At 39.4% G+C, this 57671-nt stretch carries 52 protein-coding genes and 1 pseudogene (2 of these 53 cut by a window edge); 25 read left to right on the plus strand and 28 right to left on the minus strand.

Annotated elements, in window-relative coordinates; all coding sequences use genetic code 11:
• Positions 1–344 carry the 5' portion of a RadC family protein gene (gene radC, locus AAEY68_RS01835; RefSeq protein ID WP_007581936.1) on the minus strand. 331 nt of this gene lie to the left of the window's left edge, so only the first 344 of its 675 coding nucleotides appear in the window; it begins with the start codon at positions 342–344; its stop codon lies off the left edge, out of view.
• Between the two features lie 144 nt (positions 345–488).
• Between radC and coaBC the strand changes: the two genes are divergently transcribed.
• The 4 genes and pseudogenes from coaBC to AAEY68_RS01855 all read left to right on the plus strand — a co-directional run bounded on the left by coaBC (position 489) and on the right by AAEY68_RS01855 (position 6644).
• Positions 489–1682, plus strand: coding sequence for a bifunctional phosphopantothenoylcysteine decarboxylase/phosphopantothenate--cysteine ligase CoaBC (gene coaBC / locus AAEY68_RS01840; RefSeq protein ID WP_350585404.1), 1194 nt, complete (start codon positions 489–491; stop codon positions 1680–1682).
• Positions 1683–1793: 111 nt separating this feature from the next.
• On the plus strand, positions 1794–2381 hold the full coding sequence (gene slmA / locus AAEY68_RS01845; RefSeq protein ID WP_007581932.1) for a nucleoid occlusion factor SlmA: 588 nt from the start codon (positions 1794–1796) through the stop codon (positions 2379–2381).
• Positions 2382–2521: 140 nt separating this feature from the next.
• A complete protein-coding gene (locus tag AAEY68_RS01850; RefSeq protein ID WP_024592810.1) occupies positions 2522–5290 on the plus strand; it encodes a S9 family peptidase in 2769 nt (922 codons plus the stop codon).
• Positions 5291–5541: 251 nt separating this feature from the next.
• Positions 5542–6644 (plus strand): annotated as a pseudogene (locus AAEY68_RS01855) (GGDEF domain-containing protein).
• A gap of 2 nt (positions 6645–6646) precedes the next feature.
• Here the strand turns inward: AAEY68_RS01855 and AAEY68_RS01860 are convergent.
• The gene (locus AAEY68_RS01860; RefSeq protein ID WP_024592809.1) at positions 6647–7831 is read right to left on the minus strand and encodes a BaiN/RdsA family NAD(P)/FAD-dependent oxidoreductase; all 1185 of its coding nucleotides are present in this window, start codon (positions 7829–7831) and stop codon (positions 6647–6649) included.
• Between the two features lie 328 nt (positions 7832–8159).
• Here AAEY68_RS01860 and AAEY68_RS01865 point away from each other — a divergent pair, with 328 nt between their 5' ends.
• Entirely contained in the window at positions 8160–10286 is a 2127-nt protein-coding gene (locus AAEY68_RS01865; RefSeq protein ID WP_350585406.1) for a S8 family peptidase, read from the plus strand.
• Positions 10287–10390: 104 nt separating this feature from the next.
• Here AAEY68_RS01865 and AAEY68_RS01870 read toward each other — a convergent pair whose 3' ends face one another.
• The 7 genes from AAEY68_RS01870 to rplU form a co-directional block, all read right to left on the minus strand.
• Positions 10391–10864, minus strand: coding sequence for a peroxiredoxin (locus AAEY68_RS01870; protein WP_024593606.1), 474 nt, complete (start codon positions 10862–10864; stop codon positions 10391–10393).
• Positions 10865–11052: 188 nt separating this feature from the next.
• The gene (gene galU / locus AAEY68_RS01875) at positions 11053–11937 is read right to left on the minus strand and encodes a UTP--glucose-1-phosphate uridylyltransferase GalU (protein WP_024593607.1); all 885 of its coding nucleotides are present in this window, start codon (positions 11935–11937) and stop codon (positions 11053–11055) included.
• Between the two features lie 301 nt (positions 11938–12238).
• Positions 12239–12616, minus strand: coding sequence for a DUF3718 domain-containing protein (locus tag AAEY68_RS01880; protein ID WP_007586082.1), 378 nt, complete (start codon positions 12614–12616; stop codon positions 12239–12241).
• Positions 12617–12694: 78 nt separating this feature from the next.
• On the minus strand, positions 12695–13186 hold the full coding sequence (gene folA / locus AAEY68_RS01885; protein WP_024593608.1) for a type 3 dihydrofolate reductase: 492 nt from the start codon (positions 13184–13186) through the stop codon (positions 12695–12697).
• Between the two features lie 73 nt (positions 13187–13259).
• The gene (gene cgtA, locus AAEY68_RS01890) at positions 13260–14417 is read right to left on the minus strand and encodes an Obg family GTPase CgtA (RefSeq protein WP_007586086.1); all 1158 of its coding nucleotides are present in this window, start codon (positions 14415–14417) and stop codon (positions 13260–13262) included.
• A 140-nt stretch (positions 14418–14557) separates the two neighbouring features.
• Entirely contained in the window at positions 14558–14815 is a 258-nt protein-coding gene (gene rpmA / locus AAEY68_RS01895; protein ID WP_002957747.1) for a 50S ribosomal protein L27, read from the minus strand.
• A gap of 16 nt (positions 14816–14831) precedes the next feature.
• The gene (gene rplU / locus AAEY68_RS01900; protein ID WP_002957748.1) at positions 14832–15143 is read right to left on the minus strand and encodes a 50S ribosomal protein L21; all 312 of its coding nucleotides are present in this window, start codon (positions 15141–15143) and stop codon (positions 14832–14834) included.
• 422 nt (positions 15144–15565) lie between these two features.
• Here rplU and ispB point away from each other — a divergent pair, with 422 nt between their 5' ends.
• Positions 15566–16537, plus strand: a complete 972-nt coding sequence (gene ispB, locus AAEY68_RS01905; protein WP_165722156.1) for an octaprenyl diphosphate synthase — start codon at positions 15566–15568, stop codon at positions 16535–16537.
• Between the two features lie 86 nt (positions 16538–16623).
• Here the strand turns inward: ispB and mdh are convergent, their stop codons facing one another.
• Positions 16624–17556 (minus strand): malate dehydrogenase, encoded by a 933-nt coding sequence (gene mdh / locus AAEY68_RS01910; protein ID WP_007586102.1) that lies wholly within the window; start codon positions 17554–17556, stop codon positions 16624–16626.
• Positions 17557–17781: 225 nt separating this feature from the next.
• On the opposite strand from mdh, the gene argR reads away from it, so the two are divergent.
• Positions 17782–18249 carry a transcriptional regulator ArgR gene (gene argR, locus AAEY68_RS01915; RefSeq protein ID WP_002957753.1) on the plus strand — a complete coding sequence of 156 codons (468 nt, stop codon included), beginning with the start codon at positions 17782–17784 and terminating at the stop codon, positions 18247–18249.
• A 7-nt stretch (positions 18250–18256) separates the two neighbouring features.
• Here argR and AAEY68_RS01920 read toward each other — a convergent pair whose 3' ends face one another.
• The 4 genes from AAEY68_RS01920 to AAEY68_RS01935 are packed head-to-tail and all read right to left on the minus strand — an operon-like array spanning position 18257 to position 22890.
• Positions 18257–19156 (minus strand): Dyp-type peroxidase, encoded by a 900-nt coding sequence (locus AAEY68_RS01920; protein ID WP_024590635.1) that lies wholly within the window; start codon positions 19154–19156, stop codon positions 18257–18259.
• Positions 19157–19204: 48 nt separating this feature from the next.
• Positions 19205–20254, minus strand: coding sequence for an ABC transporter ATP-binding protein (locus AAEY68_RS01925; protein ID WP_197140847.1), 1050 nt, complete (start codon positions 20252–20254; stop codon positions 19205–19207).
• Positions 20255–21886 (minus strand): ABC transporter permease, encoded by a 1632-nt coding sequence (locus tag AAEY68_RS01930; protein WP_165727150.1) that lies wholly within the window; start codon positions 21884–21886, stop codon positions 20255–20257.
• A complete protein-coding gene (locus AAEY68_RS01935) occupies positions 21886–22890 on the minus strand; it encodes a Fe(3+) ABC transporter substrate-binding protein (protein ID WP_197160337.1) in 1005 nt (334 codons plus the stop codon). Before AAEY68_RS01935 ends, AAEY68_RS01930 begins: the two co-directional genes overlap by 1 nt.
• A gap of 937 nt (positions 22891–23827) precedes the next feature.
• Between AAEY68_RS01935 and AAEY68_RS01940 the strand changes: the two genes are divergently transcribed.
• The gene (locus AAEY68_RS01940) at positions 23828–24343 is read left to right on the plus strand and encodes a hypothetical protein (RefSeq protein WP_165727149.1); all 516 of its coding nucleotides are present in this window, start codon (positions 23828–23830) and stop codon (positions 24341–24343) included.
• Positions 24344–24353: 10 nt separating this feature from the next.
• Here the strand turns inward: AAEY68_RS01940 and AAEY68_RS01945 are convergent, their stop codons facing one another.
• The 5 genes from AAEY68_RS01945 to pdhR all read right to left on the minus strand — a co-directional run bounded on the left by AAEY68_RS01945 (position 24354) and on the right by pdhR (position 32397).
• Positions 24354–25034 (minus strand): tRNA-uridine aminocarboxypropyltransferase, encoded by a 681-nt coding sequence (locus tag AAEY68_RS01945; RefSeq protein ID WP_165742233.1) that lies wholly within the window; start codon positions 25032–25034, stop codon positions 24354–24356.
• Positions 25035–25364: 330 nt separating this feature from the next.
• Complete coding sequence (gene lpdA / locus AAEY68_RS01950) at positions 25365–26789, minus strand: dihydrolipoyl dehydrogenase (RefSeq protein ID WP_007586124.1); 1425 nt, start codon at positions 26787–26789, stop codon at positions 25365–25367.
• 175 nt (positions 26790–26964) lie between these two features.
• Positions 26965–28881, minus strand: coding sequence for a pyruvate dehydrogenase complex dihydrolipoyllysine-residue acetyltransferase (aceF, locus tag AAEY68_RS01955; protein ID WP_350585407.1), 1917 nt, complete (start codon positions 28879–28881; stop codon positions 26965–26967).
• Between the two features lie 10 nt (positions 28882–28891).
• Positions 28892–31558: a pyruvate dehydrogenase (acetyl-transferring), homodimeric type gene (gene aceE, locus AAEY68_RS01960; protein ID WP_024590628.1), complete on the minus strand. Its 2667-nt coding sequence runs from the start codon at positions 31556–31558 to the stop codon at positions 28892–28894.
• Positions 31559–31647: 89 nt separating this feature from the next.
• A complete protein-coding gene (gene pdhR / locus AAEY68_RS01965) occupies positions 31648–32397 on the minus strand; it encodes a pyruvate dehydrogenase complex transcriptional repressor PdhR (RefSeq protein ID WP_007586129.1) in 750 nt (249 codons plus the stop codon).
• A gap of 727 nt (positions 32398–33124) precedes the next feature.
• Here pdhR and AAEY68_RS01970 point away from each other — a divergent pair.
• Complete coding sequence (locus AAEY68_RS01970) at positions 33125–33577, plus strand: REP-associated tyrosine transposase (RefSeq protein ID WP_024590627.1); 453 nt, start codon at positions 33125–33127, stop codon at positions 33575–33577.
• A 500-nt stretch (positions 33578–34077) separates the two neighbouring features.
• Here AAEY68_RS01970 and ampE read toward each other — a convergent pair whose 3' ends face one another.
• The gene (ampE, locus tag AAEY68_RS01975) at positions 34078–34929 is read right to left on the minus strand and encodes a beta-lactamase regulator AmpE (protein WP_007586130.1); all 852 of its coding nucleotides are present in this window, start codon (positions 34927–34929) and stop codon (positions 34078–34080) included.
• A gap of 13 nt (positions 34930–34942) precedes the next feature.
• Positions 34943–35497, minus strand: coding sequence for a 1,6-anhydro-N-acetylmuramyl-L-alanine amidase AmpD (ampD, locus tag AAEY68_RS01980; protein ID WP_350585408.1), 555 nt, complete (start codon positions 35495–35497; stop codon positions 34943–34945).
• Positions 35498–35918: 421 nt separating this feature from the next.
• Here ampD and nadC point away from each other — a divergent pair, with 421 nt between their 5' ends.
• The 8 genes from nadC (at position 35919) to yacG (ending at position 44222) form a co-directional block, all read left to right on the plus strand.
• Complete coding sequence (gene nadC / locus AAEY68_RS01985) at positions 35919–36770, plus strand: carboxylating nicotinate-nucleotide diphosphorylase (protein WP_350585409.1); 852 nt, start codon at positions 35919–35921, stop codon at positions 36768–36770.
• Between the two features lie 482 nt (positions 36771–37252).
• A complete protein-coding gene (locus AAEY68_RS01990; protein WP_169044338.1) occupies positions 37253–37690 on the plus strand; it encodes a pilin in 438 nt (145 codons plus the stop codon).
• Positions 37691–37753: 63 nt separating this feature from the next.
• Entirely contained in the window at positions 37754–39097 is a 1344-nt protein-coding gene (locus AAEY68_RS01995) for an O-antigen ligase family protein (protein WP_502935705.1), read from the plus strand.
• An 86-nt stretch (positions 39098–39183) separates the two neighbouring features.
• Positions 39184–40413 carry a type II secretion system F family protein gene (locus AAEY68_RS02000; protein ID WP_166376420.1) on the plus strand — a complete coding sequence of 410 codons (1230 nt, stop codon included), beginning with the start codon at positions 39184–39186 and terminating at the stop codon, positions 40411–40413.
• A gap of 137 nt (positions 40414–40550) precedes the next feature.
• Positions 40551–41486, plus strand: a complete 936-nt coding sequence (locus tag AAEY68_RS02005) for a prepilin peptidase (RefSeq protein WP_166376419.1) — start codon at positions 40551–40553, stop codon at positions 41484–41486.
• Position 41487: 1 nt separating this feature from the next.
• Positions 41488–42129: a dephospho-CoA kinase gene (gene coaE, locus AAEY68_RS02010; protein WP_166376418.1), complete on the plus strand. Its 642-nt coding sequence runs from the start codon at positions 41488–41490 to the stop codon at positions 42127–42129.
• A gap of 126 nt (positions 42130–42255) precedes the next feature.
• Entirely contained in the window at positions 42256–43932 is a 1677-nt protein-coding gene (gene pilB / locus AAEY68_RS02015) for a type IV-A pilus assembly ATPase PilB (protein WP_350585411.1), read from the plus strand.
• Positions 43933–43991: 59 nt separating this feature from the next.
• Positions 43992–44222 (plus strand): DNA gyrase inhibitor YacG, encoded by a 231-nt coding sequence (yacG, locus tag AAEY68_RS02020; RefSeq protein ID WP_007586146.1) that lies wholly within the window; start codon positions 43992–43994, stop codon positions 44220–44222.
• Positions 44223–44294: 72 nt separating this feature from the next.
• Here yacG and AAEY68_RS02025 read toward each other — a convergent pair whose 3' ends face one another.
• Complete coding sequence (locus tag AAEY68_RS02025; protein ID WP_350585412.1) at positions 44295–44783, minus strand: Spy/CpxP family protein refolding chaperone; 489 nt, start codon at positions 44781–44783, stop codon at positions 44295–44297.
• A 177-nt stretch (positions 44784–44960) separates the two neighbouring features.
• Here AAEY68_RS02025 and AAEY68_RS02030 point away from each other — a divergent pair, with 177 nt between their 5' ends.
• Genes AAEY68_RS02030 through AAEY68_RS02040 form a run of 3 tightly spaced genes read left to right on the plus strand, consistent with a single transcriptional unit; the run spans position 44961 to position 47994 of the window.
• On the plus strand, positions 44961–45650 hold the full coding sequence (locus AAEY68_RS02030; RefSeq protein ID WP_007586150.1) for a response regulator: 690 nt from the start codon (positions 44961–44963) through the stop codon (positions 45648–45650).
• A complete protein-coding gene (locus AAEY68_RS02035) occupies positions 45628–47043 on the plus strand; it encodes an ATP-binding protein (RefSeq protein WP_007586152.1) in 1416 nt (471 codons plus the stop codon). The genes AAEY68_RS02030 and AAEY68_RS02035 overlap by 23 nt, the downstream gene beginning before the upstream one ends.
• A gap of 3 nt (positions 47044–47046) precedes the next feature.
• The gene (locus AAEY68_RS02040) at positions 47047–47994 is read left to right on the plus strand and encodes an alpha/beta fold hydrolase (protein WP_282115185.1); all 948 of its coding nucleotides are present in this window, start codon (positions 47047–47049) and stop codon (positions 47992–47994) included.
• Here the strand turns inward: AAEY68_RS02040 and AAEY68_RS02045 are convergent.
• Positions 47954–48871, minus strand: a complete 918-nt coding sequence (locus tag AAEY68_RS02045) for a cation diffusion facilitator family transporter (RefSeq protein ID WP_480342925.1) — start codon at positions 48869–48871, stop codon at positions 47954–47956. The genes AAEY68_RS02040 and AAEY68_RS02045 overlap by 41 nt on opposite strands.
• A 110-nt stretch (positions 48872–48981) precedes the next feature.
• Here AAEY68_RS02045 and trmL point away from each other — a divergent pair, with 110 nt between their 5' ends.
• Positions 48982–49446 (plus strand): tRNA (uridine(34)/cytosine(34)/5-carboxymethylaminomethyluridine(34)-2'-O)-methyltransferase TrmL, encoded by a 465-nt coding sequence (gene trmL, locus AAEY68_RS02050; protein ID WP_007582820.1) that lies wholly within the window; start codon positions 48982–48984, stop codon positions 49444–49446.
• Between the two features lie 69 nt (positions 49447–49515).
• On the opposite strand, the gene gpsA is transcribed toward trmL, so the two are convergent.
• Genes gpsA through AAEY68_RS02070 form a run of 4 tightly spaced genes read right to left on the minus strand, consistent with a single transcriptional unit; the run spans position 49516 to position 51767 of the window.
• Complete coding sequence (gene gpsA / locus AAEY68_RS02055) at positions 49516–50523, minus strand: NAD(P)H-dependent glycerol-3-phosphate dehydrogenase (RefSeq protein ID WP_007582822.1); 1008 nt, start codon at positions 50521–50523, stop codon at positions 49516–49518.
• 3 nt (positions 50524–50526) lie between these two features.
• Positions 50527–51012 (minus strand): protein-export chaperone SecB, encoded by a 486-nt coding sequence (secB, locus tag AAEY68_RS02060; RefSeq protein ID WP_007582825.1) that lies wholly within the window; start codon positions 51010–51012, stop codon positions 50527–50529.
• Positions 51013–51046: 34 nt separating this feature from the next.
• On the minus strand, positions 51047–51304 hold the full coding sequence (gene grxC / locus AAEY68_RS02065; RefSeq protein WP_002957783.1) for a glutaredoxin 3: 258 nt from the start codon (positions 51302–51304) through the stop codon (positions 51047–51049).
• A gap of 31 nt (positions 51305–51335) precedes the next feature.
• Positions 51336–51767 carry a rhodanese-like domain-containing protein gene (locus AAEY68_RS02070; RefSeq protein ID WP_002957784.1) on the minus strand — a complete coding sequence of 144 codons (432 nt, stop codon included), beginning with the start codon at positions 51765–51767 and terminating at the stop codon, positions 51336–51338.
• Between the two features lie 338 nt (positions 51768–52105).
• Between AAEY68_RS02070 and gpmM the strand changes: the two genes are divergently transcribed.
• Genes gpmM through AAEY68_RS02090 form a run of 4 tightly spaced genes read left to right on the plus strand, consistent with a single transcriptional unit; the run spans position 52106 to position 56905 of the window.
• Positions 52106–53650 carry a 2,3-bisphosphoglycerate-independent phosphoglycerate mutase gene (gene gpmM / locus AAEY68_RS02075; protein ID WP_350585413.1) on the plus strand — a complete coding sequence of 515 codons (1545 nt, stop codon included), beginning with the start codon at positions 52106–52108 and terminating at the stop codon, positions 53648–53650.
• A 3-nt stretch (positions 53651–53653) separates the two neighbouring features.
• Complete coding sequence (locus tag AAEY68_RS02080; protein WP_024606965.1) at positions 53654–54793, plus strand: murein hydrolase activator EnvC family protein; 1140 nt, start codon at positions 53654–53656, stop codon at positions 54791–54793.
• A 34-nt stretch (positions 54794–54827) separates the two neighbouring features.
• On the plus strand, positions 54828–56093 hold the full coding sequence (locus AAEY68_RS02085) for a S41 family peptidase (RefSeq protein ID WP_350585414.1): 1266 nt from the start codon (positions 54828–54830) through the stop codon (positions 56091–56093).
• Between the two features lie 50 nt (positions 56094–56143).
• Positions 56144–56905 carry a divergent polysaccharide deacetylase family protein gene (locus AAEY68_RS02090; protein WP_169044347.1) on the plus strand — a complete coding sequence of 254 codons (762 nt, stop codon included), beginning with the start codon at positions 56144–56146 and terminating at the stop codon, positions 56903–56905.
• A 182-nt stretch (positions 56906–57087) separates the two neighbouring features.
• Here the strand turns inward: AAEY68_RS02090 and rpoH are convergent, their stop codons facing one another.
• Positions 57088–57671 carry the 3' portion of an RNA polymerase sigma factor RpoH gene (rpoH, locus tag AAEY68_RS02095; protein WP_007582838.1) on the minus strand. Its footprint extends 280 nt past the window's final position, so 584 of the gene's 864 nt are visible here — the last part of the coding sequence; the start codon falls outside the window, past its right edge; its stop codon occupies positions 57088–57090.

The raw sequence follows: 57671 nt of genomic DNA on the forward strand, positions 1-57671 counted from the left end.
ATTGTTAGGTAATCGTAAACTGAGTTTGGCGAATTAAACACGGCGTCTCGTTGGCAACGCTCCTGCATATAACGTTGGCTTAGCTCTAACACAGCTTGTAGCTGAACATACTTAGCGGTCCCTAACCCCTTTTGAGAGCAAAACTCCTCAATGCTGGCATTAAACAAATTATGAAGTGTTTTATTCTCGTTTAATAAATGCTGAGCCAACTCAATTACATTCATTCCCGGTAACCCTGTTCGTAAAAATATGGCAAGAAGCTCTGCGTCAGTCAGCGCCTTAGCTCCCTTTGCTATGAGCTTTTCACGAGGTCGAAGTGAGTTTGGTAGTGAAGTCAGTTGCATTATTCATCCTTGAGAGGCGAAAGTGTCTTATAAATGTAATGCAAATTTGAAATTTAGCCTGTTATTTCGAATTAAAAAACTTCGCTGTATGGGTAAAGATTTGTTATTTTAAGCCCAATATTTAATAAAAGCTGATGAACATCCATGACTAACTTAACAAACAAAAAAATTGTACTAGGTATTACCGGCGGTATTGCAGCTTATAAATGTGCAGAACTCGTTAGGCGATTAAAAGACTCTGGTTGTGAAGTAAAAGTAGTTATGACTGAATCAGCTAAACACTTTATTACACCACTGACCATGCAAGCCGTTAGTGGGGAAATAGTCTCTGACTCATTACTAGACCCTTCTGCTGAAGCTTCAATGGGGCATATTGAATTTGCAAAATGGGCTGACTTAATTTTAGTTGCTCCAGCGACGTGTAATATTATTGCTAAAATGGCAGCCGGCATTGCTGACGACCTACTAACGACGTTACTGCTAGCAACGCCTGCAAAAGTCGCAGTTGCACCAGCCATGAACCAGCAAATGTATGCACACGCAGCAACACAAGCTAATTTAGCCACATTAAAAGCACGTAACGTACTTATTTGGGGCCCGGGTAAAGGTGAGCAAGCGTGTGGTGATATAGGCGCTGGACGCATGTTAGAGCCTCATGAGCTAGTTGCGCTATGTATAGCAAAAGAGCAACCGCAATTACTTGCAGGAAAAACAATTACAATAACAGCAGGCCCAACGCGTGAGCCTCTCGACCCGGTACGTTTTATATCAAATCACAGCTCTGGAAAAATGGGCTATGCACTGGCAGAAGCCGCGTTGCAACTCGGTGCTAAGGTTAATTTAATTTCGGGTCCGGTCACTATAAAAGCCCCTACTGGCGTAAACCTTATCAATATAGAAAGCGCTGAGGAGCTATTAACTGAGTCACTTACCTATGCACCACAATCAGATGCTTTTATAGGTTGCGCTGCTGTTGCGGATTATCGAGCTGCAAACATTGCGACTCAAAAAATGAAAAAGCAAGGCGACGAACTCACTCTTACTTTAACTAAAAACCCTGACGTAATTGCAGCTATTGCCAATCTTAAACAAAACCGTCCTTATACTGTGGGGTTTGCCGCCGAAACTCAAAATGTAGAAAGCTATGCTAAAGGTAAACTAAAGAATAAAAATCTAGATATGATTTGCGCTAATGACGTATCAAAAAGTGGCTTAGGGTTTAATTCCGATCATAATGCTTTAACACTGTACTGGCATAACGAACAACTAGAATTACCAACTACAAGTAAAATAGAAATAGCTCGCAAGGTGATCGAACAGCTGGCTAAACATCTATAAAAAGGCTGGAAACAAACTGAATAAAACATTAACATACGCCAATCATTTGAACAAAAAATGACTAGGGTTCTTAACTGCGCCACTAAGAATAACTAATAAAAAGGAATGTTCATGCCTGCGACAAAAAGAAGTAATCGCAAAGAGCAAATACTGCAAGCACTCGCACAAATGTTAGAAACTAATTTAGGACAACGTATCACCACAGCAAAACTAGCTGCTGAGGTGGGTGTGTCTGAAGCCGCGCTATACCGTCATTTTCCGAGCAAAGCGCGTATGTTTGAGGGCTTAATTGAGTTTATTGAAGATACCCTTTTATCTCGTATAAATATTATTATTGAAAACGAAAAAGAAAGCCAAACGCGCATTTATAACATTCTATTATTACTTCTAACCTTTGCTGAAAAAAATCCAGGCATTACTCGTATTTTAACTGGCGATGCTCTGCAAGGTGAGCAGGAACGTTTACGCGAGCGGGTACAAAGCTTGTTTGAAAAACTAGAAACTCAGTTTAAACAAGTACTTCGTGAGCGTAAATTACGTGAAGGTAAAAACTTTCAAAGTGATGAGCTTACACTTGCAAACTTTTTACTTGCCTACGTTGAAGGCAAAATGAATCAGTTTGTACGTAGCGACTTTAAAGCAAAGCCAAGTGTTCAATTTGAAAAACAATGGCTTGAGCTACAAAAAATTTGGCTGTAATGTTTGCTAAATTAATAAATTAAATACCAAAAAACGACCTACGGGTCGTTTTGTCGTATGTAGCTGCCATTTATCTGATCCGCTCGAATTGTGAGCCAAACTCGTTACAATGAAACAATGTCATAATACGAGAATCAATAATGAAAACAAAACTCACCTTATTAAGCACGGCACTCGTTGCCAGCTTAACTAGCACCGGCATATACGCCAAAGAATCGCTACAATTTAAAGACGTATTTAGTTTTAAATCAGCTAAAAGCACACAACTATCTGACAATGGCCAAGTACTCACTTTTAGTGCAACGCCGTATCGTGGAAATGCAACTGGCCAAGTTTACTCACTACAAAGCAATACTCTCATCGCAGAAGTAGAGCGCGGCACTAAGCCTCATATTAATAAAGCCGCTAACTGGGTCGCTTTTACACAAGTACCTACCTTACTTGAAAAAGAAACAACCAAAAAAAAAGACACACTTAAAAACAATCTGGTACTCGTAAACACACAATCAGGTGCCCAACAAAGCTTTGCTGATGTAAAAGATTACACGTTATCTGATGACGGTATGTGGCTTGTTTATCGTTTGAATAAAAAAGACGATGACGCAAAAGTAGACGATAAAACCGATAGCGCTAAAAACGAAGTAGACAACGCTATCACGCCCGATAAAAAAGATAAGAGCTATGCGCTTGTTATCGTAAATTTATCTGATAAACGCACCCATACAATAGAAAACGTATTTAGCTACGCGATTAACTCAGCCAACAGCCAGCTATTAGTGAGTCAAAGTTACAGCGATGGTAATAACAACCAAATAGCGTTAATTGAGCTAAGTGACTTTAATAGCAGCGTATTAATTGATGAACCAGGCGTAATCGCAAATAAAATAGCGTGGCACCCAACTGACAATATTGCAGCATTTACATTAGGTAATTATGTAAATGATGACATGCGCCGTCGAAGCTACACTTTACAGCTATATAAAAACGATAAACTTTCAACAATAGCCTCACCTGATAAAACCTGGGTTTTAGGTAAAACAGCATCCCTTAAATGGTCAGAAAATGGCGAGCGCTTATATTTTGAAAACCATCCAAAATTAGCAGCTAAAGTAAAAGCCAAAGAATATACCGACGAAGCCTCATTGTACGACTTTGATACCATACGTGAACATAAAGGTTTAGATGTATGGCACAACAACGATGCGCAAATAAAACCGCGTGAAGAACAGCAATGGAACGAAGTTAATAAAAACCGCCATTACAGCGCGGTATATCACGTTAACTCGCAAAAAGTTGCGCAACTTAGTACACCAAACATGCCTGAGGTTGCACTAAACCCTGAGCGAGATGTGTCTTTACTTGGCTCATCTAACATTCCCTACTTAGAAAAAATAATGTACGACGGTTTTTTTGCTGATTACTTTGCAGTAAATATAAACACCGGTAAACAAACTCCCATTATTAGTAACTACCCGTTTAAACCGAACCTTGCCCCTAATGGTGAGTTTGCGGCTTATTTTAACGACAGCCAAATACAGTTAAAAGATTTAAAAAATAATAAAGTAACACCGCTTACAAAAGCGATTCAGGCAACCTTTGCTGATGATAAACACGACTACCCATCTACTCAACCTGGTTATGGTTTTGCAGGTTGGATGACCGATAGCAGCCAAGTGCTTGCTTATAGTAAATACGATATTTGGGCGTTTGATGTAAAAACTAAGCAAGCTAAACGCCTAACTAATGGTAAGCAAAGCAATACGCAGTACCGTGTTATTAAGCTTGATAAAACCCAAGTGGGCTTTAAAAAAGGCGATACATTACTTGTCTCTGCTATTAACTTACAAACTAAACAAAGCGAAGTTGCAAAGCTCGACTTAACCACTAACACACTAACTAAGGTGCTTAGCGGTAATAAACGCTTTGATATGGTTAAAAAAGCCAAAAAGGCTGACAAGTACTTATTTATCTCGCAAACTTATAGCCAATTTCCTGATTACTACCAAACAGATTTTAGCTTTAGTTCACCAAAACAAGTGACCACCCTAAACCCACAAATTAGTAATTTTGCATGGGGCGAAAAGCCAGAACTAATAAGCTATAAAGGCTTTGACGGCGAAGATTTACAAGGCGTCCTAATAAAACCTGCGGGATATAAAAAAGGCGATAAAGTGCCTGTGGTTGTGTATTTTTACCGTTACATGAGTCAACGTATGTTTGATTTTCCAAAAATGGAATTAAACCATCGCCCTAACTTCCCTATGTTTACCTCAAACGGTTATGCGGTATTTTTACCTGATATTCGTTTTGAAATAGGTCACCCGGGTAAATCGTCAACGCAAACCATGATAAACGCCACCCAAAAATTAATAGATTTAGGCATAGCCGACCCAGATAAAATAGGCTTACAAGGTCACTCTTGGGCAGGTTATCAAAGTGCGTTTATGATAACCCAAACAGATATGTTTAAAGCGGTTGTATCTGGCGCTCCAGTATCAAACATGACCAGTGCTTACAGTGGCATACGTTTAAAGTCAGGCCTTGCTCGTCAATTTCAATACGAAACAGGGCAAAGCCGTATTGGCAAAAACTTATTTGAAGCACCAGAGCTGTACATAGAAAACTCACCAGTATTTTTTGCAGACAAAGTTAATACGCCTATCTTAATAATGTCTGGCGACAAAGACGATGCAGTACCTTGGCATGAGAGCGTGCAGTACTACTTAGCTCTGCGCCGTGCAGGAAAAGATGCTACATTTTTACAATACGAAGGTGAACCACACCACTTGAAAAAGTTTCCTAATCAGGTCGATTTTTCAGTACGTATGATGCAGTACTTTGATCATTACTTAAAAGGCAAACCAGCTGCAAAGTGGATGACACAAGGCGAGGCATTTATAGAGGAATAGATATAACATTTATTCAGAGCTCTACGTAAGCGATAACGGCGAGCTCTGCGTCAATTAAATCAAGGCGAGGCATATTACATTTAAGTAATCAGTCACTACCTAGTCCTTCATACCTTTGAAAAATGCTGTAATGATCTTTAAACTTTTATAAACACCACCGTATATAAGCGTTTTAATCAAAGTAAAAAACTATAATAAAAGCCTAATATAAGTAATAATCACTAAATTCAGAGGTTAAAGAGTCGTTCATTATGCTAGGTTTTTGGTACAAAGAGTTTCCACAATACCCAAAAGACCATAAGGATTTTTGGCGTACTCGCTTAATAGCCCACTCTTTACTAATAACTACATGTTACTTTTTAGTTTTAACACTCCTCAATCTTTTTTATTTTAAAAGCTATGACATTGCTTTAATTGATGCCTTAGGACTTACTATATCGTTAGGTATTTATACTTGGTTTAATAAAACAGCCAACGTAAATGCAGCAGCGTGGGCTGTTACCCTTATGGTCGTTAGCTTAATTATGATGTTTGTGGTTTCTGTAGGTGGGCATGCGCATTCTTTATTTTGGGCGACGTTAATCCCGCCTTTTAGCTTTTTTTAGTTGGAAGAAACTGGGGAAGTCTATTTAGTGCAGTCGCCTTTACTATTTGTGCGTATCTTGTGTATTTACAACAACAGCAAACCGTAACAATTGGCTTAGGCTCTTTATTTAATCTTATAGAGGTAAGTCTTGCTCATATTTTAATTTTTAGATTTTACGAAAAAACACGGTTTTCGGCATACACTCGATTATCTATCCGTAACTTAGAAATTCAACACTTAGCAGAAACCGATAAGTTAACGGGGCTTTATAACAGGCAAAAATTTGATTTTGAATTATCACAGTTAATTGCTAAAAATGACGTTTTTAAAACCCCGCATTGCTTACTTATTTGCGATATAGACCACTTCAAAAATATAAACGATACCTACGGGCATTTAGTTGGCGATAACGTACTCACTGAATTTTCTAAAATATTAAAAATGCGTATGGGAAATGATGCACTTATTGCGCGATGGGGCGGAGAAGAATTCACGATTATTTTATCGAACACCTCTTTAAATGATAGCGCTAAAAAAGCTGATGACCTGAGAAAATATATTGCCGAAAACAGCATTACAAATATAGCATTTACTATAAGTATTGGGTTAGCAACGATACAAAAAGACGATACAGTGCTAAAACTATTGGAGAGGGCTGATACTGCGCTATATAAGGCTAAAAATAATGGACGCAATAAAGTATGTGTTAGCGATAACGATTCAACCGTTATCGCTCAATCAACTTACTTAAATGGGTCTATAGCCTAAACTTAAGCGTACTGCCCACAAGCAAATCCACAGCTCCAAGCATACTGGAAATTGTAGCCCCCTAACCAACCCGTTACGTCAGTTACTTCGCCTATAAAGTATAGGCCTTTAGCTTTTTTAGCTTCAAAGGTTTTTGAGCTCAACTCGTCGGTATCTACACCGCCCAAAGTTACCTCAGCAGTACGATAGCCCTCGGTCCCATTAGGCTTTATTTGCCACGCATGAATATAATTTACTAACTCATCTATTTGGGCATGTGTAAGCTGATTAATATTACAATCTGGTATCGCTTTGCTTTCATGCAGTATTTCTATAAAGCGTTTAGGTAAAATAGTCGAAAGGCTGTTTTTTAACGACTTTTGGGCTTGTGTTTCACGCCAATCAGCAAGTTGCTGCCTTAAATCAATTTCAGGTAGCAGGTTTATAGTGACAGCCTGCCCTGCTCGCCAAAATGAGCTTATTTGCAATATTGCAGGGCCCGATAACCCTCGGTGAGTAAAGAGGATATTTTCTTTAAATACGGTGCCGTCTTCGCTTGAAACTTCACATGGAATACTAATTCCCGAAAGCCCTTCAAAACGCTCTTTATCATGCTGATGCAGAGTAAACGGCACAAGTGCAGCCATAGTTGGTAACACGCTTAAGCCAAACTGCTCTGCAATTTTATAACCTATTGGTGTAGCCCCTAGTTTTGGCATGGTTAAGCCACCTGATGCTATAACTAACGACTCACAGCTTAAGGTTTCTTGCTCTGTGGTAACGCTATAGCCGGTTTCGGTTTTTGATACGCTGATCACTTCACTGCGTAGCTTTATATTTACTCCGGCCCACTCACATTCGGTTAGTAAAATATCAACAATGTCTTGTGCATTGTTATCGCAAAAAAGCTGGCCTAGTGTTTTATGGTGATACGCCAAGCCATGCCTGTCCACCAGCTCAATAAAGTCATGCTGTGTATAGCGACTTAAGCATGATTTAACAAAATGAGAGTTTGTGCATAAGTAGTTATCCGGGGTTGCATTTTCATTTGTAAAATTGCAACGCCCACCACCACTTATTAAAATTTTACGACCTGGTTTTTTCCCCATATCAAGTACTGTAACGCTTCGGCCACGGTATCCAGCTTGCGCTGCACACATTAATCCTGCTGCTCCCGCACCTATTACAATTACATCTACTTGGGTCATTTATTTATCTCATTAAAAAATTTGCTCGATTATAGCAAAGTTTAATAGCTAACAACGCAGCATTTGAATTATTAGTAATAACACAACAAAAACGCATCAGTAATAAGTAGGGAATAATTACCCCCACAATAAAACAACCCTTTATGCTTATTTTTAATTTATATGACAAATACTAAACAACGAGTAAACCGCTAAAAACCTGGGTTATAACTAAATGAAAGAGGTACATAATAAATTGATATTTTAACCTAGTTAACAGATCGTTTACTTTTGTTCCCGCATCGTGATCTTATATCACGAAATAATAAATAAAAATCTAGGGATAATTATGACAACTAGTAAAACTTTTAAAAGATGCGCAATTGCAATTACAGTTAGTACGCTTTTTGCAGCAACATCTGGCATGGCTCAATCAGTTTCAAGTTCAATGGCTGAAACATCGGCTAAACTACAAAGCCAAGGCAGTTTCGAAACTCAGTTCATTATTAAATATAAAAATAATAACGAAATGGCGAGCTTTTCAACTGCTGACGCAAACCCGTCTAGCATGAAAAAGCGCGCACAGAGCTTTGTTAAAAACTTCGCTTCTAAAAAAGGCAAAGTAAAAGCAAAATATATTCGTGCAATGGCACTTAATAACCACCACGTAATGCGTGCTGATAAAAAATTAAGTGCGGCAGAGGCCCAAGAGTTTATGCAAGAAATGGTTGATTCAGGCAATGTTGAATACATTGAAGTGGATCAAATGTTAAAGCCGTTTTCAACTCCTAACGACCCTCGCTTTGATGACCAATGGCACTACTACGAGCAAGCCGGTGGTTTAAACTTACCTACTGCATGGGATACCGCAACGGGTAGCGGTGTAGTTGTAGCTGTACTAGATACAGGTTACCGCCCACATGCTGATTTAAATGCTAATATTTTACCGGGTTACGATATGATCTCTAACCTATCGGTAGCTAACGATGGCGGTGGTCGCGATAGCGATGCACGTGATCCTGGTGATGCTGTTGCAGCAAATGAGTGTGGCACTAACGGTGCACAAAACTCTAGCTGGCATGGTACACATGTAGCCGGCACAGTTGCTGCGGTAACCAATAACGGCGAAGGCGTTGCAGGCGTAGCTTATAACGCAAAAGTAGTGCCTGTTCGTGTACTTGGTAAGTGTGGTGGTTTAACCTCAGATATTGCAGACGGTATTATTTGGGCATCTGGTGGAAGTGTTTCAGGCATTCCAGCTAACTCAAACCCTGCAGATGTAATTAACATGAGTTTAGGTGGCAGCGGTTCATGTAGCTCTACAACTCAAAATGCAATTAACACTGCACGTGGCAACGGCACTGTGGTTGTTATTGCTGCGGGTAACGATAACGATAACTCAGCAAACTATAACCCTGGCAACTGTAATGGTGTAGTAAACGTAGCATCAGTGGGTCGTAACGGCGGCCGAGCTTATTACTCAAACTACGGTAGCAATATTGATGTTGCAGCGCCAGGTGGCGCACAAAGTTTTGCAAACGACTCTGAAGGTATTTTATCAACTTATAACTCAGGTTCGTCTACACCTTTAAGCGACAGCTACGGTTATTCGCAAGGTACATCAATGGCTGCGCCTCACGTAGCAGGTGTTGCGGCACTTATTAAGCAAGCAAAACCAGATGCAACGCCTGACGAAATAGAAAGTATTTTAAAATCAACAACCCGTTCGTTCCCTGCTACATGTACTAGCTGTGGTACGGGTATTGTTGATGCAGCCGCAGCTGTTGCAGCAGCAAGTGGCGGCACTACTCCGCCTACAGGCGGTGATAGCGAGCTTATTAATGGTGAAGCTAAAACAGGTTTAAGTGGGGCTGCAAATGCACAAGCGTTTTACACTATGACCGTACCAAGCGGTGCAACTAACGTAACATTCACTATGAGTGGTGGTACTGGTGATGCTGATTTATACGTACGTGCGGGCAGTAAACCTACAACTACTACCTATGACTGTCGCCCTTATAAAGGCGGTAATAGCGAAGAGTGTTCTATTGATAACCCTACAGCGGGAACTTACCACGTAATGCTTAACGGCTACTCTGCGTATTCAGCTGTGAGCTTGGTAGGTAATATTACTGGTGGTTCATCGTCTGGTGGCGGTACAGGCACTCCACAAGCTGGCGGCGGCACTATAAGCGATGTGACAGCCAATACTGGTCAGTGGAAACATTACACGTTAGATGTACCTTCAGGAATGAGTACGTTTACAGTAACAACGTCGGGTGGAAGTGGCGATGCAGACTTATTTGTAAAATATGGCAGCCAACCAACAACCACTACGTACGATTGTCGCCCTTATAAAAATGGCAACGCAGAAACATGTACATTTACCAATCCACAAGCAGGTACTTGGCACTTGAGCGTTAACGCTTATAGCACTTTCTCTGGTTTAACACTTAGCGGACAATACCAACCGTAATTTAAAGTTTGAGCCGTAAATAAAAAACCGATGTTGTTTCCAACATCGGTTTTTAAATAGTAAGTAGCTGATTAATTAAAGCTAGAACCTACACTTTATTACTGTTATAGCTTCTCTAGTACTGATTCTGCGCGGCTTACAACAAACTCTTTGTCTTGCTCTACAAATAAACCAGTTACTACTGCATTTTCAACAATCATAGCGTAACGCGTTGAACGTAAACCACCAAAACTAGCGGTATCTTTATCAAGCCCTAACGATTTAGTGAAACTTCCATCGCCATCGGCAAGCATTGTAATTTCTTGCGCGTTTTGCGAGTCGCCCCATGCTTGCATAACAAATGCGTCATTAACAGATACACAGTAAATAGCATCAACACCTTTTGCTTTAATTTTATCAGCAAGAGTAATAAATTCAGGTAAATGTGCATTTGAACACGTTGGTGTAAATGCACCTGGCACTGCAAATAACACGACTTTTTTACCTTCAAACAACTCTTTATTTGTAAGAGATTGCATACCGTCGTCAGTTAATTGCGTTAACGTAACCGATGGTAATTCTTGGCCTTGCTCAATCATGGTGGTTCCTTTAAAAGATCAATACAGAATAAGTAACAATCATACTACGTAACCTATTACAGTGTAGGTAAAGTGTAACTAACTTAGTAACTCAGAGTAGTCTAGCAAAGGTTTGTAGACCGCGTTCACTACATTTTATGAAAACTATTTTAGCTTCTATAGTTTTCATAAAATTTATTGCTCTGTAGTTAAGGTAAATTCAAATCATTTATAAAGCGAGAAAAGTCATTACCTAACTTTTTATCCCGCATGCTGTACTCTACAATTGCTTTTAAATAGCCTAACTTATCTCCGCAATCGTGAGAGCGACCACTCATATGGAATGCTTCAACGGTTTCTTGTGCCATTAATGCGTCAATAGAATCTGTAAGTTGTATTTCACCGCCAGCACCTACAGACGTTTTTGCGAGTAGAGGCCAAATATTCTTACTCAGTACATATCGCCCTACAACAGCAAGATTTGAAGGTGCTAAATCTGCATCAGGTTTTTCAACCATTGCTTTAATTGCAGCACTTTTACCTGGCATTAGCTCAACGCCATTAATATCCGCAATACCATATTTACTCACATCTTCTTTTGCTACTGGCTCAAGCATTATTTGGCTTGCTTGAGTTTCTTTAAAGCGTTTAATCATGGCCGCTAAGTTTTCAGTTTCTTGATCGGCAGTATAAGCATCAAGTATCACATCTGGCAGGAGCACTACAAAGTTATCGTCACCAACTATTGGCTTAGCACACAAAATAGCATGCCCTAGCCCTTTAGCTTCTCCTTGACGTACACTCATAATGGTGACATCAGGCGGACAAATAGAGCGAATCTCATCTAATAAAGCACGTTTAACACGTTTTTCAAGAGTAGCTTCTAGCTCGTAACTTGTATCAAAATGGTTTTCGATTGCATTTTTAGAGCTGTGTGTAACTAATACAATATCTTTAATACCGGCAGATACACATTCGCTGACAATATATTGAATTAGAGGTTTATCAACTATAGGGAGCATTTCTTTTGGAATAGCTTTTGTCATAGGGAGCATTCTCGTCCCTAAGCCTGCTACTGGAATTACAGCTTTCATATCTATCCTTAGTGATTAAGTTTGTAAATAAACTAGCAGATACAAAATAGATACCAGCTGAATAAAGTTACCTCTTTTGAAGGAGTAAATTTGAAGCTGCTTTTAAAGTGAAGACTCTACACTTTGGGAATATAAAATAGATAGGTAAATAGTGAACTTATTAATGATTTTGTTGGGGGGGGGGGGGGTGAGATTACATTAGCTAAATAAAAAAGCCTGAGATTGTTATTAATAACAACTTCAGACTAATCAATATTTAACAATACCTTACTGAAGGTAGAGTTATAAAACCTTTTTATAATTAAAGACCAGCGCGATCTTTAATCACTGCAATAAGTGGTGAGCTAGCAAAGTTGCCTTCAGCCCAAGCAATATCAGCACCATCTGTTAACGCACTTTTTGATAAGTTTTTAACTATATACTCACCAGTATCCACTGCATTACTAGCAACAGCATGGCGTAATAAGTTATTACCATTACATTGTACTGCATCATAAATATTACGAATTTTTACACGAGAGCTTTTAAGCTTGCTGCGTAATCGGTTTTTATCGTCTGCCGCAATATATTCACAAATAGATACTGCTAATTGATCTTCAGCATTTGCAGGTGCTGTATACGAAAAAGAACTTACAGCGACAACAGCAGTAAGTGCAACTAGCTTTGGTAATTTAAACATGACAAACCCTTTATAATACTTTGTTCTTATATAGACTATCAAATATTATATCAATCTATCAAAAATTACGCAATAATGTTAATGTTCTTTATACAAAGTTACGAATTTATAACTAGATTTGTTTTTTTCATCAGGGAGGTTTTCTTGCTCTTCTTTCACGTCCCAATTAGCAACTTTATTGTAATCAGGAAACTGTGTATCGCCTTTAATATCTAAATCAATAAAGGTTAAATACAAGCGTTCTGCTTTTGGTAAAAATTGCTCATAAATATTACCGCCACCAATAATCATTACTTCTTCAACAGCACAAACTAGTTCTAGTGCGGCCTCTGGTGTAGTTACCACTTCAATACCCTGTGCAGTATATTCGCTGTTTCGAGTAATAATAATATTACGACGCCCAGGTAAAGGACGGCCTATTGACTCAAAAGTTTTACGACCCATGATCACAGGTTTACCCGTAGTTACTTTTTTAAAATGCTGAAGATCCGCAGGTAAATGCCATGGCATTTTATTATCTAGGCCAATTACACGGTTATTTGCCATTGCTGCAATCATTGAAATTATCATAATAAACACCTAGTACTTTATTCTTAAACAAAGAAAAAGGAGCATAAGCTCCTTTTTAATAAATTCTATTTAATTAACGCTCGTAGACAACTTCTACGTCGTAATCATCTTCATCCCAGTCGTCCCAATCATCATCATTGCCTTTACCTTTAGTGGCTTTTTCATGATAGGTATCCCACTTGAATTCAACTTCTTCATCTTCAACTTGTACAAACTTCTCTTTAGGCATGCTATCAAGTAGTGTCATTATGTTGTGGATTAAAGGTTGAGTATTAAGTTTATTAATTGCTGAAATGTGATAAATATTTTCAGTTTCGCCCAGCTCTTCTGCAATCGCTTCGCATAGCGCTTTTGCTTCATCTTCTGGTAATAAATCTATTTTATTAAACACTAACCAGCGTGGTTTTTCAGCTAATTTAGGACTGTATTGGTGTAGCTCGTTAATAATCGAGAATGCATTATCAACAGGGTTTGAACCATCTACCGGCATTACATCAATAATGTGCAATAACACACGACAACGCTCTAAATGCTTCAAGAAGCGAATACCTAGGCCTGCACCATCAGATGCACCTTCAATTAGACCCGGAATATCGGCTATAACAAATGATTTATTTGCTTCAGGACGTACTACACCTAAATTAGGAATAAGCGTCGTGAATGGATAATCAGCTACTTTTGGTCTTGCTGCAGATACACTACGGATAAACGTAGATTTACCTGCATTTGGTAATCCTAGTAAGCCTACATCAGCTAATAATAGTAACTCTAACTTTAAGTTACGTACTTCACCGGGTGTGCCCAATGTTTTTTGACGAGGTGCTCGGTTAGTACTTGATTTAAAACGTGCATTCCCCAAGCCGTGGAAACCACCTTTTGCAACCAAAATTCGTTGACCATCTTGAGTTAAGTCACCAAGTCCCTCTTGGGTATCAACATCCATGATGCGCGTGCCTACAGGCACCATAACAAATAAGTCATCGGCTTTTCGGCCTGTACAGTTACGGCTACGACCGTTAGTACCACGTTCAGCTCTATGAAAGCGCTCAAACTGATAATCAATTAGGGTATTTAAGTTTTCATCAGCTTGTAGATAAACACTACCACCGTCTCCACCGTCACCGCCGTCTGGTCCACCATCTGGAACATATTTTTCACGACGGAAAGACACGATGCCGCTGCCACCGTCTCCAGCTTCTGCGCGAATTTCTACTTCATCTACAAACTTCATGATTACTCACTTTAGGGATTGGCTTGTTTAATAACTCTATTATATACCCAAGCCAACACAAATGCAGGCTTGGGTATATATTTTGACTGACTACAAAACAAAAAACCCCGCAAAGGCGGGGTTTTTAACTACCTTACTGATTACTCAGTTACGATAGTTACGTATTTACGGTTTAAAGGACCTTTTTGTTCAAACTGAACTTTACCATCTGCTTTTGCGAAGATAGTGTGGTCTTTACCGATACCTACGTTAGTACCAGGGTGGAAACGAGTTCCACGCTGACGAACAATGATGCTACCCGCTAGAACTGATTCGCCACCAAAACGCTTAACACCTAGGCGTTTGCTTTCTGAATCGCGACCGTTACGAGTACTACCAGCTGCTTTTTTATGTGCCATTTCTAAGTACCTCTAATTAAGCGCTAATGCTAGTGATTTTAACTTCAGTGAACCATTGACGATGGCCCATTTGCTTACGAGAATGCTTACGGCGTCTAAATTTAACAACCTTAATCTTCTCACCGCGACCATGTGAAACAACCTCAGCTGTTATCTTGCCACCGTTTACGAACGGTACACCGATCTCGATTTTCTCACCATCAGCAACTAAAAGTACTGAATCAAATTCTACTGCCGCACCAGTTTCAACGTCTAATTTTTCAAGACGAATCGTTTGACCTTCAGTCACACGATGCTGTTTACCACCACTTTGGAAAACCGCGTACATAATTAACTCCGTCTGTGCACCCTCAAATCGGCGCAACTAAAATATTCTTCGATAGGGCGCGAAGTTTACGCTAACGCGAAATAACTAGCAAGCCTATTTTGTAATTAAAATGAATAAAAAGTAGCTGCTTTGAGAGCAATTCAATATTTACCCCATTTTATATTAATTAGCCCTTTTGCCAAGCGCTTTTTAACTCTTAGTCGAAATAAATTAATGTACTCAAATATGACCCTCACAGCTTAATATCTAAGCACACCATAAACTGCATATTGATTATCAATTAATCAGTTATCTTGGCTAATTCAGTCTAAATTAAGTACTTTAATAGTGTTTTTTCAATCAATCGTCACAAAATATCGAGCTAGTGCATTTTTTGTTGTACAATCTGCGCCGTTCACACATAAAAATTGGCTCGGAGATCAATGGATATAAAAGCTATCCAGGCGTTAATCGAAAGCGATATGAATGACGTCAATCAACTTATACATGCGCAAATGCGCTCAGATGTGGCGTTAGTTAATCAGCTTGGTTTATATATAGTTAGCAGTGGCGGCAAACGCGTTCGTCCAATGCTCGCGATTTTAGCAGCCAAAGCGCTCGGTTATCAGGGTAAAGATCACATAACACTTGCAACAATTGTTGAGTTTATTCATACAGCAACGCTATTGCATGATGATGTTGTAGATGAATCAAACTTACGACGTGGCACGCCTACAGCAAATGCTGAATTTGGTAATGCTGCTAGCGTATTGGTTGGTGACTTTATTTACACTCGTTCATTTCAGCTTATGGTTGGTCTTGGAAAAATGCAGATTATGCAAGTACTTGCCGATGCAACAAACATTATTGCTGAAGGTGAAGTATTGCAGTTAATGAACTGCAACGACCCAGATACGACCGAAGCCAGTTATATGCAGGTTATTTACTCTAAAACAGCTAAGTTGTTTGAAGCAGCGACAGGCCTTGCTGCCATTATTACTGAGCAAGACCAAACTACTCTCGATGCACTAAACCTATATGGTATGCATTTAGGTACTGCGTTTCAGCTAGTAGACGATGTACTCGATTACAATGCAGATGCTGAGCAGTTGGGTAAAAACATTGGTGATGATTTAGCTGAAGGCAAACCAACGCTTCCACTTATTTATGCTATGCAACATGGTAGCGAGCAGCAAACGCAGCTTATTCGTGATGCAATAGAGCACAGTAATGGTATGGAGCATTTAGAAGAAATTTTATCGGCACTAAAGCAAACTAATGCGCTTGAATTTACAATGCAAAAAGCAGAGCTTGAAGCTGACAAAGCTATTGCGTGTTTAGACTTTTTAGCTGAGTCTGACTATAAGCAAGCACTCATAAGCCTTGCTCGTATTGCGGTTGACCGCGACCACTAGTTTTAACTAGTTACACAGTGTGAAATTAATTCTGAGCAATAAAAAAGCCTGCAAATGCAGGCTTTTTTGTTATTCTACTTTGGCTATTACGCCATGAAATCAACACCTTCTTTGATGTCTTTTTTCAGTGTTTCAAGCATGTCATTTTTTGCTTTTGTTTCAAATGCGCTTAGTTCGCCGTAAGAAAGAATTTCTTCTACGCCGTTTTTACCTAAACGTACTGGATGTGCAAAGTACTCTGCATCGCCATTTTCAACAGCAACGTAAGCGTAATCTACAACTTCTTCACCTTGTAGGCCTTTAACTAAAGACATACAAAAACGAGCTGCAGCAGCACCCATAGATAGCGTAGCTGAACCACCGCCTGCTTTAGCATTTACAACTTCAGTACCCGCATTTTGGATACGTGGAGTAAGTGCAGCAACTTCTTCATCTGTGAAAGAAACACCTTCAACTTGAGAAAGTAGAGGAAGAATAGTTGTGCCTGAGTGACCACCAATTACTGGTACTTTAACAGTTGCTACGTCTACGCCTTTAAGTTCAGCAACAAATGCTTCTGAACGAATAACGTCAAGCGTAGTAATACCGAATACACGTTTAGCGTCGTAAGTACCTGCTTTTTTGAATACTTCAGCAACGATTGGAACTGTGCCATTTACTGGGTTAGTAATAATACCTACTAACGCTTTAGGACAGCTAGCAACAATGCCTTCTGCTAAAGTTTTGATGATACCAGCATTTACATTAAATAAATCAGCACGATCCATACCTGGTTTACGTGGCATACCCGCTGGGATAAGAACGATGTCAGAGCCTTCAAGCGCTTTGTTTAATTCGTCTGCGCCAAAGCCTGCTACTTTAACATCTGTTGGGATGTGAGAAAGGTCAACCGCAACACCTGGTACTACTGGTGCAACATCATAAAGTGATAATTCAGAGCCAGCTGGTAAGCCTGTTTTTAATAATAAAGACAACGCTTGGCCGATACCGCCTGCAGCACCTAATACAGCAACTTTCATTGGAATTCTCCGTAATTTGAGGTAGGAAACATTTGTGGCTCTTAAGATAATGAAATTAGCGACTAAAAACAAATTTATCCTGTCTATTTCAAGTATATTTTCGACCATAGTCGTAAACTTTTGTGATTTAACGCATCAAACTGGCAAGTTAACTAAACAACTGCTGCATAATTATTCATTTTTGTGTAGAATTTGCGGCATAAATAACAAAAACGAATAAAGACTATGCAACCACAAGATAAACAAGAAGCACTGGTAAAAGCATTTAAATCACTATTAAAAGAAGAAAATTTTGGCTCTCAAGGCGAAATAGTTGATGCATTAAAAGATCAAGGCTTTGACAATATAAGCCAAAGTAAAGTATCGCGCATGCTAAGTAAATTTGGTGCTGTACGCACACGTAACGCCAAACAAGAAATGGTTTACTGCTTACCTGCTGAAATGGGTGTACCTACGGCTAAAAGTCCATTACGCCAATTAGTAATCGACATTATGCACAACGAAATGATGATCATTATTCGTACCAGTCCAGGCGCCGCTCAGCTTATCGCTCGTTTATTAGATTCATTAGGTAAAGCAGATGGCGTACTAGGAACAATTGCAGGCGACGATACTATTTTTATCGCTCCTGCTAAAATATCTGAAATAGATGTAACACTTGAACGTGTTCGCATTTTATTTGATACGGTTTAATAGCAAACTAAATTTGTTTTAAAAACCCGACTGAAGGCGCAAAGAAAGCAGAACCCATATCGGCTTGAGTAAAATCAAGCCAGTGGTCGTAACAATCCCCTTCCCCTAAACGACTATTAAGTACTTTTTCAAATGCGGTGCCCGTACAAGAGCATGTAATTGATAACATTCCCTGCTCATACACATCGCCATAAGGCATGCTCTGATTTAATAATAGCGGTTGTCCGTCTTCGTCTTTTAGCTCACTTCGCGAAGCATGGCTGGTTTCAATCGCAGGGGTAATTAGCGTGTTATCAAGGCGCGTACGTCCCATTATTTGTTCTTGCTCGCTCAATGATAAGTGCTGCCACATAGTTAAATCATGCTTATAACGCTGTACATGAATATAACTCCCCTGATCTTCAAAATTGCCAGGGTTACTAATTAAAGCCGTAGCGCGCTTTTTTCTTCCATGTGCGGTGTCGCCACCATAAATAAAACCATTAAAATCACGACCATCTAAAAAGCGAAAATTACGAATTTGCTCCACCAGCTCAACATCGGGGGCAAATAGTTTTAAAATTTGCAGCGCAAATAAATGGTTAACGTCTTCACGGTCAGAGCGAATTTGCACAAATAAATCGCACGGTTGTACGCTCATTTGATGATCGCTATGGTTTATATTAGGAAAGCTCTGTAATTCGCTTGGGATGTATTCAGGGAGGATATGCGGCCAATATTGCGCACCAATAGCAACCATACAAGAGAGCATTGATTCTGAAAATTGATCGCTAAATTCTTCTTCAATAGCGCTTACTTGTTTTAACTTTGCGCGAAGTGATTCATCTTGACCATCAAACACATTAAAAAATAAGTGCAAACCGTGTAAGTTTGCTTCAGCACAAATCCCTGATTGCGCTTGCGCCATTGTTATTCCTTAGTTTTATAGATAAAAACACAGCGAATAACAAATTAATTACGATTCGAAAAAATTCACCGTGTGAGGTTTTATTTTTATTATAACCTGCTCATTATTTTCAAATGACTGGCCATATTGTGCAGCAACTTCAATTTCTTGTTCATCAATAACAAGTGAATAAACATACGCCGAACCAATAAAGCGACGACTTATGATTGTAGCTCGCTTACTAAATTTGTCACTTTGGTTATCTGCCACTAATTCTATTTGATGGGGACGTACATATATAAGCCCTATGCTTACGTCATGCTTACTCTCAACATAAGATTCGACTAAACCAAATGGTGTTTTGTATTCAGTTGCTGTTAATACTTCTGCGCTCAAGTATATGCCTTGACCCAGAAACTCTGCAACCTCCTTTGAACATGGAGCTGCAAAAAGCTGCTCAGGCGTGCCTTGTTGCTCAATTTTACCGCGATGCATAATGGCAAGTGTATCTGAAAAGGCAAACGCCTCTTCTTTTGAATGTGTAACAAACACAGCAGATACTTGGGTTGCCTTAATAATTCGACGTATATCGGCAATTAATTCAAAGCGTACTTGTGTGTCGATATTTGAAAAGGGCTCATCAAGTAGCAATAAACTAGGCTTATAAGCTAATGCACGAGCAATAGCTACACGCTGCTGTTGGCCACCCGATAACTGATGCGGGAACCTGTCGGCACAGCCAATTAAATGTACCAGCTTAAGCATTTCATCTACGCGTTGCTGCTTTTGAGCTTTACTCATTTTACTAAGCCCAAATGCGATATTATTTGCCACCGTCAAATGCGGAAACAACGCATAGTCTTGAAACATCATGCCGATGTTTCGGTGCTCAGGCGAGACAAACGATTGCTCATCACTCACTAATTTACCGTCTATAAAAATAGACCCTTGCTTAGCTTCAATTAAACCTGCAATCGCTTTTAACGTGGTCGTTTTGCCGCACCCACTCGCTCCGAGTAGACAAACAATTTCATCTTTACCCACTGTTAAATCTAAATCGTGAATAACCTTTGTACCGTTATAGTGATAGCTCACGCCTTGTAAAATTAAACTACTCATTTAACTACGCTGCTCCATAGAACGATTAATAAAATACAAAGGAATAAACCCAACAATAACAATAAATAATGCCGATATAGAAGCAAGCTCTAACTGCTCGTCACTCACATACTGAAATACATGAGTAGCTAAGCTTTCAAAATTAAACGGCCTGAGCAATAGCGCAGCCGGCAGTTCTTTCATGCACTCAATAAATACCAATAAAGCAGCAGTAAGCAATCCTCTTCGCAGTAAAGGTAGGTGCACTAAACGCAGTGTTTGTCCTTGGCTTTTACCCATTGATTGGCTTGCCATATCAAGTGATGGGCTAATACGTAAAAAACTCGACTCAATTGCTCCGTGTGCAATGGCGTAAAACCTAACAATATAAGCAATAATAATAGTAAGAATGCTACCTGTAAGCAGTAAGCCAATATCTAAATTATACGGCTCGAGCGCTGTGTTAATGGTGTTCTCTAATAATGTAAGTGGTAACAAAACCGCAATAGCGAGTACTGTGCCAGGCAACGCATATCCTGTGCTTGCTAAACGCCCAGGAATAAGCGGATACGTTTGCTTTGCCACACGCTGATAAAAAACGACAAAAATACTCAACGTAATCGTTATTAGGCTCACAACCCCAGCCACTTTTAAACTTTGCCAAGCGTAACTAAAAAACTCTACATTCCATGCTTTATCAAAGTAGGTAATGGCGTAATTTATAAGTACTGCAATAGGGATTACAAACGCGATAAATAAAATAAAGCTGCAAAATGCCGTTGCGAGCCAAGCTGACTTTCCTTTTAATACATAGAGAGATTCACTATTTACACTTGATTGGCGCTCAAATACCGCTTGGTTACGACGACTAAAGCGCTCTGCCATTAATGCTAAAAATAACAGTAATAACATCACACCCGATATTTTAGCTGCCGCTGTAAGTGAGTAATAACCAAACCACGTATCGTATACGGCAGTCGTTAATGTACTTACGGCAAAATAACTCACTGTTGCAAAGTCAGCCATGGTTTCCATACTTATAAGCGCAAGAGCCGCCACAATAGCCCCACGAGAGAGTACTAAGCTTACTTTAAAGAAACTTTGCCAAGGAGATAATCCCATTAACTGGCTAGCTTGTACTAATTTGAATGACTGCTCGCGAAGAGCCGTTTTAAAAATCAAAAATAAATACGGATAAAGCACCAAGGCAATCATAACGATGGCCCCGGGTAATGTACGTATATCAAAAAACCAATAGTCATTAGGCGATTGCCAGCCAAACCATTCTCTCAGCGCTATTTGCACCGGGCCCGCATAATCTAATAAATCAGTGTATACATAGGCAATAATATAGGTGGGCATAGCAAGGGGCAGCATAAGTGCCCATTCAAACTGTTTTTTACCCGGGAAACTACAGTAAGCCGTTAGCCACCCAAGTGGCAAAGCTATGGCGCAGCTAAGGACGCAAACACCTAAAACAAGCAATACGGTATTGGTTATGTAATCCCAAAGCACGGTATCCCACAGGTGGGAAAACACCTCAGAGCTACCTTGTAGAGATTCAAAAAGAAGAAAAAACAACGGGGCCGATAGAATTAAGCCAGTCGACCACGCAAAGAGCTGCCATTTAGACAGCTTAAATTTATTAGTCATTAAAGATCGAACTTCACCTCATCAATTAGCTTAAGCGCTAACGGACGATATTTACTAATCTCATCAAGTGGCAAGCTGTCTTCTTTAAAACTCCCCCAAGAGGCAACCAAACTTGATAGTTCAACACCCGACTTAACTGGATACTCCATATTTAATGAGGCATACATGTTTTGTGCTTTGCTGTCGGTCATATATTCTATGAGCTTTAATGCATTTTCAGGGTTTTTAGCATATTTGGTAATAACCGCACCCGAAACATTTATGTGTGAGCCACGATTAGTTTGATTCGGAAAGTTAATATTTACGGCCTCTGCCCAACCTTTTTGCTCTTTATCTTCTAGCATTTTACCAAGATAGTAACTATTACCTAATGCCAAGTTACATAAACCTTCTTTAACTGCTTTAACTTGAGCACGATCGTTACCTTGAGGTTTACGTGCTAAATTAGCCTTAACACCTTCAAGCCACTCTTTGGTTTGCGCTTCACCATGGTGTGCAATCATAGAAGCCACTAAACCTAAGTTATATGGATGTTTGCCTGATCGCGTACAAATTTGTCCTTTGTATTTAGGATCTGCTAAATCTTCATAAGTGAGCTTAGGTAACTCACCAACTCGCTCTTTTGATGAATACACATTACGCACTCGCTTAGTGAGCGCGACCCATTGGCCATCACCGTCACGAAAAGCTGCAGGCACGTTATTATTTACACTGTCACTTTTTATAGTTTGTGTTAATTTTAAATCTTCTAATTGAATAAGCGCACTAAAATTAGAGGTTAATACTAAATCGGCTTTACTGTGTTTACCTTCGCGTTTAACACGCTCAATTAACCCTTTTTTAGCAAAAACAACATTGGTTTTTATTCCCGTTTGTTTTGTAAAATCTTCTAAAATTGGCTGAATCAAAAACGGCTGACGAAAAGAATAGATATTAACAACGTCACTTGCAAAGGCTGGTGCCGATGCTGCTAATCCTAAAAAAAGTGTAAATACTGTCTTCATTATTTCACCTAAATAATTGTTATTATCATCGAATTCTACCGCGCTCATTCAAAAAGTGCACACTTTAAATAAATGTAAATATGTAAATAACGCCCAAAAAGGAAATGCAGTGTAAGAGATGTCTCACGGATGTGACAGCTAATGAGTAAAAATCAAGATAAAAAACACACAAAAACCTCCTAAGCAACTGTATTTATTGAACATTTACATTATTACTATTGCATAAATACTAATTGAATGTAGTTTTATCCCTATTTTAGTTGCTCTATTGCACTATAATTTACGCATCAACCAAGCAATGACGCTTATTGAGTAAAAGGAAATGGACTGCTTACTCAACCAACCAATGATTAGGTTACCAGGACAACACGGATTTTAGGACAGGCTCAGGATGAGTATCACAACGCGATGTTGTAAAAAGGACAGCGTCAGGAAGATGCGAAAAGGATAACAACACGGCTAAGTTGTTTAACAGGATGTTTAAGGAATAAATGGACAGGCCTTTAAGGCAACACAATGGATTGGTTAAAATAGGGATACACTAGGAAGTGTAATTAAGGATTTGGTAATAGTATTTACCCTACAGGATGTTTAGGAATTTAAGGATACAGGCCCGGATGGTCTACATTACATAGAACTAAAAAGTAATATAGTAATAAACATGGATTAGTAAAAATTGGAGTTGATTAAGTTCAATTGCAGGATGCAGAAAATTAGAAGATTCCGCAAGCGCGCCTAGAGATAGAGCGCGCTTTTCTTTGCCTAAAATTTGGGTTTAGTAAAGCTCTAAGCAACTACCACTAACTTTTGCAGGGTAATACTGCATCCCAGCTAATCAATATTAATACCTTCAAATACTTTATTAATATTTTAAATTTCGCTAAGTTTTTCATTAATTGCGCCGATAACTAAGTAACGCAAGGATCATAAATACTCAATGGATATGAATTTTAAAACGCCGCAAAGCAATACCTTTTTATGTAAAGTATCAGACGCAAGTACAGCAAAACCAATTGGCGTTTTTAGTGCCCAAACTCCCAACGAAAATCCGTATAAAGCTTTATTTAGCCCCAAAGGTTATAACTTTTTAAATATGCCAATGAGTGAGTTTAAAAACATACTTAACGTAATTATCCAGTTAGAAAGCGATATTTCTATTAGTAAATGGGGTGAGGGTTCTCGACCTGATGAATTTAGTTATCAGCTTAATAGAATATCTAACGCTATTGCGACTACTCACTTTAAAGGAAAAACCGATATTAGCTGTTACTTTTTAAAGCGAGTCGAAGAGGCTAAGGATATGATTGGTGAGGACTGCACCTCGTTTATTCAGGCTCACAATAGCGTAAGCCAATTATATAATACGGTTTTACAATTAACATCTGAAGAAGGCTTCAGAGCAATTCAAAATAAAGCACTTGCTCACTTAAAAGAGCAGCAAGCTTTCGCTTAACTGCGTAAAACTACTCTTCTAGCGGTCGGCCTTTATTGCGCTTACCAAGCAAATACGCATCACGAAACTTAATAAAATGCTGTTCTAATTTAGAAGATGCATCCATTTCTCCCGCAAGCGCTAGCACCATAATAGCCACTTCAGCAGTGCCTAGTTGATGCGCATGAGGGGCAACACGTAATCGGTAATCAGATAGTTTATCAGCAGTAACAGAAAGTACAGGCAAGTTATCTAAGTATGGGCTTTTGCGAATCATTTTTTTAGCTTCACGCCAGGTACCATCTAAAAATATAAATAGCGGTTTTTTACCCTCTTCAATACTTATTTCGGTAATGGCCCTGCCCTCTTCTACATCTTCAGCAGGGAATACTACCATTGGCTGATATTGTGAATCATTTATTAAAGCTAAAAGAGCGGGGTTAGGGTCTGTTCTATCCCATCTAAATGCGTGGTTATCTGGCACTATTTCAGCAATTAAGCGCCCAGTATTAGAAGGTTTAAAACTTTCATTGTGATACATTAATAAGCACACAGCTGCTTTACAATCTGCATGCTCAACACCTTTACAAATACAGTAGTGCTTAGCTATTAAGCATTGCTCACAGCGATCTAATTTACCGCCTCGAGCATTAAACTCTCGACGGGATTCACTTATTTGTTGAGCGCGTAATGCCAAAACTGAGTTTTTCACTGTATTTACCTTCAATTAATTAGGCGCGCATTGTAGCTATATTTGGTGATAATAGATATGTAAGGGCTGTGAGATGGATATTCTAGCGCTCAGGTTAGGCATCAACAAAGTAATAAAAACCCGTATGCGGAGTTTACCTCGCGCAAGTTTTTAATTTAACAAGCGCCCCCGTAGTCGCGAGTTTACCTCGCGCAATTTTTTGAATTTAAAAAACGCGGCATAAAGCCGCACCTACGCATAATTAAAACACTGTAATTTAAAACCTGCTCTTTCACCCATAAAAAAACCCAAGCCAGGCTTGGGTTTTCAAACAAATGCTAAAAAGTTAAATTACTTCTTTTTAACTGCTTTTTTGTTTGGTAAGTCAGTGATCGAACCTTCAAAAATTTCAGCTGCAAGGCCGATTGATTCATTCAATGTAGGGTGAGCATGAATAGTAAGCGCTAAGTCTTCACCATCAGCACCCATTTCAATACCTAAACCGATTTCGCCAAGCATTTCGCCCGCGTTAATACCGATCATAGCACCACCGATTATACGGCCACTTTCTTTATCAAAAATAAGTTTAGTAGAACCTTCAGTACGAGATGATGCAATAGCACGGCCAGATGCTGCCCACGGGAATACCGCAGTTTCAATTTTTAGGCCTTGCTCTTTTGCTTCTTTCTCAGTAACACCTACCCAAGCGATTTCTGGGTCAGTATACGCAATCGAAGGAATACATTTAGGGTCGAAGAAATGCTTCTGACCAGAAATAACTTCTGCAGCAACATGACCTTCATGAACCGCTTTATGCGCAAGCATAGGCTGGCCAACTAAGTCACCAATTGCAAAAATATGGCTTACGTTAGTACGTAATTGCTTATCAACATTAATAAAGCCACGCTCATCAACGTTTACGCCCGCTTTTTCAGCATCAAGTAAGTTACCGTTTGGAGTACGGCCAACTGCAACAAGCACTTTGTCGTAACGTACAGGTTCTGCTGGTGCGTTTTTACCTTCAAACGTTACGTATAAGCCATCTTTTTTAGCTTCAACACCAACAACTTTAGTTGAAAGCATTACGTTGAATTTTTTGCTTACGTATTTTTGGTAAATTTTGATAATGTCTTTATCAGCTGCTGGAACTAATTGGTCAGCAAATTCTACAACATCAATTGCAGAACCTAGTGCACGGTAAACCGTACCCATTTCAAGACCGATAATACCACCACCAAGTACAAGTAGTTTTTCTGGTACATCTTTAAGCTCTAGCGCGCCAGTTGAATCAATTACACGGTCATCTTGTGGAATGAAAGGTAAGTTAACTGGTTTAGAACCTGCTGCAATAATCGCGTTATCAAACGTGATAGTTGTAGAGTCTTTCTCGCCTTCAACTACTAAAGTATTGCTGCCAGTGAATTTGCCGTAACCAGATACAACTTTCACTTTACGCATTTTAGCCATGCCCTCTAGTCCACCAGTTAACTGGCCAACTACAGAATCTTTCCAAGTACGAACTTGGTCAAGATCGATCTTTGGTGCGCCAAAAGTAACACCATGAGATGACATTTCAGCTGCATCATCAATCACTTTAGCTACGTGTAAAAGTGCTTTTGAAGGAATACAACCAACATTAAGACATACGCCGCCTAATGTTTCACGAGATTCTACCAATGTAACTTCTAAGCCCAAGTCAGCAGCGCGGAATGCCGCAGAGTAACCACCAGGACCACCGCCTAGTACAACAACTTGAGTTTTTAATTCGTTGCTCATGCTATTACCTTAATTGTTTGAACGGGACACTGCCCTAAAGTTTAACTGCCATGTTTCTGCAAGGCAGAAAGTGAGAGCAGATCACAAATTTGTGCAAAGATTGTATCATTGCAAATGGTAAAAATCCCAGCTAAAAACAACTGGCTGGGATTTGATTCTATTCATTGTCCAGCGATTACATCACCAATTGGCGAATATCGCTCATGTAACTTGCAAGAGTCACAGTAAAGCGTGCAGCTAAGGCTCCGTCAATAACCCTATGGTCGTATGACATAGACAGCGGAACCATTAGTTTTGGTTCAAACTCTTTGCCATTCCATTTAGGTTTCATTTCAGATTTAGACACACCTAAAATAGCCACTTCTGGTGCATTAACAATCGGCGTAAATGCCGTACCGCCAATACCGCCAAGGCTAGAAATAGTAAAACAACCACCTTGCATATCAGACGATGTAAGCTTACCGTCACGTGCTTTAACAGATACTTCCATTAATTCGCGTGATAGTTCAATAATGCCTTTTTTATCAACATCTTTAAACACTGGTACAACTAAACCGTTTGGCGTATCAACTGCAACACCAATGTTAATGTACTTTTTAAGAATTAAGCTTTCGCCGTCTGCAGAAAGCGATGAGTTGAATTTTGGAAATTCAGCAAGTGCTTTTGCAGCTGCTTTCATTACAAACACAAGCGGCGTAATTTTAACACCCAGCTTTTTCTTCTCGCTAAGCACATTTTGCTCTTTACGGAATACTTCAAGGCTTGTGATATCTGCTTCGTCAAACTGTGTAACATGTGGGATTTGCACCCAGTTACGATGTAAGTTTTTGCCTGATAGCTTTTGAATACGAGACAGCTTTTGTTCTTCAATTTCGCCAAACTTAGCAAAATCAACTTTAGGCCATGGAATAAGACCGAGCTCGCTACCACCAGCATTACTACCTGCTGACAATTGACCAGACTCAACTTGCTTAACTAAGTTTTTAACATAGTTTTGCACGTCTTCTTTAACTATACGGGCTTTGCGACCAGTGCCTTTTACGTTAGCTAGGTTAATACCAAACTCACGCGCTAAACGGCGAACAACAGGTGATGCATGAGCATACGCGCTGTTTTCTGTGAAGCTTTCATTACTTGCTTTTGCTGGTGCCGCTTGAGCCGGTGCCGACTCAGTTTTAGCCGCAGCTGCAGGTGCTGATTTTTCAGCTGGTGCAGATGCCGCTGGCGCGCTGCCTGTAACTTCAAATACAAAAATTAATGAGCCTGTCGATACTTTATCGCCAGCGGCTACTTTAATTTCTTTAACTGTACCTGCAAATGGAGCGGGTACTTCCATTGCAGCTTTGTCGCCTTCAACGTTTAAGATTGATTGATCTTCTTCAACCGTGTCGCCAACTGCAACCATAATTTCAGTTACTTCAACTTCATCGCCACCAATATCAGGTACATTCACTTCTTTAGTACTTGGTGCTGCGTTTGCTGTTGAGCTAGCTGCTGGCGCTTCTACAGGAGCCGACTCTTTAGCCGGTGCTGCAGATTCACTTCCTGCTACTTCAAAAACAAACACTAATGAGCCTGTTTTAACTGTGTCGCCAGCGGCTACTTTAATTTCTTTAACTATACCGGCAAATGGAGCAGGTACTTCCATTGCAGCCTTGTCGCCTTCCACGTTTAAGATAGATTGCTCTTCTGAAACGGTGTCACCAACAGCAACCATGATTTCAGTTACTTCAACTTCATCATCGCCAATATCTGGTACGGTTACTTCTTTAATTGAAGAACCTGTAGAAGCAGCAGGTGCTGCCTCTTCAGATTTAGCTGGAGCAGCGGCTGATGCTTTTTCTTCACCAGTGCTTTCACTCTCGCCTTCAAACAAAAATACTAAAGAGCCAGTTGTAACGGTGTCGCCAACGTTTACTTTAATCTCTTTCACTGTACCCGCTTGCGAAGCAGGTATTTCCATTGATGCTTTGTCGCCTTCAACATTTAATAATGATTGGTCAACATCTACTTTGTCGCCAACGCTTACTAATATTTCGGTTACTTCTACTTCGTCGTCACCAATATCTGGTACTTTAATTTCAATACTCATTGCAAACCTCTTATGCGTACAGTGGGTTAAGTTTGTTAGTGTCGATGTTGAACTTTTTAAGAGCTTCAACAACTACTGACTTCTCAACTTCACCGCGTTTAGCAAGTTCAGATAACGTAGCAACAACAACGTAGCCCGCGTTAACTTCAAAGTGACGACGTAGGTTTTCACGGCTATCAGAACGACCGTAACCATCGGTACCTAACACTTTGTAGTTGCTGCTTGGAATGAATGAACGCGCTTGTTCTGCGTAGTTTTTCATGTAATCCGTTGCTGCAACAGTCACAGAGTCGTTTAATACGCTTGTGATGAATGCTGTTTTTTGCTCGCCTTCAGGGTTAAGCATATTGAAACGTTCAGCATCTTGACCTTCACGCGTTAATTCGTTGAAAGACGTTACAGAGAACACGTCAGACGCAATGCCATACTCTTCGCTTAGAATCGTAGCGGCTTTACGTACTTCAGTCATAATAGTACCTGAGCTTAATAGCTGTACGTTGGCTTTTTTACCTTCGTAACTTTCAAGCTTATAAATACCTTTACGAATACCTTCTTCAGCGCCTTCTGGCATAGCTGGCTGATGGTAGTTTTCGTTCATAAGCGTTAGGTAGTAGTAAATATTTTCTTGGTCATCACCGTACATACGACGAATACCGTCTTGTACAATAACAGCTACTTCAAACGCGTAAGTTGGGTCATATGAAATACAGTTAGGAACCGTATTAGCAAGAATATGACTGTGACCATCTTCGTGTTGTAAGCCTTCACCATTTAGCGTTGTACGACCCGCAGTAGCACCTAATAAGAAACCACGTGCTTGTTGATCGCCCGCCATCCATGCCATGTCGCCAACGCGTTGGAAACCAAACATAGAGTAGTAAATGTAGAATGGGATCATTGGTAAATCGTTAGTGCTGTATGAAGTTGCAGCAGCAACCCATGACGACATTGCACCTAACTCATTAATACCTTCTTGAAGCACTTGCCCTGATACAGTTTCTTTATAGTAAGAAACAATATCACGATCCTGTGGTGTATAGTTTTGACCATGCGGGTTATAAATACCGATTTGACGGAATAAACCTTCCATACCAAATGTACGTGCTTCATCGGCAATAATTGGTACAATATTTTTACCAATGCCTTTATCTTTTAATAAGATATTAAGTGCACGAACAAATGCCATTGTTGTAGAAATATCACGTTTTTGCTCTTCAAGTAGCGGTTTAAATGCCTCTACTTCTGGCAACGCTAATTTTTCAGTAAAACGAGGAATACGTTTAGGTGTATAACCTTTAAGTGCATCACGACGAGCATGAAGGTACTTATGCTCTGGTGAGCCTTCTTCAAGCTCTAAATAAGGAAGCTCTTTTAATTGCTCCTCAGATACTAAATCGTCAAGACCAAGACGTGAACGTAAATGTGCAACATGCGACATATCCATTTTTTTCACTTGGTGTGCAATGTTTTTACCTTCAGCTGCTTCACCCATGCCGTAACCTTTTACAGTTTTAGCAAGAATCACAGTTGGACGACCTTTAGTATCTTCTGCTTTTTTAAATGCAGCAAATAGTTTTGATGACTCATGACCACCACGCTTAAGCGCGAAAATTTCGTCATCTGTCATATCTGCAACAAGTGCAGCTGTTTCTGGGTAACGACCAAAGAAGTTTTCACGTACGTACGCGCCATCTTTAGCTTTGTATGTTTGGTAATCACCATCAACAGTTTCGTTCATTAACTGTAGTAATTTACCCGTTGTGTCTTTAGCTAGAAGAATATCCCAGCCGCTGCCCCAAACTAGTTTAATTACGTTCCAGCCAGCGCCTTTAAACAAGCCTTCTAGCTCTTGAATAATTTTACCATTACCCATAACTGGACCATCTAAACGCTGTAAGTTACAGTTAATTAAGTAACAAAGGTTGTCTAGCTTTTCGCGTGAAGCAAAAGAAATAGCACCGCGTGATTCTGGCTCATCCATTTCACCGTCGCCTAAAAACGCGTATACACGTTGGTTTTTAGTGTCTTTTAAGCCACGACCATCTAAGTATTTTAAAAAGCGAGCTTGGTAAATAGACGCAATCGGACCTAGGCCCATTGATACCGTAGGGAACTGCCAAAATTCAGGCATTAATTTAGGGTGTGGGTACGACGGTAAACCTTTGCCATCAACTTCTTGGCGGAAGTTATCTAACTGTGTTGCCGATAAACGACCTTCAACAAACGCACGTGCGTAAATACCCGGAGAAATATGACCTTGGTAATAAACTAAGTCACCACCGTCTACGTCATTTGGTGCTTTAAAGAAGTGGTTAAAACACACTTCATAAAATGCAGCAGATGATTGGTAAGACGCCATATGACCGCCTAAGTCGAGATCTTTTTTCGATGCACGTAGAACGATCATAATCGCGTTCCAACGTATAATTGAACGAATACGGCGCTCAAGGTTTACATCACCTGGGTAAGCCGGTTCTTGATCTACAGGAATAGTATTAACGTAGTTCGTGGTAATACCCGTTGGCATATCAACGCCGTCTAAACGGGCTTGTTCTAACACTTGCTCAAGTAAAAACTGAGCTCGTTCAACACCTTCTTCGCGCACAACTGATTCAAGAGCTTGTAACCACTCTTGTGTTTCTAGCGCGTCTACGTCAATTTTATTGACTTCAGACATATGGAGGTTTCCTTATGTTTAAAATACGAATGTTTAATTTAATATCACTGTTACTTAATTTTGTGTGTTCAAAGTAGCAATGTACTAGCTTAATTTTGTTTGGTGCGTCTTAAACTACGTTCAATTCGCGAATGTTCTTTACCCGCTTCAAGTAATGCTTCTTCTATAAACGCTAAATGCGCATTACTTGCTAAACGGGCTTGTTCTGGATTACCGTCAATAACGGCATCCATTAATAAACGCCGGTGCTGGGCTAACTGACTGCTAATATCTGACTTTTTTAATAGAACAGTTAAATTTTGCAATACATTTTGCTCAAGTAGCGCTTTCATGCCTCTTACTAAATGCAGTAACACCACATTATGCGAGGCTTCTGCCACGCTAAAGTGAAATGCATTAATTGCTTTTGCTTTTTGCTGTAAATCATCATTAACTAGGGCAATTTTATCAAAGCTTTCTTTCACTTTGCTAAAATCGTTGCTGGTCCCGCGCAGTGCTGCGTAGTAAGCAGCAATCCCTTCTAATGCATGACGAAATTCAAGTAAATCAAACTGCGACTCAGGGTGTTTACTAATCAAATCAAAAAGTGGATCAGTAAGCCCTTCTTCGAGCTGATTTTTTACAAACGTGCCGCCACCTTGGCGACGCGTAACTAAACCTTTTGCTTCTAACTTTTGAATTGCCTCACGCAGTGACGGGCGAGACACTTCAAATTGCTTTGCTAGTTCACGCTCTGGTGGCAACTTTTCACCTGGTGCTAACGAGCCTTCAAGAATCATGTTCTCGAGTTGCTGTAAAATAACATCAGATAACTTTGCTGCTTTGATCTTTAAAGACATGAATCAACGTCCGCGTTGTATAAATACCAAGAGCCCATAAAGCGGGGCTTTGAGTAGTATGATTTACCCAAAAGGTAAATTGGTCATACCAAAAATTTTCAATACGGTATCAAAAACCTTATTAGCTGTCAATTTACAGGTAGCTTGAGCAATTAAAGTAGCGTAACGCATTTTGAACGAAGATTAAACAATGCGCAATTTACAAAAATTGTTATAACGTTAATAGGATGAAAACAATTGGTCTGACCAGAAAAATAGAGTGTTAACTCTAGTTGAATTTATTAAAGAAATTAATAACAGGATAAAAGTACCAAAGAAATAGCTGCAATTTACACACGATCAATCAACTAAACATAAAACACAATGCGCGATATAAAATCGCGACTACACAATATCGTAGCAGCGGGTTTACCCCGCGATTATTGTGCAAACAATCTCCCAACCGAAAAACATATGTGGGATATAAAATCGCGACTACGCAATATCGTAGCAGCGGGTTTATCCCGCGACTATTGTGCAAGCAATTACCTAAACGTAAAACACAATGCGCGATGTAAAATCGCGACTACGCAATATCGTAGCAGCGGATTTACCCCGCGACTATTGTGCAAGTAATTACCTAAACGTAAAACACAATGCGCGATGTAAAATCGCGACTACGCAAATTTATAAAAATTGCATATGCTTTAAATTCGTGGGTCTGTGATTGCTAAAATACGGGTATGTTATGCATCGTTCATATTTATTACGAAAGGGAAGAGTATCAAAAGCAAACCACTATTATGCTATTACACTGGTTTGTCATGAGCGAAACAACCTATTCACAAGCTTAATAATTAATAGAGCTATTATCAATGAAATGAGGGGATTAGAAAGAGAGCAACTAATTAAATCAAATACTTTCGTGATAATGCCAAACCATATTCATTGGTTATTACAATTATCCGATAGCGCAACATTAAGTGAGGTAATTAGAAGCTTCAAAGGACGCTCAGCCACGGTGTATAGACAATTTGGCAGACAAAAGCTTTGGCAAAAAGGGTTTTATGATCACTTAATAAGAAATACCGAAGACTTAAATAGCTGTGCTAGATACATAGTCGCAAACCCTTTGCGTGCAAATTTAATAGAAAATATTGCAGACTACCCATATTGGGATAGTATTTATCTAAACTCGTAGCAGCGGGTTTACCCTGCGATATTTGGCAACTAATCTCCCAACCGAAAAACACAATGCGCGATATAAAATCGCGACTTCGCAATATCGTAGCAGCGGGTTTACCCCGCGACATTAGGCAACTAATCTCCAACCAAAAACACAATGCGCGATATCGTAGCAGCGGGTTTACCCCGCGATTATTGTGCAAGTAATTGCCTAAACGCAAAACAAAATGCGCGATGTAAAATCGCGACTACGCAATCGTAGCAGCGGGTTTACCCCGCGACATTTGGCAACTAACCTCCCAACCGAAAAACACAATGCGCGATGTAAAATCGCGACTACGCAAATATCGTAGCAGCGGGTTTACCCCGCGACATTTGGCAACTAATCTCCCAACCAAAAACACAATGCGCGATATAAAATCGCGACTACGCAATATCGTAGCAGCGGGTTTACCCCGCGATATTTGGCAACTAATCTCCCAACCGAAAAACACAATGCGCGATGTAAAATCGCGACTACGACAGTCCACCAAATAATGTAAGTAGCGCTATAAGTACTAAGTAAAATAATACATTGCGCTTAACAAGCTTAATCATACAAGTGGCCTCGTAGGTACAGCCGTAATAACGCTTTTCAACTTGCTCTGCAGCCAGCGCAGTACATGTTACTACTTCTCGGTTTGGAGATTTAAAGTTAAGTACGTAACGTAGCCAACAGCTTGTGCCTTTATTAAAGTTACCTATTACTAAATAACCAAAGCTGGTAATACGTGCAGGTAACCAGTCGAGCCAAAACAATAATTTATGTATAAGTTTAAAACGCTTAGCAAATATTACTTTATGATCTTCTCGTACTAAATCAGCTAAAGTACGTACCAGTGCATATAAAACCGCACCTGGCGCGCCTAAAACAACGAACCAAAAAATAACCGCACAGTAAAATCTAAAGTTTACCCACGCCAATGTTTGCCCAAAGGTTTCGCCACCATCTTGATCATCAGTACGCTTTTGACCTATTTGCAACGCATATAAAGATGCAGCAGTACCGTCATCTCGCGTTAACGCATTTAAGTACGACTTATATAAAGCACGCTGCTTAGCACAACCAAAGCAAACCAAAAGCACCGCGATATTAATGCCCAACTGCCACAAAACAAAATCAGATAAACAATAAATTAGTGCCATCGCAATCACTGGAAGTAAAAGCCAAATTAAAAAGCCCGGTGCTGAGCTAAATAAGCCCTTATCACCAAGTAATTTATTAGAGCGATTTAAATAACCATTTGCGTAATAACTTATCTGCCAGTAATTAGACCGAGCGCCTAAGCGCTCTAGTATTAATGCAATTATTATAGAAACTAAAATCATGGGAATAATTCTCTTAACTTAGTTGTTCAATCATATTAAAAAACAATGGCCAATTAAAGCTACTGCCAGGATCTGTTTTACGCCCAGGGGCAATATCGCAATGCCCAACAATACGCGAAGGGGTAATTTTTGGATAGCGTTGCATTATAGATTTACTAATAATAGTTAATGTTTTGTACTGTGCTAAAGAATATGGAGCGGTGTCGGTACCTTCAAGCTCAATGCCAATGCTAAAGTTATTACAAGCAGGTACCCCCTCAAACTCAGATTGCCCTGCATGCCAAGCGCGCTTTTCAAAAGGCACGTATTGTATAACCTCACCGGTGCGCTTTATAAAGCAATGGGCCGATACACGTAAATTCTTTAAGTCACTAAAACTCGGATGAGCATTGCAATCAATGCACCCCATAAATAACTCATCAACGAAAGGTGTACCAAACTGCCCTGCTGGCAATGATATATTGTGAATCACCAATAAAGAAATATCAGCCTCATCAGGGCGCTCATCAAAATGCGAACAAGGCCGCTGCGCTACCGCACTTAAAACACCGTCTAAATCTATTTTCATGATACGTTTATTATATAAATATCAAGATATACATAGCACTGATGCTAATGGATTTATTAAAAAAATGATAGTAACAAGCGAGGTATAAAACCTCACCTACAAATAATTCAAACCCACACGTAGGTGCGAATTTACATCCGCTCATGTAACATAACTTTTGAAATTAAAAGCGAGGTATAAAACCTCACCTACAGATAATTCAAACCCATACCTAGGTGCGAATTTACATCCGCTCATGTAACGTAACTGTTGAAATTAAAAGCGAGGTATAAAACCTCACCTACAGATAATTCAAACCCGCACGTAGGTACGAATTTACTTCAAGCGCTTATCTTTATATTGGTGAAAAGGCAATCGCTTCTCTTTCTTTTATAAACATAGTAAAATTTGCTTAATTTATTAACGCTTATGAGCTTTTATTATGTCTATCCCGCACTCTTTAGTTAGCCAACTTGTCACTCTTGCACTCGACGAAGATTTAAATTATCAAACAGCTCAAGACGGCGATATTACCGCGCAGCTTATCCCTCAGAGCGAGCAAGCCAACGCAAAAGTAATTACCCGCGAAGACTGTATTTTTTGCGGAAAAGACATCATCCTTGAAGTATTTAAACAAGTAGACCCAAGCGTTAAGGTTAATGTACTCATTAATGATGGCGACGCAGTTAAAGCAAACAGCACATTATTTACCGCTATTGGCTCGGCTCGTTCAATATTAACTGCCGAGCGTACTGCACTTAACTTTGTGCAAACGTTATCGGGTACAGCCACTACTACAGCACATTATGTAAAAGAATTAAGTGGTACAACAACGCAACTACTCGATACACGCAAAACCATACCTGGTCTGCGCGCTCTTCAAAAATACGCAGTAAAATGTGGCGGGGGTGCAAACCATCGTATTGGATTATTTGACGCTTTTTTAATTAAAGAAAATCACATAGCAGCTTGCGGCACAATAAACAAAGCCGTAGCTCAAGCTAAACAAAACCACCCAAACAAACCTGTCGAAGTCGAAGTAGAATCACTCCCTGAACTTAAGCAAGCAATTGAAGCTGGCGCCGACATAATTATGCTAGACAACTTTAGCGTAGAGCAAATTAAGCAAGCTGTAATTTTAACCAACAAGCGTGCAAAATTAGAGGTTTCAGGCAATATGACCCTAGAAACGCTCAAAACTTATTCACAAGCCGGCGTCGATTTTATATCAAGCGGCGCATTAACAAAAAACTTACAATCAATCGATTTATCGATGCGTTTTGAACGATTTTAAAGCAACAACTGCCAATTAATACCCCTAATCGATTGACAAGTTAAGTAAAAAAGCATTAAATAACCCGAAAGGCTTACTTTGTAACATTTTGTTAAATAAAATCGCTTTTTTATAAGAAGATACGTGCTAAATACTAAAATAAAATGGTAGACTAATTCTGTTGTACTATTTTATTTTAAAAGGTAGTCATAAATAACTAGTACCTTTAGTTTTTAAAGACATAATTAAAAACTAAAGCAACTAAACTACTTACTTTATGCCTATACTATTTGTTGCTACAACATGTAGTGCTCTTAGTAAACTTTTATAGCTAGTACTAAACATAATGAATTCACATACGGCTTTTGTGTTTCATACTCTAAAGCTAAAGTGTAATAAAATTAATTTTAAGTAAAACTGTAAAGTAAATCAGTTAAATTAAGTGAGGCATTTGCCGCTTAAGTGATTTAAGTTACAAAAATCTATCCTTTAGGAGAGGAAACATGAAAACAATGACTCAAAAACAACAGGGTTTCACCCTAATTGAATTAATGATTGTAGTAGCAATCATCGGTATTTTAGCTGCAATTGCTTTACCTGCATACTCTAACTACCAAGCAACATCAAAGCTTACGGCTGGTTTAGCTGAGATATCTGGTGCAAAAACTGAAATGGAGATTTTAGCTAATAATGGTGAAACCGTTTCAACAGTTTCTGATATAAAAGCAATTAAAAATGCATCAACCCAAAACTGTACCATTACAGCTGCTATGTCAGCTGGCGCAGGCACAATTGTTTGTTCGATTGCCAATGCACCTTCTCAAATTAGTTCAGCTAAATTAACTTGGACTAGAGCTGCAACTGGGGCATGGACATGTGCAACTACAGGTATTGCAGCAGCAGACAAAGATTTAGCTCCAAAAAGCTGTCCACAATCTTAATCATTTCTTGATTACTAAAAGCGCCTAGTTTGGCGCTTTTTTAATGCGTAAGAATCAGCATTCATGAATATAATAAATATAAAAAAGCCATCGCTTATCAGCTTGTTTTTTCTGTGTACGCTAATACCTTTAATACCCATAATTTCATACGACTACCATAACCACCAACGTATCATCCAAATAGCTTTTTTACTTTTCACAAGTATTCTAGTGCTTACAGCTTTTTTAAGTAATAAAGAGCCTACTTTTAAGCTGGCACTAAACAAAAAAAATGGAATGTTATTTTCGGTTTTTATCTTTTGTGGTTATTTATCTGCATTAATGAGTGCGGAGCAAAGTTTTAGCTTACTTTATACATTTCATATAAGTCTACTTATTTTAACTATGTGTTATGTAGGTACTATAAATAATAAAAAATCTATTTTATTTATTATTTATGCATTACTGATAACTCATACAAGCCTCATTTTAATATGCCTACTTAATATAATTTTTACGCTATCTGAACAACAACCTTTAAATCCATACATAATTTACTCTGGATTTATTAACATTCGCTTTTTTAATCAAGTACAGGTGTTTGTTCTTCCATTTTTGGTGCTACTCCTAAAGTTTAAAAGCATTCAGCGTGTTGTATTTACTATTTTGTTTTTAAACTTATTACTTATATTTATTGGGCAAGCTCGTGGGGCTTTACTCTCATTTTTAGCTTTCTCCATTTTTGCTCTTGCTTTAAAAACTACATTAAAAAAACAAGTACTTATCGGATTAGCTTGCTTTGTTTTAAGTTGTATTACTTTTTATGCTCTAGATTCGTTAAATAAAGGAGGGGCCGAAATACTACGCACGTCCACCTCGGGCCGTATTGATTTATGGTTTAATACTATTTCAAGCCTATCTTTAAAGCATTTATTTATAGGCAATGGTCCTGGAGTGTTTGAAATGTCACTTGGCAGCTCAGCTCCTTTTAGCCATCCTCATAATTCGTTAATTGAAATTTTAAATGAATGGGGTCTTATCGCTCTTATATCTATTTTAGCAGTTGTTTGTACAACCTTTAAAAAAGCTATAACACATTTGAAATGTCATAAAAAAGATATCATTACTGAAAGTCTCTTTTATTCTTTTGCTATAGGAATTACATACTCACTATTTTCTGGTGTGCATGTAATGCCGGTTTCGCAAACACTCTTATTTATCATGTGGGGGTTGCTACTTGGAAGAATTAATAAAAAAAACAACCAAAGCCTTACCATAAATAAATACTTAAAAGCTTTAATAGCCATTTTATTTATTTTTGCATGGTGCCTTTACTTACAAAAAGCGATAAATATTTATAATAATATTGATCCTGATAAAGGATATATTTACGGGCCTAGGTTTTGGTCTGTAGGGCAACGATTTTAAAACGCTCAACTTTTCTACCAAGAATCATTAGTTTAAGTTATGCTTGTAATAATAACATGTAAACCAAATTCAGCTGGGTACTCTCAATGGCAATAAAACAAAAAGATAAAGGCCTCGATACCTTTCAGTGGGTCGGTGTAAGTGCGCGAGGGAAGAAACTTGAAGGCGAGCTTACAGGCAATAGTATTGCATTAGTAAAAGCTCAGCTTCGCAAACAAGGCATCACGCCATCAAAAGTAAAGCGAAAGGCAAAGCCATTATTTGGCATCCAAAGTGTCCAAAAAATAACGCCAAAAGATATCGCACTAGTTACTCGCCAAATTGCGACCATGCTAATGGCAGGAGTACCGTTAATACAGTCTATTGAAATGATTGGCACTGGCTCGACCAATAAAAGTGTCGCCAAATTAATGGAAACTATTGCGGATGAAGTTAAAGCAGGCCAACCACTATCAACCGCACTAAGAAAACATCCCCGCTATTTTGATGATTTATACTGTGACTTAGTCGCATCGGGCGAGCAATCAGGTGCGCTTGATAGAATATTTGATCGTGTCGCTATTTATAAAGAAAAATCTGAAGCACTAAAATCAAAAATTAAAAAAGCAATGTTTTACCCTATGTCAGTATTAGTTATTGCAGGTATTGTAACCTCAATATTATTAATATTTGTAGTACCTCAGTTTCAAGATATTTTTGCAGGGTTTGGCGCGGAGCTTCCTGCATTTACTTTGTTTGTTATTGGTATATCAGAATTTATGCAAGCGTATTGGTGGGTAATACTAATAGCTATAATTGCTTTCGGTTATACTTTTAAAGAAGCTAAACTGAGGAGTTTAAAACTTAGAGACGCTACTGACAGAGCAATACTAAAACTCCCTGTGATCGGTATGATTTTAAATAAAGCAGCAGTTGCTCGCTATGCACGAACTCTTTCGACTACGTTTGCTGCTGGTGTGCCGTTGGTTGATGCGCTTGATTCTGCAGCAGGAGCCTCTGGTAATGCTGTTTACCGATATGCCATTTTAGATATTAAGGCAGAGGTTAGCTCAGGTAATCAGATGAACTGGGCAATGCGCAACTCAAAAATATTCCCTGATATGGTAATACAAATGGTCGCGATTGGTGAGGAGTCTGGCTCACTAGATGGCATGCTCGCGAAAGTGGCTACTATTTACGAGCAAGAAGTCGATGATGCAGTAGATGGCCTTTCAAGCTTGCTTGAGCCACTTATTATGGCTGTACTTGGTGTACTTGTTGGTGGTTTAATTATCGCGATGTACTTACCTATTTTCCAATTAGGTTCTGTAATTTAATTCCTTTGGAAAAATATAAGAAACCTTGCGATTTTAAAGGGACGCACATGTAGCAGCGATTTTATATCGCGTTCTCCTAATTTTATATCGCGTCGTCCTAAGTGTGTTATTAAAGAATTTTAGTTTTAGGTAAACAAATGCAAAGTATTATAGAAGTAATGCAAAGCCAATTATGGTTTTATTTAACCTCGATTGGCTTAATTAGTTTATGTATTGGTAGCTTTTTAAATGTGGTTATCTATCGTTTACCATTAATGATGCAGCGCGAGTGGCAAAGTGAATGCCGTATATTGCTAGATGACGAGCTTAAAAAAAACAACTCGAACTCGGATAGCTCTAAACCAGGTAATTCGAAGCCTGATAGTTCTAACCCAAACATCAACGAGCCTTTTAACTTAGTAAAACCCAATTCTACCTGCCCTAAATGCAAAACTGCCATTAAGCCTTGGCAGAATATTCCTATTATTAGTTGGTTAGCACTTAAAGGTAAATGTGCAAGCTGCAGTAACCCTATTTCGGCTCGATACCCTGCTGTAGAGCTAATTACTGCCCTATTAAGTTTAATTGTTGCCTATAGTTTTGGTGCGACCGAGCAAGCCCTTTTATATATTTTTGTAACGTGGATTTTAGTAGCACTAACCTTTATTGATATTGACCACATGCTGCTGCCAGATCAACTTACACTTCCGCTTGTATGGCTTGCACTTATTGCCTCAGTAATGGGTTACACAATTACACCAACCGATGCCATTATTGGTGCGGCTTGTGGCTATTTAAGCTTGTGGAGCGTGTTTTGGTTATTTAAGTTACTAACCGGAAAAGAAGGCATGGGTTATGGCGATTTTAAATTGCTTGCTGTATTTGGTGCTTTGCTTGGCTGGCAGTCATTACTTACTATTATTCTGCTTTCGAGCGTAGTGGGTGCCATTATAGGTATTGCACTGCTGAGCATACAAGGTAAAGACAAAGCGACCCCTATCCCTTTTGGGCCTTATTTAGCGATTGCTGGCTGGATTGCAATGCTTTGGGGCAACCAAATTCAAGGCGCTTATTTTAATTTAATTGGTTATTAAAATGAGTGAGCAAATTACTAAAGTTAACAGCTGGGTATTAGGTTTAACAGGTGGTATTGGCTGTGGTAAAACGGCCATCAGTAACATGTTTGAAGAGCTTGATATTACAATAGTTGATGCCGATATAATTGCGCGTGAAGTAGTACTCCCAAATAGCAAAGGGCTAAGAGCGATTACCCAACACTTTGGTGAGGATATTTTATTGCCTGATGGCACATTAAATAGAGCAGAACTACGCGCAAAAATATTTACTAACAACAATGACAAAGAATGGCTTAATGCGTTACTGCACCCTCTTATACGGATAAAAATACTAAACGATTTAAATAGCGCAGCAAGCCCTTATGTTGTTTTAGTAGCGCCTTTATTGTTTGAAAACAACCTTGATAAATATTGCGACCATACCTTACTTATTGACGTACCAACCTCTGTACAAATAGCGCGTACAGCAAAACGCGACAGCACAAGTATTGAGCAAGTTAAAAGTATTATTGCCTCGCAAATGTCACGCGTCGATAAACAGCAAAAAGCGGATGATATTTTAAATAATGACCGTAGTTTAAACCTAGTGCATATAGAGCTTGTTGATCTACATAAAAAGTACCTACAATATGCATTACGCAACAAAACTAACTCACTTTAATACTGTCTTAACTCACACGAACTCGTATTTTAGTTAGTAAAATCACAACAAAGAATGAAAGGTGATGTAATCACCTTCTTTTTTCTGATAAATTGCTTACTATTGAAGGAATAAAACAGGTGCGCAATGAATATTAACTCACCGTTATTGAGAAAATTTATAACCCTTGGCCGCATTGATGCCGACACGGTTAAAAACAAACAAAATGAATTTGCCTCAACAGCTGAGCTTATTTCTAAATGTGGAAAAATCGATAGTAAAGATTTAGTTGAGCAGTGCATCGATTTATTTCGCGTACCTTATTTTGATTTAAAAGATTTTGACCCTACAAAAATTCCAGCCGATCTTGTAAAAGAAAAACTTATTCGCAAGCATCATATTTTACCGCTTGTTCAAAAAGATCGAAAAGTTTATATAGCAGCATCAGACCCAACAGATTACGGCGCATTCGAAAACTTTGAGTTTAGTACCGGTCTTTCATGCGAAATTGTTGTTGTTGATTATATTCAACTCGATGCCAAAATCGAGCAATTACTAGATGCCACTGGCAGCTTAAATTTAACTGATGACGAGTTTCAGGAATTTGCTGACTTAGATTCAGAAAGTCAAAAAGACACATCCCAGCAAGATGATGATAAAGATGATGCGCCTATCATCGTTTACATCAACAAAATTTTAATGGATGCCATTAAAAAAGGCGCCTCTGATTTACACTTTGAACCTTACGAGCACAAATACCGTATTCGCTTTCGTATTGATGGCATTTTGCATGAAGTGGCAAGCCCGCCTAATACATTAGCAACCAAGCTCTCTGCACGTATAAAGGTTATGTCACGACTCGATATTGCCGAAAAACGCAAACCACAAGATGGTCGTATAAAGCTAAAAATTACTGAACGCAAAAGTATCGATTTTCGTGTAAGTACTATGCCTACCTTGTGGGGCGAAAAAATAGTAATGCGTATCCTTGATTCATCAAGCGCTATGTTAGGCATTGATGTATTAGGCTATGAGCCTGAGCAGAAAAAGCTCTATATGGATGCACTTGCCCAGCCTCAAGGGATGATACTTGTAACAGGGCCAACGGGGTCTGGTAAAACAGTATCGCTATACACAGGCTTAAATATATTAAACCAGCCAGAGCGCAACATTAGTACTGCGGAAGATCCGGTTGAGATTAACCTTGAAGGTGTAAACCAAGTACAAATTAATATTAAAGCCGATATGACTTTTGCCAACGCACTGCGTGCATTTTTACGTCAAGACCCTGATGTAGTTATGGTAGGTGAGATACGTGACCTAGAAACCGCAGAAATATCAATAAAAGCGGCGCAAACAGGTCACTTGGTTTTATCAACATTGCATACAAACTCAGCGCCGGAAACAATCACCCGTTTATTAAATATGGGTGTGCCGGCTTATAACGTAGCAAGTTCGATCAGCTTAATTATAGCCCAGCGTTTAGCACGTCGTTTATGCCCTAAATGTAAAACGCCAGAACAACTTCCGAGTGAAGAACTGACTCGCCAAGGATTTAGCGCCAAGCAAATTGAAGAAATGACGTTATATACGCCCAAAGGGTGTGATAGCTGTACCGATGGTTATAAAGGTCGTGTTGGTATTTACGAAGTAATGCAAATTACCCCTGAAATTGCCCAAATTATTATGCGCGGTGGTAACTCACTTGAAATAGCTGATGTTTCCCTTAAAGCTGGGTTTAATAATTTACGATTATCGGGTTTGCGCAAAGCCGCTGATGGTTTAACGTCGCTCGCTGAAATAAACCGCGTCACTAATATGTAAATATATGGCTCTGGGTTATTGTTCTTAGAGCTATAAAGCAAAATTGTAGAGAGTAAAGTATGCCAACTATTGTAAACTGCCCAACCTGTAAAACTAAAGTTGAGTGGTCAGAGCAAAGCCCATTTCGCCCTTTTTGCTCAAAGCGCTGTCAGCTAATTGATTTAGGTGAATGGTCGTTTGAAAATAACAGAATTTCTGCACCAATCACGTCCGCAGAAGAGTTTAGCCAAGACATGATTGAAGATATTGAAGCTATGCTGGCTAAAAATGAAGATGACTTTTTTAAGTAATTTATCTTCATTATGCCCTAAATACGAAAACCAGCATTAAGCTGGTTTTTTAGTATTTACAAAAAAGTATAATTAACTTTTTTGTTTACGGTGCTTTTTATTCATACGCTTTTGCATTTTAGCAAATTTCTCTTTTTGCTCAGCGTTAAGTACTTGCATTACTTGGTGTTGCGTTTTTAGTTTAATTAAACCAAATTGCTCACCTTTTTCGCGGCGTTCATTTAATAGCTCTTTTGCTGCATTTTCGTCAAATGTTGCCGCCGAAAGTAACGCATCCATTTTTGCTTTATGCGCTTCACGCGTTGCTTTGCGGGCTTCTTTATCGTCGCCACGCAACGCTTTCATTTGTGTTTTTTGCGCTTCAAAAATAGCTTTTAGCTTAGTTTGCTGCTCATCTGTTAAGCTTAATTTTTCAACGCCGCGCTCAGAAAGTAAAAAGCGAGCTTGAGAATGGCCTTGTTTATGTCCGTCGCCTTTAGCTAATACGCTACCAGCACCAAGAGTTGCTGTTGCTAAGCCACAGATAAGTACTAATTTTGAAAGTGTGTTTAATTTAGTCATAATCATTACCTTAATATTGAATTGGTTGGTTGAGCGATTGTGGCTGCTAAGCCAGTGAGTTAACTATACCTAACTCAATGCAAAGTAACGCAAAGCAGTGTAAAGGTTGTGTAAAGATTCACCTTTGCACTATTTAGCGGGTAAAATAACGCTATAAACAACTCTAAGGGTTTGTAAATGAAACTATTAATGATTGATGACGACACTGGTCTTTGCGAGCTATTAAGTGAGTATTTAACTGCCCAAGGGTTTGAAATACAAAGCGTACACGACGGTGAGCAAGGCCTTAAACTAGCACAAGCAAATGACTACGCCCTTATATTGCTAGATGTAATGTTACCAACGCTTGATGGTTTTGAAGTACTTAAACAACTTAGGCAAACAAAACTCACACCGGTGATAATGCTTACTGCAAAAGGTGAAGACTTTGACCGTATTTTTGGTCTAGAGCTAGGCGCTGACGATTACATACCAAAGCCTTTTAATCATCGTGAATTACTAGCCCGCGTAAAAGCGATAACACGCCGTATAGAGCACATTAATAGCTTAAATGCAGCCACAACGAGTAAGTTACTCGTTAATGGTATTACTGTTAACCTTGCAGCGCGAGAGGCCTCAATCGACGGATCTACACTGACTCTTACTGGTACAGAGTACGAAATACTCACGCTATTGTGTAAAAATGCAGGCGAAGTGGTTAGTAAAGAGCAAATTAGCGAAGAAGTACTAGGTAGGCGTTTAGCTTCTTTTGATCGCTCTATCGATATGCATGTAAGTAATATCCGTAAAAAAATAGCTGAGCATATTCCAGGTGAGCGAATTAAAACAATGCGAGGTACGGGTTATGTCTTTATCCAAGGCGAATAAAAGCACTTACTTTGCTTGGTTAAAACACCCTGGGCACTACCTATTTTTTAAAGTATTTATTTGGTTTTGGTTAACTATAATCGGCACCGTAGCAGCGCTTATATTTTTAAGTAATATAACCGCTATTAATGCGGTATCTAACGAGCCACTTTATGGCCCGATGAAAAAAAACCTAATATACACCGCCAAAAGTATTGAGCGTACTGCTATTAAACATAAGCGCAGCCTAAGCGAAGTATTAGTACACCCTCGCCTATCAAAGCGTAAACTTTTATACTTAAGCGCAGCTCAAAGCGAGGATTCTCTTAGTAGTAAAGAGGTGCCAGAGAGCATCGATTTAAGTTTATTAAACTTCACTCAAAATATGTCACCGCAAATTATTTTCACTGAGAAATATCAAGCCTTCGGTCCTGTTAATATAAACGTGCCTGAAGGGAGTTTTTATCTTTATGAAATAGATATTAACCATCAACCACCGCTAATAATGCGCTTTAAGCTTATGCCTAATTGGATGAAAATAGTCATCGCAATTGTTGCCTCTCTTATTTTAAGCTTTGTATTTAGCCGTAACTTAATAGCCCCTATAAATAGCCTTAAAAAAGCGGCAATTAAACTATCAGCGGGTAACCTAAGCGCAAGAGCCGACATTTCTGTAAACCGAAAAGATGAGCTAGGAATACTAGGGCGAGATTTTAACAGCATGGCTAATCAGTTAGAGCTTTTAATTAGTTCACAAAAACGCTTATTAGCCGACATATCACATGAGTTACGCTCGCCCCTTACGCGTTTAAAAATGGCTACCGGTCTTGCACAAATGCAAGCTAACGACGCTAGCCAATCGTATTTATTACGCATAGAAAAAGAAGCTAACCAACTCGATAAGATGATTGCCGACGTGCTTCAAGTTTCTCGCTTAGAAGCAAAAAGCCAAGCGCTTTCACTGCAAAAACAATCATTACAAATAATTGTAGATCACGTTATTAACGATGCGCAGTTTGAAGCAAAACAAAATAATAAGCAGCTAAATATAGTGGGCGCTTTAGACATCAATATTAATTGCGACGAAGGCCTTATTGCCAGTGCGCTTGAAAACCTACTTCGCAACGCCATTAAATACGCAAATAATACGATTAGTATTACTCTAAAGCATGCTGATGCCATTTATATAGAAATATGTGACGATGGCTCTGGTGTGCCAGATGATCAACTGAGCAAGCTTTGCGAGCCCTTTTTTAGACAGTCAGATGCGCGGGATCGCGTAAGTGGTGGCACGGGTTTAGGTCTTGCGATTGCTAAAAATGCTATTACTGCGCATGGCGGCAGTTTAGTATTATCAAATAAAGAACTAGGTGGCTTGTGTGCTAATATAACCTTGCCATTAATAAAAGAGTAAAGCATGTTTTATAGTAGTGAGCGTGAGCTTAAGAGTAATCAAATAACAATTAATAACTTTTATAAAAACACGCTAATTAAAGCTTATTTAGATACACCTAACGGGCAATTATTTTATGCTTATGCCATACCAGATAAAGCCAAAAATGCCATTGTAATAAGCTCTGGGCGCCTTGAAGGGTTAGATAAATATAAAGAGTTGTTATGGGAGCTGTATAACAATAATTTTGCCATATTCATAGCCGATCACCAAGGACAAGGCCGCTCTTATCGCCACCTACTAAATAAGCACAAAGGCCATGTTAATCAATTTAAAGATTACAGCGCAGACCTAAACTTATTTAATACACAAATAGTGGATACTCATTGGCAAGGTAAAAAGGTGTTAGTGAGTCATTCAATGGGCGGCGCCATAGCATTTGATTACCTTGCGCATTTTGAACACAATTTTAGTGGCGCGTTTTTATCAGCGCCTATGCTTGATATTTATACAAAAAACACACCAAAACCTTTAGCTAAATTAATAGCAAGTACTGCAACCCTTTTGGGTCAAAAAGACAATTACGCACTAGGGCAAACCGATTACATACCCGATGAGTTTGCTACAAATGTATTAACCAGCAGCCCAGTGCGTTACGAGCTATTTAGGCAAACATATCAAGAAGAGCCATTACTACAGCTCGGCGGTGTTACTTACGGCTGGCTAAATGCGACGTTTGAATTTATAACTTCTGTGGATAACTTAAGCGTGACTATTCCACTTTATATTGCCAGTGCGCAAAACGACGAAGTGGTTGATAACAATGCCCAATATAAATTAGCAAACAGGCACGTAAACACTGTACTTAAAAGCTTTGAAGGCGCTAAACACGAGCTGTTTTTTGAACGTGATGAAATACGCCAGCCATTGCTTAAGAGCTTGTATCAGTTTTGTGAGTCGGTGACGGCTTAACAAGTACCGACAAAGGGTCGAGGTGGATCAGTATATCTACCTCAGACTCAAAGCGTTCTTTAAGCATTGCCTCTACTTCATCAGCTACGTTATGTGCGCGAATCAAACTTAAATGATCATCAAGCTCTAAGTGCATTTGGATAAACTTAACTTTTCCGCCTTGGCGCGTACGAATATCATGCACACCATGTACATCAGCATGGGCTCTGGCTATATCAAATATGCTTTGCTTTTCATCATCTGGCAGTTCTTTATCCATTAAATGATCGGCACTATCGCGAGCAATATCCCAGCTGTTATAAAGTAAGTAACCCGCTACACCTATCGCAAAAACAGGATCGGCATACAACACACCATAATAAGCTAACAAAATAGCTAATAGCACAGCGGCATTTAATATTAAATCGCCTTTGTAATGTACTGAGTCGGCTTTTATAGCAATTGAATCGGTGTATTTAACTACTTTATTTTGCACAAATACAATGACGAGCGTACACGCAATAGCAAAAATACTTACCCACACACCTAATAAAGAATGGCTTAACTGTATAGGATTAAATAAACGCTCAATACCATGAAAAGCAAGTAGGCAACCTGAGCCTGCAATAAACGCAGCTTGTCCAAGCCCTGCAAGTGCTTCAGCTTTACCGTGTCCAAATCTATGGTCATCATCTGCTGGGCGCAGTGCGTAACCTAACACTAAAAAACTCATGGCGGTGGCAGTAATATCCATTAACGAATCAGTTAACGAGCCAAGCATTGAGGCCGAGCCCGAAGCAAGCCATGCCCATGTTTTTGCGCCAATCATTAAACTAACCATTACCATGGTAACAATGCTTGAAGTTTTAACCCAAAATTCGTAGCTACGGTTATGCACGTTTTAATCCGATAATTAGGAGTATTCAATAGTGTGAGTATATCATTTTTTTAAAAGGTTTCGTGTATACTGCCCTTCGTCAAACTACAGATTATTTTATAAGGCTCATTATGCTGGATATTGTTTTATACCAACCTGAAATACCGCCTAACACTGGTAATATTATTCGCCTATGTGCCAATACCGGCTATGCATTACATTTAATTGAGCCTCTAGGTTTTGAGTGGGACGATAAGCGCGTGAAACGTGCAGGACTTGATTATCATGAATTTAGTCATGTTCAACGCCATGCCTCATTTGAAGATTACCTTGAAAAATGTAAACCAAAAAAAATATATGCATGTACAACCAAAGGTAGTCAGTTTCACCATGAAGCAAGTTACGAAGCGGGTGACTGCTTGGTATTTGGCCCAGAGACTCGCGGCTTGCCTGACGATATGATCCAAGCACTGCCAAAAGAGCAGCGTGTGCGTATTCCTATGCAAGCCAATAGCCGCAGCATGAACTTGTCAAACGCAGTAGCTGTGTTTGTCTACGAGTCGTGGCGCCAGTTGGGTTTTCCTAACGCGCAGTAAATAGCTTTGAGCTAAACAACAAAAAACCGACATAACGTCGGTTTTTTAGTTTTATAAACGCTTATAAAATTATTCAGAACGTTGCTCTCGGCCTAATAGCGCCATTGCAGCTTCTTTCATATCTTTATTTTCATAAAGCACTTTATAAATTTGCTCGGTAATCGGCATTTCTACACCGCTACGCTGCGCTAATAAATACACTTCTTTGGTATTTCTAAAGCCTTCAACTACTTGACCAATTGATTCAATAGCAGCATCAACGCTTTCGCCTTTACCTAACGCTAAACCAAATCGACGATTACGTGATTGGTTATCTGTACACGTTAGTATTAAATCGCCAAGGCCTGCCATCCCCATGAAGGTTTCTGGCTTAGCACCAAGAGCGCAACCTAAACGAGTAAGCTCTGCAAGGCCTCGGGTGATAAGTGCGGTACGCGCATTAGCGCCAAAACCAACACCGTCCGAAATACCGGCACCAATGGCAATTACATTCTTAACCGCACCACCGAGCTGTATACCAATAAAATCATCATTGTTATACACACGGAATGAGCGACCACAATGAAGTAAATCAGCGAGCTGCTGAGCAAATTCAGGCGACGTAGAAGACACTGAAATAGCTGTAGGTGAGCCCATCGCCATTTCTTTTGCAAACGTAGGACCCGACAGTACCGCAAGTGGAATATCATCACCTAATTCTTGCAAAGCCACTTCTTGTAACAAACGTCCAGTATTAGGCTCAAGCCCTTTAGTTGCCCACGCTACTTTAGCACCGTCTTGCAATGCAGGTTTAATCTGCGCAAGTGTGTCGCCAAAAGCATGGCTTGGCACAACAACAAGTACAATAGCGCTGCTAGCAACGGCATGTTGTAAGTTAGCTTCAAGAGTAAGAGTATCTGGAAAAGGAGCATCAGGTAAGTAACGTTGATTTTTCCGCTCAGCTGCAAGCGTGGCAACGTCGTCGCTATTTCGTCCCCAAAGTGTCACGTGGTGACCATTTCGGGCTAAACAAATAGCAAGGGCGGTGCCGTAAGACCCCGCCCCTAATACAGTAACAGCTGTAGTTGCTGTACTCATAAGTTATGCGTCTGCTGAAGCCTGGTCAGCTTGCGCAGTACGTTGTTGCATGTATTGTGCAAATAACGCATCAAAATTAACTGGCGCAAGGTTAAGCTGTGGGAAAGTACCACGGTTAACAAGGTTTGAAACAGCTTCACGTGCATATGGGAACAACACGTTAGGACAAAATGCACCTAGCATATGCGCAAGTTGCACTTCTTCAACTTCAGCAATAGTAAAAATACCTGCTTGTTGAATTTCACATAAGAACGCAGTTTCTTCACCAAGAGAAGCGGTTACAGTCAGCGCTAAAACAACTTCAAATACACCTTCGTCTAGTTTATTAGAGCGTGTATCTAGGTCTAGCTTAACTTCTGGCGTCCATTCTTTTTGAAAAATGGCCGGAGAGTTTGGCGTTTCAAACGATACATCTTTAGTGTAAATACGTTGAATAGTAAATTGTGCGCCGTCTTGTGCAGCTGCTACGTTTTGATTTTCTTCGTTCATTGTTATTCCTAACTTGTTCGTTATTATAATTAAATTAAGCGTTTAGCTTAGCGTCAAGTTTACCTTGCGCTTCAATAGCCATCATGTCGTCGCAGCCACCGATATGTTCATCATTAATAAAAATTTGCGGTACTGTGCTTGCACCACCTGCTTTGGCAATCATTTCATCGCGTAGCTCAGGCTGTACACCAATATCATAATTTGTGTATTCAACGCCTTTGCTGTTTAAAAGCGAAAGAGCACGCTGACAAAATGGACAATACGCCTTGGTGTATAAAACAACATTACTCATAATAAATCCTCTATCGGCCTAGCTAAACTGATTAGCGACCTGTTGTAGTTGGTAAGCTGGCAGATTGCCACGCACCCATGCCACCTGCTAATAAGTAAACTCGTTCAAAACCAGCTTTACTCATAGCGGCTGCAGTACCTTGGGCAGTCATACCTGTAGTACATACAACTATAATGGGTTTAGTCTTGTACTTTTCAAGGCTTGAAAAGTCAGATTTTTTCGCATTCTCTGGGCTTAAGTGCTCAGCACCAGAAATACGCCCTGCATTAAACTCTTTTTGCGCACGTATATCGATTACTTGACCGTCATCACGGTTAATAAGTAACGTAAGCTGCTGAGGATTTATTTGACGAACAGCTGAAAGCTTACTCTTTATCCAGCCACTAACAATAAGGAAAACAATACCAACCCAAGCAAGGCTTAAAATGGGATGATTTGTAATAAATTCAATATATTGATCCATTCTACTTCCACTATGAAATTATGTTTTAAAACGTGATGTTTTAAGGATTTTGTACTTTAGCCACGCAAGTATACCCAAACCAACCTAAAATGCGAGTTTAGGAGCACTTAGAGACGTTTAAAAAACGATAAAGCCCCCCATATATAGTTAACAAGAACTCTGGATAATAAATCTATCTCAAGCAGAGTTCAGGTTAGTCAATGAGGTATAAGTGAAAAAATTTAATATCTTGTTTTCAATGCTGATCCTAGCTTAAAAACACGGTATGCTAAAACCACGCTAATAAACCTTTTAGGTGCACAGTATCCATCAACAGATACTAATTTTCAGGAGCTATTATGACAGAGCATAAAAAACCACTGGTATTAATGATTTTAGACGGTTGGGGATACCGCGAAGATACGCAAAGTAATGCTATTCTTGCAGCTAACACACCGGTATTAGACAATTTATGGGCCACACGGCCACACACATTAATATCAGCTTCGGGTTTAGATGTTGGTCTTCCTGATGGTCAAATGGGTAACTCAGAAGTTGGCCATGTGAACTTAGGTGCTGGTCGCATTGTTTATCAAGATTTCACCCGTATCACTAAAGCAATTAACGATGGCGAATTTGATTCAACCCCAGCCTTAGTTGAAAACATAGATAAAGCGGTAAGTGCAGGAAAAGCAGTTCACATAATGGGTCTTTTAAGCCCAGGTGGTGTGCATAGCCATGAAGACCACATAGTTGCTAGCATAAAACTTGCTGCAAAACGTGGCGCTAAAGAAGTTTACTTTCATGGCTTTTTAGATGGCCGCGATACACCTCCACGTAGTGCTAAAGCGTCAATCGAACGTATTGAAGCGTTATTTAGCGAACTTAAATGCGGTCGTTTGGCGTCACTTATTGGCCGTTACTACGCAATGGACAGAGACAACCGTTGGAACCGCGTAGAAAAAGCTTACAACGTAATTGCCTTAGCTGAAGGTGACTTTAATTTTGATAACGGCGTAGAGGCACTTAATGCAGCGTACGAGCGCGACGAAAACGACGAATTTGTAGCCGCTACAACCATTACACCAACAGGCGCCGCTCCTGCTTCAATAAACGATGGCGACACTCTAATTTTTGCCAACTTTAGAGCAGATAGAGCCCGCGAAATTACTCGCGCTTTTGTTGAGCCTGATTTTAATGGATTCGCAAGAAAAAGAACGCCAAATCTTAGCGCATTTGTAATGATGACAGAGTACGCAGCTGATATAAATGCACCTATTGCCTTTGGTTCAACACCGTTAGTAAACGTACTTGGTGAGTGGTTTGAAAAAAATAACAAAACACAGCTTCGCATTTCAGAAACCGAAAAATACGCACACGTTACGTTTTTCTTTAGTGGCGGACGCGAAAGTGAATTTAAAGGCGAAACACGCGAGCTAATTCCTTCGCCGCAAGTTGCAACCTACGACTTACAACCTGAAATGAACTCAGAAATGCTAACCGACAAGCTAGTAGCAGCAATTAAAAGCGGTAAATACGATGCTATTATTTGTAACTACCCTAACGGCGATATGGTTGGTCACTCAGGCGTATTTGAAGCCGCTGTTAAAGCTTGTGAAGCTGTAGATAGCTGTATCGGACGTGTTGTTGATGCACTTGAAGAGTTTGGTGGTGAAGCACTAATAACAGCCGATCATGGTAATGCTGAGCAAATGGCTGATCTTAAAACAGGCCAAGCGCATACTGCCCATACTAGTGAACCGGTACATTTTATTTATGTTGGTCGCGATGCAGAGCCTATGCAAGGTAAGGCATTAAGCGATGTAGCCCCTACAATGCTTCACTTAATGGGCATGGAGCAACCAAGCGAAATGACTGGTACGCCTATCATGATGTTGAAATAACACATGAATAGACGTATTAACCGGTTAATTAAGTGCGGTTTAATACTAACTTCATTAGTGACTGCATCTGCAGTTGCTAATGAGGATCGTACTAAAAAAGACTTATCAGAAGTTCAAAATGCACTTGAGCAAAGCCAAGCTGAGTATAACGCCCAAAGAAAAAAAATAGCGTCGCTACAAAAAAACCTAAAAAGCCATGAACTCGATATAGCTAAAAATGCTAAAGCACTTAACATGGCAGAGCAATCAGTAAAAGAAACTAAAACACAGCAAAAAGAGCTACAAAATAAAGCCGATGAGCTCGATAAAAAGCACACTCAATTTCAGAAAATTTTAGCCGCGCAACTTAAAAGCGCCTATATGGCCGGTGGCGACGACTACTCTAAAATGCTGTTAAATCAAGAAGACACTGCAAAATTTGAGCGCACACTTAGTTATTACAACTACTTAAATAAAGCCCGTATTGAACAAATTGAAGATCTAAAAGACCTTCAACAGCAAATAGTACAAAACCAAGAAGAGCTTGTTAAAACACAAGAAAAACTAGCGCTTTTATTTGATGAGCAAAAAAGACGTCAAACTGCATTGCTTAATGCACAAAGTGAACGCCAAGCTAATCTTAAAAATTTACAAGCTCAGCTCAACAGCACCAAAAGTTCAATAAACTATTTAAAAGAAAACCAACAAACTTTAGTAGCAACAATTGAAGAACTCGAAAAAGAAAAAACACAGAAAATTGAATTACTGGGCCTAAATAAAAACAAAGGCAAATTAGACTGGCCGAGCAAAGGTAAGTTAGAGCACACATTCGGCCAACGTAAACATGGTGGTATTGATTGGAAAGGCGTATTAATTGGTGCAAAAGAAGGCACTAATATTAATAGCGTACATAACGGCCAAGTTGTATTTGCCGATTGGCTAAAGGGCTATGGTTGGGTAATTGTTGTAGACCATGGTGAAGGTTTTATGAGCCTATATGGTCATGCCCAAACACTGCTAAGAGATGTAGGCGACATGGTACGCGAAGGCGAAACCCTTGCTTTAGTTGGCCAAAGCGGCGGACAAGCTAGTTCTGGTCTATACTTTGAAATACGCCACAAAGGACGCGCAGTAAATCCTGTAAAATGGTGCAAACGCATTTAATTAAATAAATCGCTGCACCGCTCTGGAGCAGCTGATGACAACTAAAAAAACTGCAGTAATTACCATTGATAAAAAAAATACAGGCTTTTATATAAGTCTGTATTTACTTGTATTACTAACCTTAATCGCTTTTTCTAGTAACGTACTAGCAAGCTCGATTAAAGATCTTAAAAGACAACAAATAGACGAAATACTCTTTAACATCCATGCCTACTACGTTGAAGATCTCACCTTACAAAATAGCCACCACATTAAATATAATAGCCAACAGTTTGAGCGCTTATATTCAAAGCTCGACTCTTACTCTAAGTACTTAAATGAGCACGAACTAACCTCATTATTTGATAACACAAACGGGCGCTATACAGGTATTGGTATTGAGGTTAAAAATATCGACGAGAATATGACTATTGTTAATGTGGTTAATAACTCCCCCGCAAAAGCAGCGGGTATTTTGCCAAGCGATATTATTGTAAGTGTAAACAACCAAGCAGCCCAAAACCGTACAATCGATGAAGTAGCAACACTAATAAGAGACAGTAAATTTTCAAATATAGAGCTAATTATAAGTCGTGATAACAATAAAAACCCACTCACGTTTCATGTAGCACGCCGCCAAATAAACCTCGAAAGCGTAACAAGCGAACTTCTAGATTTTGGTACTGGTTATATAGCTATCAATAATTTTTCTAACCACACATTGCATGAGGTTGCTCTGCAAGTTGCTGCCCTGCAAAGCCACTTTGGTTACCCACTTAAAGGCTTAGTAATTGATTTACGTGATAACCCAGGGGGTACATTACAAAGCGCAGTAGCGGTATCAGACCTATTTTTACAAAGTGGCACTATAGTGACTACTAAAGGACGTTTTTACGATGCCAACCAAGCATTTTATGCAAAGCGTGGAGACATTCTAAAAAATGCCCCCATTGTTGTGCTTATAAACGAAAACTCAGCCTCTGCAGCCGAAATACTTGCAGCAGCGCTAAAAGATAATAAACGAGCAACCGTTGTTGGCAGTCAATCTTTTGGGAAGGGTTCTGTACAATCGCTCATTCCGCTAGGTGATGGCAATACCGCATTAAAGCTCACCACAGCGAAATACTTCACACCGTTAGGTAAATCGATTGATGGTATAGGAATAACCCCAGATGTGGCGGTTAATCAAACAAACCTTTCACAAAGTAATAAAGCCGTTATAATAAAAAATGAACATACTAACAGTAACGCGCAATTACTTACTGGTAACTTAGCAGATTTACAATTAGTTAAAGCGAAACAATTACTCAGCATGCAATAGCTTGTATAAGCTGTTAAACAAAGCTAAAAAAGATAATAAAAACTATAAACGTGAAAATAATAAAATGGCTAATATTAGCTATTTGTTTTAGCTCAGCAACAATTAGCGCTAAACAAATAGCAATAGTGATAGACGATATAGGCTATCATCAACGGGACTTAGAGTTCCTTTCCTTACCAGGGCAATTGTCGTATTCAATTTTGCCCCATACTCCTTATTCGCAAATTTTTGCAACGCTTGCTAGTCAATCAAATAAAGAGTTATTACTTCATGTACCTATGCAGGCACTTAACGGTAAAGAACTCGGACCTGGCGCGCTTACTTTAAATATGAATAAAGAGCAGCTTCAGCAAACTCTAGGAACCGCTCTCGCTAGTTTACCGCAAGTTAAAGGCGTTAATAACCACATGGGCTCAGCGCTTACGCAGCAAAGCCAAGCTATGAAGTGGACAATGGAAGTGCTTAAAAAGCGCCATTTATATTTTTTAGATAGCCGCACAACCGATTTAAGCCAAGCACAAAATGCTGCTAACTTTTTAGGTGTTGCCAATATTAGTCGCCAAGTGTTCTTAGACAATATAACTACACCAGAACAACTGCAGCTAAGACTTGAAGAATTAAAACAACTAGCCATCACTCATAATTCCGCTATTGCAATTGCTCATCCCTACCCAGAAACAATCGAATTTTTACGTCATGCCTTACCCGAGCTAACTAAGCAAGGTTTTGAGCTCGTGCCGGTTTCGCAGCTGGTTGAGCGTAAATACATTCAGTTAGCGCATGCTGAGGGTAAAGGAGTTAGTGCTCGGTGATATAAGCTTTAAATAAAGCTATATCCGAATGATAAACTAACCATTCAATAATGCAGAGTATCGGTATTACTTGATAGGATATTTTATCATTGGGTTTCGCTTCGCTCAAACCAACCTACGCAAAAGCAAAAAGCCCCGCATTTTCATGCAGGGCTTTTTAAATTTTACTGCTAGAGGTGTGTTTAGCTCATAGCGCTTTGTAACTTTTTCATCGCTGTTTTTTCAAGCTGGCGAACGCGTTCAGCAGATACACTGTACTTTTGTGCAAGCTCTTGAAGAGTCGCCTTATCATCAGACAACCAACGTGCGCTAACAATATCTTGTGAACGTTCGTCTAGTGTTTTAAGTGCGCTAAATAAACGAGTATGCGCTTGCTCTTTCCACTGCTCTTGTTCAACGTCGTCAGCTAAATCAGCTGCGCCATCTGTTAAATATTGTACTGGAGAGTACGTACTTGTTGGTGCGTCGTCGTTATCGTCGCCCGTTAGGTCAAAGCCCATGTCTTGGCCGCTCATGCGCGATTCCATTTCACGTACTTCTTTTTCACTCACACCTAGCTCGCTAGCAACGGTACTAACCTCAGCTTGATTAAACCAACCTAAACGCTTTTTATTTTTACGAAGATTAAAAAACAATTTACGTTGCGCTTTAGTGGTTGCAACTTTAACTATGCGCCAATTTTTAAGCACAAACTCGTGAATTTCGGCTTTAATCCAATGCACTGCAAACGATACTAAACGCACACCCACAGTAGGGTCGAAACGCT

It is taken from the genome of Pseudoalteromonas sp. RB2-MNA-CIBAN-0110 (assembly GCF_040309305.1).
In the GTDB taxonomy this organism is placed as follows: Bacteria; Pseudomonadota; Gammaproteobacteria; order Enterobacterales; family Alteromonadaceae; genus Pseudoalteromonas; species Pseudoalteromonas arctica.

Coding starts and splice junctions, on each gene's coding strand:
- AAEY68_RS02080 (WP_024606965.1), top strand. CDS start 53,654: ATGAATAGACGTATTAACCGGTTAATTAAGTGCGGTTTAATACTAACT.
- coaE (WP_166376418.1), top strand. CDS start 41,488: ATGAGTGAGCAAATTACTAAAGTTAACAGCTGGGTATTAGGTTTAACA.
- yacG (WP_007586146.1), top strand. CDS start 43,992: ATGCCAACTATTGTAAACTGCCCAACCTGTAAAACTAAAGTTGAGTGG.
- AAEY68_RS02040 (WP_282115185.1), top strand. CDS start 47,047: ATGTTTTATAGTAGTGAGCGTGAGCTTAAGAGTAATCAAATAACAATT.
- cgtA (WP_007586086.1), bottom strand. CDS start 14,417: ATGAAGTTTGTAGATGAAGTAGAAATTCGCGCAGAAGCTGGAGACGGT.
- ispB (WP_165722156.1), top strand. CDS start 15,566: ATGGATATAAAAGCTATCCAGGCGTTAATCGAAAGCGATATGAATGAC.
- pdhR (WP_007586129.1), bottom strand. CDS start 32,397: ATGTCTTTAAAGATCAAAGCAGCAAAGTTATCTGATGTTATTTTACAG.
- AAEY68_RS02070 (WP_002957784.1), bottom strand. CDS start 51,767: ATGGATCAATATATTGAATTTATTACAAATCATCCCATTTTAAGCCTT.
- AAEY68_RS01995 (WP_502935705.1), top strand. CDS start 37,754: ATGAATATAATAAATATAAAAAAGCCATCGCTTATCAGCTTGTTTTTT.
- AAEY68_RS02085 (WP_350585414.1), top strand. CDS start 54,828: ATGACAACTAAAAAAACTGCAGTAATTACCATTGATAAAAAAAATACA.
- galU (WP_024593607.1), bottom strand. CDS start 11,937: ATGAAAGCTGTAATTCCAGTAGCAGGCTTAGGGACGAGAATGCTCCCT.
- aceE (WP_024590628.1), bottom strand. CDS start 31,558: ATGTCTGAAGTCAATAAAATTGACGTAGACGCGCTAGAAACACAAGAG.
- AAEY68_RS01970 (WP_024590627.1), top strand. CDS start 33,125: ATGCATCGTTCATATTTATTACGAAAGGGAAGAGTATCAAAAGCAAAC.
- AAEY68_RS02000 (WP_166376420.1), top strand. CDS start 39,184: ATGGCAATAAAACAAAAAGATAAAGGCCTCGATACCTTTCAGTGGGTC.
- folA (WP_024593608.1), bottom strand. CDS start 13,186: ATGATAATTTCAATGATTGCAGCAATGGCAAATAACCGTGTAATTGGC.
- AAEY68_RS02025 (WP_350585412.1), bottom strand. CDS start 44,783: ATGACTAAATTAAACACACTTTCAAAATTAGTACTTATCTGTGGCTTA.
- gpsA (WP_007582822.1), bottom strand. CDS start 50,523: ATGAGTACAGCAACTACAGCTGTTACTGTATTAGGGGCGGGGTCTTAC.
- AAEY68_RS01880 (WP_007586082.1), bottom strand. CDS start 12,616: ATGTTTAAATTACCAAAGCTAGTTGCACTTACTGCTGTTGTCGCTGTA.
- ampE (WP_007586130.1), bottom strand. CDS start 34,929: ATGATTTTAGTTTCTATAATAATTGCATTAATACTAGAGCGCTTAGGC.
- AAEY68_RS01870 (WP_024593606.1), bottom strand. CDS start 10,864: ATGATTGAGCAAGGCCAAGAATTACCATCGGTTACGTTAACGCAATTA.
- lpdA (WP_007586124.1), bottom strand. CDS start 26,789: ATGAGCAACGAATTAAAAACTCAAGTTGTTGTACTAGGCGGTGGTCCT.
- rpmA (WP_002957747.1), bottom strand. CDS start 14,815: ATGGCACATAAAAAAGCAGCTGGTAGTACTCGTAACGGTCGCGATTCA.
- grxC (WP_002957783.1), bottom strand. CDS start 51,304: ATGAGTAATGTTGTTTTATACACCAAGGCGTATTGTCCATTTTGTCAG.
- nadC (WP_350585409.1), top strand. CDS start 35,919: ATGTCTATCCCGCACTCTTTAGTTAGCCAACTTGTCACTCTTGCACTC.
- AAEY68_RS01860 (WP_024592809.1), bottom strand. CDS start 7,831: ATGACCCAAGTAGATGTAATTGTAATAGGTGCGGGAGCAGCAGGATTA.
- trmL (WP_007582820.1), top strand. CDS start 48,982: ATGCTGGATATTGTTTTATACCAACCTGAAATACCGCCTAACACTGGT.
- coaBC (WP_350585404.1), top strand. CDS start 489: ATGACTAACTTAACAAACAAAAAAATTGTACTAGGTATTACCGGCGGT.
- argR (WP_002957753.1), top strand. CDS start 17,782: ATGCAACCACAAGATAAACAAGAAGCACTGGTAAAAGCATTTAAATCA.
- secB (WP_007582825.1), bottom strand. CDS start 51,012: ATGAACGAAGAAAATCAAAACGTAGCAGCTGCACAAGACGGCGCACAA.
- AAEY68_RS01920 (WP_024590635.1), bottom strand. CDS start 19,156: ATGGCGCAAGCGCAATCAGGGATTTGTGCTGAAGCAAACTTACACGGT.
- AAEY68_RS01940 (WP_165727149.1), top strand. CDS start 23,828: ATGGATATGAATTTTAAAACGCCGCAAAGCAATACCTTTTTATGTAAA.
- AAEY68_RS01990 (WP_169044338.1), top strand. CDS start 37,253: ATGAAAACAATGACTCAAAAACAACAGGGTTTCACCCTAATTGAATTA.
- AAEY68_RS01935 (WP_197160337.1), bottom strand. CDS start 22,890: ATGAAGACAGTATTTACACTTTTTTTAGGATTAGCAGCATCGGCACCA.
- AAEY68_RS02035 (WP_007586152.1), top strand. CDS start 45,628: ATGTCTTTATCCAAGGCGAATAAAAGCACTTACTTTGCTTGGTTAAAA.
- AAEY68_RS02005 (WP_166376419.1), top strand. CDS start 40,551: ATGCAAAGTATTATAGAAGTAATGCAAAGCCAATTATGGTTTTATTTA.
- slmA (WP_007581932.1), top strand. CDS start 1,794: ATGCCTGCGACAAAAAGAAGTAATCGCAAAGAGCAAATACTGCAAGCA.
- AAEY68_RS02030 (WP_007586150.1), top strand. CDS start 44,961: ATGAAACTATTAATGATTGATGACGACACTGGTCTTTGCGAGCTATTA.
- AAEY68_RS01925 (WP_197140847.1), bottom strand. CDS start 20,254: ATGAGTAGTTTAATTTTACAAGGCGTGAGCTATCACTATAACGGTACA.
- pilB (WP_350585411.1), top strand. CDS start 42,256: ATGAATATTAACTCACCGTTATTGAGAAAATTTATAACCCTTGGCCGC.
- AAEY68_RS01930 (WP_165727150.1), bottom strand. CDS start 21,886: ATGACTAATAAATTTAAGCTGTCTAAATGGCAGCTCTTTGCGTGGTCG.
- mdh (WP_007586102.1), bottom strand. CDS start 17,556: ATGAAAGTTGCTGTATTAGGTGCTGCAGGCGGTATCGGCCAAGCGTTG.
- ampD (WP_350585408.1), bottom strand. CDS start 35,497: ATGAAAATAGATTTAGACGGTGTTTTAAGTGCGGTAGCGCAGCGGCCT.
- AAEY68_RS01865 (WP_350585406.1), top strand. CDS start 8,160: ATGACAACTAGTAAAACTTTTAAAAGATGCGCAATTGCAATTACAGTT.
- rplU (WP_002957748.1), bottom strand. CDS start 15,143: ATGTACGCGGTTTTCCAAAGTGGTGGTAAACAGCATCGTGTGACTGAA.
- AAEY68_RS01850 (WP_024592810.1), top strand. CDS start 2,522: ATGAAAACAAAACTCACCTTATTAAGCACGGCACTCGTTGCCAGCTTA.
- aceF (WP_350585407.1), bottom strand. CDS start 28,881: ATGAGTATTGAAATTAAAGTACCAGATATTGGTGACGACGAAGTAGAA.
- gpmM (WP_350585413.1), top strand. CDS start 52,106: ATGACAGAGCATAAAAAACCACTGGTATTAATGATTTTAGACGGTTGG.